We start from the raw sequence: 57,671 nt of genomic DNA, 5'->3' as shown, positions 1-57,671 counted from the left end.
GAACTACAAAAATGGCAACAGCACTTACAAGCACAAGGTTTTGCCCTAATGCAAAACGAAGCTGCCTAATACATAAATAACCGGTAAACATAACCGTGTTTGCCTGTTGAGTTAAATCTATTTAAGCCACGCCCGCACAGGGTTAATTTAAAAGTGAAGGAATGTTATGACTTCTAAAACTGTACTACATGCTAAGCACCTTGAAGCAGGCGCAAAAATGGTTGATTTTCATGGCTGGGAAATGCCAATCAACTACGGCTCACAAATAGAAGAACACAATGCAGTGCGTACCGATGCAGGTATGTTTGACGTATCACACATGACTATTGTTGATATTGAAGGCGAACAAGCAAAAGCATTTTTACGTAAGTTAGTAGCAAACGACGTAGCAAAATTAACCGTACCAGGTAAAGCGCTTTACACGGGCATGCTTAACGAGCAAGGCGGCGTAATCGATGATTTAATTATTTACTACTTTAGCGAAACGTTTTATCGCTTAGTGGTAAATTCTGCCACCCGCGAAAAAGATTTAGCTCACTTAGCTAAAGTATCTGCCGACTTTACAGTAACCGTAACTGAGCGCCCAGAGTTTGCAATGATTGCAGTACAAGGCCCTAACGCAAAAGCAAAAACAGCCACACTTTTAAATGCCGAGCAACAAGCAGCCGTTGAAGGTATGAAGCCATTTTTTGGCGTTCAAGTGGGTGATTTATTTATTGCCACAACGGGTTATACTGGCGAAGACGGTTACGAAATTGTAGTACCGAACGAACAAGCAGCCGATTTATGGCAACAACTGCTAGATGCAGGTGTAGCGCCAGCCGGTTTAGGTGCACGCGACACGCTACGCTTAGAAGCAGGTATGAACCTTTACGGCCTAGATATGGACGAAAGCGTATCGCCACTTGCAGCTAACATGGCATGGACCATTGCATGGGAACCAGAAGATCGTGACTTTATTGGTCGTGACGTACTTGTTAAGCAACGCGCCGAAAAAAGCACCCATAAACTTGTTGGTTTAGTGCTTGAAGAAAAAGGCGTATTGCGTAGCGGCTCAAAAGTAATTGTTGAAGGTGGTGAAGGGGTAATTACCTCAGGTACTTTCTCACCAACACTTGGTTTTAGTGTAGCCCTTGCACGTGTACCGCGTTCAACAGGGGATACAGCCCAAGTAGAAATGCGCAAAAAATTAGTTAACGTTAAAGTAGTAAAGCCTAGCTTTGTACGTAACGGCAAATCAATCATTTAAAAATTTGGTGTTATCACCCAATAATACCAATCATGTTGATTTATTAACCACTTACAGCGATGGGTAAATACAGTGATAACAAGGCATTAATTTTGAGATGTAGTTGTTCTACCTGAGAAATTAATAACGATGTTAGCGCTTTATTTAGACCGCTAAAGTGGTTAAATATTTAACTTGATTGGTATCATAACCAAAGGAACAAAATAATGAGCAATATCCCTAGCGATTTAAAATACGCCTCTTCTCACGAGTGGGTTCGCAACGAAGGTGACGGTACATTTACTGTGGGTATTTCTGAGCATGCGCAAGAGCTGCTTGGCGACATGGTATTTGTAGAACTACCAGAAGTAGGCGATGCAGTAGATGCAGGCGAAGACTGTGCAGTAGCAGAGTCGGTTAAAGCTGCATCAGACATTTACGCTCCAATTGGCGGCGAAATTGTAGCGATTAACGAAGAGCTAGAAGACGCACCAGAAACGGTTAACAACGACCCATACGGTGACGGCTGGTTATTCCGCATTAAAGCAACTGACGAGTCAGAGCTTGAAAACCTACTTAGCGCAGAAGACTACGCTAACACAATCGACGAAGAGTAATACTCTAAGTAGATGACAAAAGCCCCATTCACTGTTTTTGGGGCTTTTATGATTTAACGGCTTACTTCCCATACACAGTACGTTATTAAATCATCACATATTTTAATCAATACTAATTACCCGTTAGTATTTAGGATCATAGGAATCTAGACGCATGTCAAACGCCAAATCTCTTGAACAGTTAGAGCAAAAGCAAGATTTTATTCGCCGCCACATTGGGCCAAGCCCAGCACAAGTAAGCGATATGCTAAGTGCTTTAGAAGTATCAAGTGTGCAAGAGCTGATCGACCAAACTGTACCTGCAAGCATTCGCTTAGCGCAGCCATTAACAGTTGGCGAAAGCCGTACTGAAGTTGAAACACTAAGCTACTTAAAATCGGTAGCAAGCAAAAATAAAGTTTTCAAATCGTACATTGGCCAAGGCTACCACCCAACGCACGTACCGCACGTAATTTTACGTAACGTACTAGAAAACCCAGGTTGGTATACTGCGTACACGCCGTACCAGCCAGAAATTGCGCAAGGGCGTTTAGAGTCGTTACTAAATTTTCAAACTATGACCCTAGATTTAACAGGCCTAGATTTAGCAAGTGCCTCGTTACTTGACGAATCAACCGCTGCTGCCGAGGCAATGGGCCTTGCAAAACGCGTATCTAAAGCTAAAAAAGCGAATGCCTTTTTTATTGCCGACGACGTACACACACAAACTATTGACGTAGTAAGCACCCGTGCTGAGCAGTTTGGTTTTGAAATAATTGTAGGTAAAGCAGAAGATGCCGTTAACCACGACATTTTTGGCGCACTTTTCCAATACCCAACTACATCAGGTGAAGTAGTTGATATAACCGACCTAATTGCTGGCGTACAAAGCAAAAAGGCCATTGCCTGTGTTGCTGCCGACATTATGAGCTTATTACTATTAAAAGCACCGGGTAAGTTAGGTGCCGACGTAGTACTTGGTTCGGCTCAGCGTTTTGGTGTACCTATGGGTTACGGCGGACCACACGCTGCATTTTTTGCAACGCGTGATGCATACAAACGTTCATTACCAGGGCGTATTATTGGTGTATCTAAAGACCGTTTAGGTAACGACGCACTACGTATGGCAATGCAAACGCGCGAACAACACATTCGCCGCGACAAAGCCAACTCAAACATTTGTACAGCGCAGGTACTACTTGCCAACATGGCAGCGTTTTATGCGGTGTACCACGGTCCACAAGGCTTAAAAACTATCGCGCAGCGTATCCATCGCTTTGCTGATATTTTAGCTGCCGGCCTAAAAGCGAAAGGCGTAGCCCTTAAGCACAGCACTTGGTTTGATACGCTCACAATCGTTGGCGACAGTAAAGACGACGTAATAGCACGTGCGCTTGCCAAAGGCGTTAACTTTGCTACAAACCACGACGGCGAATACTCTATTTCGGTATCAGAAACCACCACACGCGCCGATGTAGCTGAGCTATTTGATATTGTATTAGGTGAAGGCCATGGTCTAAGCGTAGATAGTATTGCAGCCGATATTGAAGCAAACGGTAGCGACTCTATTCCAGCTAGTTTAGTACGTGATGACGAAGTATTAACGCATCCAAACTTTAACAGCTACCACAGCGAAACAGACATGCTTCGCTACATTAAGCGCCTAGAAAACAAAGATTTAGCGCTTAACCACTCAATGATCTCGTTAGGTTCATGTACCATGAAACTAAATGCGACCGCTGAGATGATCCCAATCACATGGCCTGAATTTGCAAACCTTCACCCATTCTGCCCGCTCGATCAGGCCGAAGGTTACCAAATAATGATTAACGAGCTGCACGACTGGCTAGTTAACATTACCGGTTACGATGCAGTTTCACTTCAGCCAAACTCGGGTGCACAAGGTGAATACGCAGGCTTAATTGCTATTCGTAAATACCACGAGTCACGTGGCGATGCGCACCGTAACGTATGTTTAATTCCAAGCTCAGCGCACGGTACTAACCCTGCATCTGCGCAAATGGCCAGCATGAAAATTGTAGTGGTTGATTGCGATAAAAACGGTAACGTAGACATGGCCGACCTAAAAGCGAAAGCCGAAGAAGTGTCTGAAAACTTATCGTGTATTATGATCACATACCCATCTACACACGGCGTTTACGAAGAAACTATTCGCGAAATTTGTGACATTGTGCACGAGCACGGTGGCCAAGTTTACATGGATGGCGCAAACATGAACGCGCAAGTAGGCGTAACAAGCCCAGGCTTTATTGGCTCAGACGTATCGCACTTAAACTTACACAAAACGTTTTGTATTCCGCACGGTGGCGGCGGCCCAGGTGTAGGCCCAATTGGTGTTAAATCGCACCTTGCGCCATTTATGCCAAACCACAGCGTAATTAACGTACCGGGTACAAACATTAACAACGGTGCCGTATCAGCAGCGCCTTACGGCTCAGCCGCTATTTTACCTATTTCATGGGCTTACATTACCATGATGGGCTCAGAGGGCTTAAAACAAGCCACCGAAATGGCCATTGTGAACGCTAACTACTTAACACACGAGTTAAGCCAGCATTTCCCAATTTTATACCGTGGCCGCAACAACCGCGTTGCGCACGAATGTATTGTTGATTTACGCCCATTAAAAGAGCAATCAGGCATTACTGAAATGGACGTAGCTAAGCGCTTGCAAGATTACGGTTTCCATTCACCCACTATGTCATTCCCAGTAGCGGGCACATTGATGATAGAGCCAACTGAGTCTGAGTCAAAAGGCGAGATAGACCGCTTTATCGAAGCAATGGTGTCAATCAAAGGTGAAATCGACAAAGTAATCTCTGGCGAATGGTCAATCGAAAACAACCCACTTGTGTTTGCACCGCATACACAAGCTGATGTATTAGGTAACGAATGGGACCGCGCATACGACCGCTTTTACGCTGCATTCCCGGTGCCAAGTGTTGCTAAAGACAAGTTCTGGCCAACCGTTACACGTATAGACGATGTATACGGCGACCGTAACTTAGTATGTTCATGCCCAGCGGTAGAGACTTACCGCGACTAAGAGCAGAGACTAATTTTTTGAACTTTAATGGATAGTAAGTTCCACTATAGAGTGGGATTTATCAAAATTATAAAAGCCGTTGCAGCAATGCAACGGCTTTTTTGTGTGTTTAGACATTGTAGATGCACAGCTTGCTGGCGTGCGGGCGACAGCCCGAATAAGTATTTAAATAGGTGCTTAAGGTTACTATTACAGATAGCGCTAATACGTTTGGTACTTCTAGAAATTAAAAACCTTGTTCAAGGTTTTTTGCCAGATTGCTGGCGGCAACCAAGGGGCGGCTACCGCCGACCGCCCCTTGGAACCCCACGGCGCCCCGAGCATCACGCTTAATCCTTCAAACTACAATTGATGTGAACGCAAACGGCGAAGATAGGCCATCCATGGCCTAGTTTCGCCTTATCGCGCATCCATGCGCGACATTACTCATCAATTACTTATTTTCAGGGCGTGATGACGGGGGAGGATGTTAAACGTGAGGTTTGTGTTAGGACTTGGCAAGTTACAAGACCTGCCCTCTGGATTTCCTCAAGGTCAAATTCTCTGTATTTTGGTTTATCGCTATGCAACTAGCATATTGATTTAAAAGTTGTTTATGTAGCAAAGGATAGAGCTATGATAATTTTTAATACTCATGTAAAGTATTAGAACATAAAGGAATTAGTCTCCGGTGAGCTTATGGAGATTTACTTAACTAAAAAATAAGTACATTTAAGATTATGATTTATCCAGAGTATTTGAGCGCTGCAAAACGCCACTATCATACTTGTAATACTTTAATAAGTACGATTGATTCTATAGCTGATTCAGGCGTGAGTAGTAATGTAGCCAAACTAGAGAAAAATATTTATTATCTTTTGGGGTACATAATTGAGTGTTCTTTGAAGTACAAAATATGTGAATTGGCAGGGTATGATGACAGCTTGCCTATAAATAAGGATGGTTGTAATAGTGTAGGTTTAAATTTACATCGAGACCTACGTATTCATAATTTGGAAAAGTTACAAAATGTACTAGATTCATATATCTCTGATATTAGTTATGTTTCGGCTTCAGATAAATTAAATAGCATTATAAATAGCTGGTCACCTGAAGCTAGATATTATCTTGAAAACGTAGACTATGAACTCCTAAAAATGTTTCACTCCCATTGTGATAACTTTCTAAAAAAAATGTAGAGTAATAAAATGTTAAAATCTATCGACTTTATAGATCGTTTAGAAAAAGACCTTAATGGCATGCTAAATGCTGGTAGCGTTATCAATTTTTATATTGAATTACGAATTAATCAAGTGGTTGATATATATATTGTCCTTGACAAAGTTTGTAGCCTAGATGAATTAGACTTTATAAGTGTTGACCCTGAAGAGTTTGAAAATAATAAAGTTAGACTCACTATCCTTGATAAAGTGACTTCAGAAGAAAATGAATACAAGTTTTTATTCGAAAATGAAAATGTTTCACTAGGGCTTAGAAGGTCATTATCAGCATTGCTCGGCAGTAGATCATCGCATGAGGAAATCAATGTGAATGCTGATGTTATTACCTTTTTTAGTTATAAAGGGGGGGTGGGGAGAACAACGTCATTGGCATTAACAGCAACTTATCTAGCAAGGAATGGATTAAAGGTTTTTGTTGTTGACTGCGATTTTGAAGCCCCAGGTTTAATTAACTTTTTTGATAGCTCACAATCGTCTAGTCATAAAAGCGGTTTGGTTGAATATCTTAATGATAGGGAGTTTGATAAAAAAACTAAAATTAGTGAGTATGTTTATAATATAGATAAAAGCTATTCAGGCGAAGGTACTATAAACTTAATGTCTGCTGGTAATATACTTGGAAGTTCCGGTGATTTAAATAGTTATGTTGAAGGACTGGCGAAAATTGATTTGCAAGGTTTTAACTTAACTAATACTCTTAGAAAGTTGGTAAGTGAAATAAATTCCACATATAACCCTGATGTTATATTAATTGATTCTAGAACCGGATTTAATAATGTTTTTGGGGCGTTAGCAAGGTTGTCAAAGCATGTGGTTGTTCTCGCTGGTGATGATATTCAAAATCAACCCGGTCTGGATTACATTAGTAGTTTTCTCTTGAAGGAAAATATACCTTGTACTTTTGTTTTATCTATCTTATCTAGAAACTTCAGCAGACGGTTTAGCAATTTCAACAATGTCGTCCAAAGTGCAATTAGTAGTGATGCTTTTAATGTTGAGACTTTTTATTTTGAACGACTAGATACATTAGAGTTTATAGGTACTCCATATGAAGATAAATACGATTTAGATGACTTCATTGAAGGAAAAAATGGTTCAAGTCAATATCATTTATTCTTCGATTATTTACAGTCTATATTAACACCAGCCGCTAATAACGTAGATGAAAAGGCTTTATTGGATAGTGATGATGTTTTTAGTCATGAGAACGTTAAAAAAACCCCTCCTGTTTCAACAAACCCTGTGGATGTTGAGCCTATAAGCGAAGTTATTAAAGAAGATATAAATAGCTTTAAATTGCAAGATATGATTTTAGATGAGCTAGAATCAAAGTTGCCAGATTTATATGCTGAGAATATTGTATACGATGAAAAATATTTAAAAACTGACTTTTATATTCGGCCTTGTATGGAAGATTTTTTTATAGAAGAAAAAGTTTTGCTATTAGGTGATAAAGGTACGGGTAAAACTGCGTTTTACTCAGCTTTACAGCATGATGACTTTTTTAATATGTTAATTAAAAAGTCACAAAAAGAGCACTTGAATTACAAGGTTTTCAATGTAACAAATTTTGAATATGATAATTTTGAAGTTTTAGGCTTTAAAGATTTTATAAAAGATGAGTTGTTTTTTAAAAAGTTCTGGTTGTTTTTTATATGGAACTCAATTTTTCACAGAAGCTTTGATAGTCTCCAAAGCGAAAACTCTGAACTTTTAATTGATCTTACAAAGTCTAATGCTGAGTCTAAAATTATAAGCTTAATTAATGACCAAAATAACTTTGACTTAATTGAAGCCGAATTATTAAAGGTGAGTGATAGCTATAAGTCTAAAGATGAAAGATTAATAGTAACTTTTGATAGACTAGATAATATAGTTAAACCTTATTTATGGGATAATGTTGTTTCTCCACTAGTCAAACTGGCTATGCGCTTTCCGTATTCTAATATTTTTCCAAAGTTATTCTTGAGACGAGATTTATTTGATCGGCTTGGTAATTTAACCAATAAAAACTCGTTCAAACCAAGAACCATAGGGCTTGAATGGTCACAAAATGAAATTTTTTCTTACTTCTTAAAGATTGTTTTTAACTACAGCTATGACCAATTTTTTAATTATTTAAGACAGTTTACTTTTGATGAACTACGCTTGAATGTTGATGGTGTTCACAAAAAATTGAAGTCAAAAGGTAGGCAGCATAATCAATTACCTCTTGATACATATTTAATAATGCCAATTATTAATGTCTTTTTTGGGGAGCCAAAGCCAAAGAAAAATGGTAAAAAAAGTACAGCATACCAAGACCTGTATAGAAATATACAAAGTGCGGACAAAACGGTTAATTTAAGGCCCTTTATTGACCTTATAAGTTATGCTATCAAAGCTCAAAAAGAGCAAGAAAGTGAAAAAGGGTTTAGGAAAGGAGCTATCTTAGGTTTAGCTTATTGTACCAGCAAAGAAGTACGTAAGAATGCTGTAATACAGTATTTAGAAGATTTATGGAATGAACAAGGTAATGAGTTTGTAAAATACTTCTGTCAAGACTTTGCGAATAATAGAATTTCATTAGAGTTTAAAAAAAGCTGGCTAGATGAAGTATCATTTGAAAAATTATTATCAGAAGTTAAACAAAAACATATGGATAATGAAGTTATAGCTAATGGAACAATTGAAGAATACAAGCAAATTCTGGTTGCGAATAAAATTATATTCCCATACATGGTCGGTAGCAAAAGTAGGTATGCTGTAGCGTTCTTATATACTAATTATTTAGGTCTGTAAAAAAACAATGGGTCAGAAAAATAGTTAGGGTCAGGTGTTTCTTTTTGCCTTTTGTGATTAAGGAAAAGCGCAAAACCTGCCCCAGTAACTCCATTTAAAAAAAGGGCATTGTTATTGCCCTTTTTTACGCGCTTAAACTTATTTTTATAACCCATAGCTCGACTATGTTTTGCTCTAGCCCTTATTTATAGCCCTGCTTTAATCGTCAGGCCCTTTTAAAGTAAACACTAAATGTTTTCGCATATCTTTTAAAATTACGCCTTTTTTAAGCATTGCGGCGCTTAAGCGCTTTTGCCATTTTAATATATCAGGCTCTGCGGCTGCTAATGCTTGTTCGTTTTCAAACTGAAAACACAGCAGTAGTGAACTCGGAAATAAGTGATATTCCACATCAAACCAGCATTGCAACATACCAGGGATTTCTTCGCGCCCTTGTGCTTCTAGTTTATCGGCAACGTTAAGCACAAGTGCTTGTTGTTTTACTTGCACTGCAGAGAGTTTTTTCATTATTAAAATCCAAATTAGCGGCTAATACATACAGCCAGAATGCGGGCATTATACGCAAGCTTGTAGCTATGCAACAACCGTAGGTTGGTTTGAGCGAAGCGAAACCCAACACCCAGCCAATGTAATAGCCACAACTAAAGATAAATACAATGCTATTACTTGTAGACGCTTAGCTTGCTAGCGTTGGCCGAAAGCGCGAACTATTTGGTTTTACATGTAGAGGTAGTTTGTTTTCGTTTTTTAAGCAGTAAAACGTATCTATATTACTATTACTCCCTCCAAAATAACGATTTCCACACCGAAAATAAAAATGACACTATTCTGCTAAAAGCTAAAAGCTAAAAGCTAAAAGCTAAAAGCTAAAAGCTAAAAGTGCTCATATAGTAAACACTTTCACCCTATGCTTTAATATTAAAAACAAGGGAGGGCGTTATGCGTAAAAATCGATTTTTATTTAATAAACACGTTGTGGCAATGGCTGCGCTAGGGGCTTTAGCTGCGCCGTTACCTGTATTGAGTAACGAGCCTGGGGTATTAGTTGAGCAGCTTTGTGCCAGTTGCCATAGTTTAAATAACCTTGAGCGTAGTGCGGGTTATAGCCAAGCGGATTGGCAAACACTCATAGGCTATATGGTTGATACAGGGGAAGGCACGGCCCTTAGTAAAGATATAAGCACGTATTTGGCAAAGCATTACCCTGTTAACACTAAGCGCGAGTCAACGGTGGTTAAAGGCGATTTAAAACTTAGCTTTAAATACTGGCAAGTGCCTTCGCTTGGGCAGCGCGCTCGCGACCCTGTGCAAGGTGAAAACGGGCTTATTTGGTGGGTTGGCCAGTGGGGCAATATTTTAGGTAGGTTAAACCCCAAAACCGGTGAAATGAAAGAGTACACACTGCCAAGTGGTACGTATGCGCACAGTGTATCGCTTGATAAAAACCAAACCCCTTGGTTTTTAGGTAATAAAAATGGCACGGTTGGGTATTTAGATTTAAAAACCGAAAAATTTAAAGTGTATAAAATGCCTGATAAAAACGCCCGTGACCCACATACAGGCGTGTTTGATGATGCGGGTATATTTTGGTTTACCCTGCAGCACAGCAACATGATTGGCAGGCTAAACCCTAAAAGCGGTGATATTAAGCTGGCTACTTTACCCACTAAAGGCTCGCGGCCTTATGGTATAAAGCTTGATTCAAACGGGACGCCGTGGGTGTCGTGTAATGGCAGTAACTGTTTGGTTAAAGTTGATAAAAACACCATGGAGCTTAGCGAAATAAAACTCCCAGGTGCTAAAACACATACTAGGCGCCTTGCTATTACGCCTGATGATATGGTGTTTTATGTAAACTCTGGCATGGGTAAACTTGGCCGCTATAACCCCAAAAACGGTAAAATAACGCAGTGGGATAACCCCAGCGGCGAAAACAGCCACCCGTATGCCATTGAATATGCCGATAATGCTATTTGGTTTAATGAGTCGACTAAGCGCCCCGAAACGCTGGTTAGGTTTGATTTAAAAACTCAAACCATGCAAAGCTGGCAAATTTCGAGTAAAGAAGGGGTTTACTCTGGCTTAATTAGGCACATGCGTATGGGCAATAACGGCTTGATTATTCATCAAACGGCTACTAATCAATTAGCCGAAATTACTTGGTCTAAGTAATTGAGTTTATTAACGCGTTATATAAAAGCGCTAAGCGTTAGTGCATTTATTTATGTGGTAGGAGTTTTTTACAACAGTTAGCAATATTTACTGTGTAAATGAAAGCAGTAGTTTGAGCTTGTTATTTAATTCATTGATTAATAGGAATAATTTAAGTGGTTTAGGTTTTGCTTAGTAATAGCTGTATTTTTTAAATAAATAAAGGAGTTATTATGAGCACGGTTATTACTGGGTTATTTGAAAGCGCATCACAAGCAACACTGGCTATTTATAGATTAGAAGCATTAGGTATTAATGAAGCTGATATAAGTATTGTAGCCAATGACTCATACGCAAAGGAAGACTTTGCCTTAGACGAGGGAACCAAAGCGGCTGAAGGCGGCATTGTTGGTGCAGCGTCTGGTGGTATTATTGCTGCAATTGTTGGCGGTTTTACTGCCGTAGGTACCGTGGCAACCGGTGGTACAGGTTTATTAGTAGCAGGCCCATTAGTGGCTGCATTTGCAGCGGGCGGTGCAGGTGCTGCCGTTGGCGGAAGTTTAGGCGCTGCTATTGGTGCGTTTATTCCTGAGCACGAAGTTAAATTTTACGAAGACGCCATTGAAAAAGGCTCTATATTAATTGGTGTTAAGTACAACAGCGATAACAAAAGCGCGATTGAAGAAATACTTAAAAATGCAGGCGCGAGTAGTGTGTCTACCGCGTAAAGCTAATTAGTTTAAAGCAATAAAAAAGGTGAAACTTAGTTTCACCTTTTTTATGCTTTTTTACGTTGTACTTGAGTAGCTATTGGCTTACTTAGATTTACGTTTGTCGAGCACATAATGTACGGCCATTCTTGCTACGCCTGCACCAATGCCAGATACCACCGCCCATGTAACGGCTTCTTTAAGATCTGTATGCTCGCTTGGCTTGTCTTTTGGGGCGGGCTCGTTGGTTACCTTTTCCCACGACTTTTGTAAACTTTTTCTGGTTAGCATGCCAGCTGATGCGGCTGCTAGGCCTATACCTAGTGTTTTAATTAGTTGCTTGTTACTCATAATTCCCTCGATTGTTTAATAGCGATAGGGTCATCTATAACCCGTTTAATAACACTAGTATGTTCAGCAATTAGTATACCGATAGCGCAGCAGGCGTTGTGAGCATGTTTTATTTTAGCGTGTGCATGGGCGCGTATTTTGATTAAACGCGCTGTGCTATTGGCTTAGCGCGGTATTAGTTAATGCACTATTGAGTGTTCAAGCTGTTTTTTTACCCGTTTTGAGCGGTACTTAGTATTAGGCGGGTGGGCGTGTTAAGCCTGTAAAGTTGTCATTTCTTTTGTAAATTTGCACTAGTTTTTGTATAGCGTTTAAGCAAAAACACGCAGTAAATTTTAAGTATGTGTAGTGGTTAATTACCTAGCTTTGTTTATTTTATTTTTAATCAATGCGTTACGTTTAGCGCAGGTGAAATTTTTTGCCTACAGTGAGCTTGGTATAGAGATTGTACCTAATAACTGAGCAGTCGCGTTATTTACAAACCTGATACTACATGAGGAGATCACGATGAATTGTTTACAGTTTGATTCAACCGCTAAAAAAAGCGTAGCACGTATTTTTAAACCAGCTTGCGCCATATTAATTACCGCTGCAATGCTACAAAATAGCGCATTGGCGAATGTAGATGTTGATATGCATGCAGTAAGTAAGTCGGGGCAAGGTGAGTTACTTGGCACCGTTACACTGACAGAAAATGAGCACGGGGTGGTATTTACCCCAGCGCTTAAAGGCTTAACGCCTGGGCAGCATGGCTTTCATGTTCATCAATATGCTAGCTGCGAGCCAAAGCAAAAAAACGGTAAAGTTGTACCGGCCGGTGCTGCTGGTGGGCACTTTGATCCTAACAGTGCTAAACACCACGATGAACCCTGGAGTAATGGCCACTTAGGCGATTTACCTGCGTTATTTGTAAATGAGCGTGGCGAAGCTAAATCGCCTGTTTTAGCGCCAAGGCTCAAGCTTGAGCAGCTTAAACAACACGCAGTGATGATCCACAAAGGGGGCGACAATTATGCCGACGAACCCAAGAAATTAGGTGGCGGCGGTAAACGTGTTGCGTGCGGCGTAATTAAGTAATACGGAGGTTATTTATGCCTTATCAAAACACAAACGAGTTACCTGACTCGGTAAAAAGTAACTTACCTAAACATGCCCAAGAGATATATCAAGAGGCGTTTAATAGCGCGTGGGATACCTACGAGGACCCAAGCGATAGAAAAAACGACGACGACCGCGAAACCACAGCGCATAAAGTGGCTTGGTCTGCGGTTAAAAATAGCTATAGTAAAAATGATAATGGAAATTGGGTTAAGTCGAGTAATTAGTTACTGGTACAAGTAAAAAACCAATGCATAAAAAAGCCGCTACAAAAGTTGTAGCGGCTTTTTTATAGCGCAATTAGGCTACTCGCTTTTGTGTTTGCGGCGTTTATAAAAGGCAAAACCACCCACTACACAGGCTAATATAACCGCCATAATAATAGTAAATGCCCACGGCCCAAAATTAGCAATGGCAGGAAGTGCAAGGGCAGTAACAATACCGCCGCCAACCACGGGCTCATAAAGTGGTTGTTTGTAACTAAAGGGGCGAATATGCTCGCTTGGGTTTGAGGTAGCCTGTTTTAGCATTAACAGCCCAACCGCCGTAGTGCCCATAGATTGCCCAAGCTCGCCAATTCCTCTTACTTTCCAATCTTTTGGGAAAAACCACCCACCAAAGAAAAAGTAAATAGCTGCGCTATAGGCAACCCCCACCGCGCCTAAAATTAAAATACTTTGCCAATATTTAGCAAGTACCGATAAGTTAAGTGCACCCAGTGCGGCAATTATTAGTAAATCGAGGGAGAGGTTAGAAAGCAGATTTATTTGATAGTGACTAATTAAGTTACCCATGCCTGATTTATTAAGCACTATTTGCACCATTAAACCCACCATCATCGCAACGGGGAATAAAGGCATGTACTCAAGTATTTTTACCGATGAATCGGCAAAAAGGCTTTTTTCGGCTACTTGTAAGCCACTAAGAATAAGCCAAGCAACAATAACAACCGTGCCTAAAATAGCAAAGTGCAGGCCAAACGGGCGGTCTTTTACCTCTACTTTTTCGTCGTGGCTAATTTCAAGTTCTTGGTCGCCCCCATCGGTGCGATTAGACATAATAGTCCCTAACACGATGGCGCTTATAAGGCCTATTGTTGCTATACCTAATCCCAGATCCATGCCTTTTGCAAAATCGATACTTTCAAAAGTGGATTGCAGGCCAGCTACGGTGCCATGCCCGCCCTGAAATCCCACCGCAATGAGTGCGCCGGCAATTTCGTTGGTATCAAATAAAGGGGCAAGTACAAATAATGCCGTGATCATACCCACCACATATTGGCCTATGGCAATGCTGTAGCCAAAGCTTAAATTGGGTAGGCTTTGATTTAGCGATTGTTTAATTGTAGGTATTTTTTTACCTAAAAATAAACCTGCAAACACCACTACAATTAAATACCCAGGTAGCTCCTTCCATATGCTTGTGACCTTTTCATCTATCCATAAATTAGTGCCTTGGAGCGACAAATTAATATGCTCACCAAGTAATTGTGGCCCTAATAAAAGAGCCAATACGCCAGCAATTAACGATGAGGGCACAATTAAGCCCCTTAAAAATGTGTACTTAATTAAATTACCTAGCGTTAAAAAAAAGGCCAGTAATAGTAACGACTTAAAAAATATAGCTATATCCATAACTGATTTAACCTATGTTTTATGCTCCTTTAAACTGCTCGCTAATAAAAAGAGCTATACATGTTTGAGTGCTAAATACGCTAAGTAGCAATATATATTCCAGCGATTTTTAAATTTTAAGTGATTGATAATTCTATTTTAAATATTTAATGCTGAATTGAGTGCAACGGCTTTACAGAGTATTTGTATGATTTTCAAACTAAAGTGTTAGGTAAATACACAGGGAGTGCGCTAAACACTCGTGTGAGTTTCGCTTAAATGTGCGTTACTATTTGGAAAAATTAAGTTTGTTTAAACCCATTGGGATTACGTTGAATTATTTAGCTCACCTTTACTTAGCAAAGCCTACAGCCGATTCACACTTTGGCAATTTATTAGGTGATTTTGGTGGACGCAGGCATGCAGAATACCTGCCCAATAGCGTTAAAAGCGCGCTAGAAAACCATTACTTAGTTGATAAATTTACCGACTCACACGCTTTAGTAAAAACCACTAAGCAGTACTTTTCGCCCAAGCGAAAGCGCTTTGCAGGCGTAGCGATTGACGTGCTGTTTGATCACTTTTTAATTAGGCATTGGCAGCAATTTAACAAACATCCTTTAAATGATTTTAAACGCAGTAGCTACGCACTTTTAAATGAGCGCATAGCGGTTATGCCACCGCGCATGCAGCATGTTGTAACCAGCATGACCACAAACGATTGGTTTAAAGAATACGAAACTATAGAAGGGGTAGGGCTTGCGCTTGATAACATAGCCAAACGCATTCGTTTTACTAATAACTTTGCCGGTGCTGCTGAGGATATAGCGCAAAACTACCATGAGTTAGAAGCGGTGTTTTTAGCATTTTTCCCTGAGTTAATTGAACATGTAAAAGAGAGCGCTCTTGAAAGGGGTTAATAAAATAATACTTAAATGCGTTTAGTATTGACCGTGCATTATTACGTGTACTGCTAGTTTATTTTTGTTAAATTTAGCGGCTCTATTATTGCCATTTGTATAGCTTAAAGGATTAACTAAATATGGATTTTTCTACGATTTTGGCCACGTTATTAGGCCAGCTTTGGTACTTTATACCGCTGTTTATTTGTATTGGTGTTTTTAAAACACCTTGGTTTAAAGGAGCGATAGGAGAGTGGCAAGTTAATGTGCTAATTAAACTGTTTTTAAATAAGGCAGATTACACGTTAATTAAAAATGTGACGCTGCCTACTTTTGAAAACGGCATTGAAAATGGCACTACACAAATTGATCATATTATTGTGTCTGAGTTTGGTGTGTTTGTGGTGGAAACTAAAAACATGAAAGGTTGGATTTTTGGTTCAGCGAATCAAAAAATGTGGACACAAAAAATTTTTAAACACTCATCAAAATTTCAAAACCCCCTGCATCAAAACTACAAGCATTTAAAAACACTTGAGTCGTGTTTAAACATAAACAGTAACGCATTATTTTCGGTTATTATTTTTATTGGCGACAGCACATTTAAAACTAAACTACCTGAAAATGTTAGGTTTGCACGCGGCGGTATTGAGTACATTAAAAGTAAAACCGAGCGAGTACTTAGTGCTAATACTAAAAACGATATAGTAAATACAATTGAAAGCGGAAAATTAAAACCAAGTTTTAAAACAAATCGCCAACATGTAAGCCATGTAAAAACAATTATTGAACATAAGCAGGCGCCAAAAAAAGAACGCTCAGAAACTCAGATATGCTCACGTTGCGGTGAGAAAATGGTACTACGTAAAGCAAAGAAAGGTACTAATATAGGAAATACGTTCTTTGGCTGTAGTGCATTCCCTAAATGTAGAAATAGTGTTGAGATTTAAAAGGAAGTAGATTTTATGCCCGATATAACGGCACTGTTTTATATAGCTATTATGGCTTTTTATTTATTACACAAAAACGAAGAAGCCAAAATATTAGTCCCCGTAATTGGCTTTGCAGCAATCCCCCTTTTTAGTAACGATTACTGGCAATGGTTTCAGCTCAGTGCGGCACTGAGTGTTGTGGTTATAGTGATAGAAAAAGAGAAAGCAGGGTATACAGGCGGTGGTGCTGTTTCGGCATTTGCTGCATTTTTTATCGGCGCTTTATTAGTTAGTATTTTTATACACGCGACTTCGTCTGCTGTTACTAGTTTAAAATCTACAAATTTTAATTTTAAACATCCACTAAGTTACGAGTGGTCTAGGGAAGTTGTAATTTTATACGCATCTGCGTTTATAACTGCATTGCTCGGGATATTATTCAATGTTCGTATGCCTGCAGCTCATAATGGCCTAGTAATTATTGCAGGCTTACTTGCTGTTTTACCTCATTTTTGTGGCTCTTTTTTATATGGTTTAGCATTGAGTGTAATTATTATTGTAGTCACTTTTTTGGTAGCACTTGTTAAAAAGGCGCAAGAAGAAGCGCGCGTTACATTCATTTATATTGGCGCTGGGTTAATACAGGTGAGTTGTTTGGTTAAGTACTTTAGCTAAGTATGTCTTTATATTGAACGATCGCTCAAGTTGTGCTTTAATCATTACTCAATTATTGAGGAGCGCTTCATGATCAAATTTTATTTTCACCATACACCTAACCCAATGAAGGTTGCTTTGTTTTTAGAAGAAACAGGCCTACCGTTTGAACTTGTACCACTTGATACCTTAAAAGGTGAGCAACATACACCTGAGTTTAAAGCCATTAATCCTAATGCAAAAGCACCTGCCATTGTTGATGGTGAAACCCGTGTGTTTGATTCGAACGCTATATTAATGTACCTAAGTGAAAAACACGGCAAGTTAACAGGTAAGCCAGAGAATCGTGCCGAAATGCTCTCATGGTTAATGTTTATTGCATCGGGCCTTGGGCCGTATTCGGGGCAAAGTGTACATTTTAGACACATGGCGCCACAAGGACTTGATTACGCAGTAAACCGCTACTTGCGTGAGGCACAGCGCCATTACGAAGTGCTTGATACACACCTTGAAGGTCGCGACTTTATAGTGGGTGATGAATACACTATTGCTGATGTATCTGCTTGGGGTTGGATTGATAAAGCGCCAGTAGTACTTGGTGAAGAAGGCCTAGCGCCATACCCTAATTTAAAACGTTGGTTTGAAAGCATTGATAGCCGCCCAGCGGTTGCTCGTGCACGCAAAATTGGCACCGATGTCGCCTTTAAAAAAGAGTTTGATGAAGAAGCCAAACGTGCGTTTTTCCCATCTAACTACCCTAAAAGCTAACGCTTAAAAAGTAAAAAAGGGCAATTAATTTTGCCCTTTTTTTTATGTATATTAATTGCTTAGCTTTATTATAATGCCACTAAGCTTTGCGTGAGCATTGCTTTAATTTGTTTAACTATGTTGGCTTCTGTTTCGGGTTCAAATTGTTGAATACGCGGGGTATGGATATGCCCAGTAGGAATGCTCGAATTTAGCGCATCACGCAGACGAATACTACGGTACGATATTTCGTTAGACAAATAACCACCTCCGCCGCCATTTACTGCAACACTGTTTTTAAGTGCGCCGTACGAGCCTGCTTTAAACGTTTTATCAAGTGTAGTTACTTCGCGATTGTCGATTACTTTATATGGGCCTTTGGCGTTTTGCATGGCGCTTACTGGTAGGCTAAATTTTACAAATTCATTACCAGGCAGTGGGCGGCCATTTAACTTGGGTATAACAGGGCTTGTTTGCGTACCGCCGTAGACAATATTGGCGTTATCTGGCGCGGTTACGCTGCGGCGTTTACCAGGAAAGTGCTCTAAATCAAACTCGGTTCTGCCCATGCTAACCGTTACAACCATGTCGACGTTATTAAGTGCGTAGTAGGGGGCAAGGAGTGATTCTATTATACCTTGGTCAAAGTCTTCGTAGCGTACTGGTACCATAACCGTGTTAATTTCGGCGCTAACGCCATTGTAATTAATAACTTGGCCATCGAGTAACAATGCGGCGACCCCTGATGGGTTGCTTTGGTTGATATTTTTGTCGAGTAAAAAAGGGTCAAATCCGGTAAGAATAATTTTTTTATCACTGCCTGATGAAAAAGCTAAATCGGTGCGGCCTCGGCTGCCCTCTTCAAGCATGCTTAGCAGCGTATTTATTTGCGCGTCAGATAGCTCAACGTTAGCTGCGGTTGTACGTATTATTTTGCTTGAAAGCAAGCGCGCCCAGTAAAGTGCTCGGTCGTCGTAATTGTTAGTTTTAATAATGCGTTGCTTAGCGCTTTCCCACAGCTCAAAACTATAGGTTTGAATGAGCTGCTTTGCCTCTTTAAAGTTATTGAGCGCTTTAAACTGTTGCTCAAAGGTGGTTACTTCTTTATTAAAGGCGTTTAACACAGTGGGCATAGCTGTTTGTGCTTTGCTGATGCGTTGTTCTTCAACGGTGAGTGGATTACTTAAAGCTGCGAATGAAGAGGCCATTAAGCTGGTTGCTAGTAATACTTTGATCATGATACTCCTAATTAAGCCGTTGTTATTTGAGTAACTTACTATCCTACTATTAAACAGTGAGGGCAATTATTTAAAGTTGAATTAACTGATATCTGGTACGGATGGAATGTTACATTATTACATTTTGATGAATTTAGCAAAGCGCCGCACTTCTAGCGGGCTATTTCCTTTACTATAGATTTAATAAAAAACACGGGAATAAAATAATGGTTTCTAGAAGAGAGTTTTTATTAAGTGCAGGCTCGCTTGCGTTTATTGGCTTATCGCGCAGCGCAATGGGTAACGTTGCTTTACCTGAAGTAACAACAAAGTTACCTGCTTATGGCCCATTAATAGCCGACCATCAGGCCTTATTAGATTTACCTAAAGGCTTTAGTTATCGGGTTATATCGGCACTTGGCGATAAAATGGATGATGGTTTAGACGTACCCGACCGTGCCGATGGCATGGGTTGTATTGCATTAGATAACGAACGCGTAGCCCTTATACGTAACCATGAGCTACAACCTAAACACATTAATAAAGCATCTGATTTAATTAGTAACCACAAAACCCCCTTAGCCTATGATTCATTTAAAAATGGTGTAGCTTTGCCCGGGGGCACTAGCCATATAATTTATAACTTAAAAGAGCAAAAACGCGAGCAAGAGTATTTATCGCTATGTGGCACAATAAGAAACTGCTCAGGCGGTGTAACGCCGTGGGGTAGTTGGCTAACCTGCGAAGAAACCGTTATGGATAAAAGCGATGGCTTGTCTCAATCTCACGGTTACATTTTTGAGGTACCAGCCAGCGCCAAAGGCCTAATTAAGCCAGAGCCATTATATGATATGGGCCGGTTTAATCATGAAGCCGCCGCAATAGACCCACAAACCGGTATTGTTTATTTAACTGAAGATAGAGGCGATAGTTTGTTTTATCGGTTTATTCCTCATCATCGCGATAAGTTAAATAAAGGCGGCATATTGCAAGCTATGGTAATTAAAAACCAGCCTCAGTTTGATAGCCGAAATTGGGATTCACCGGCCATGCCATTACACAGCGACCTTTTAGTTGAATGGATAACGCTCACAGACCCTAAAAGCCCAAATGATGACCTACGTAAGCAAGGTTATAAAAAAGGTGCAGCCTTATTTGCAAGAGGAGAGGGAATACATTGGGGTAAAAATGAGCTTTATTTTTGCTGTACTAATGGGGGCAAAAAGCAGTTAGGTCAGGTAATGAAGTACACACCTTCAAAAAACGAAGGCACTGAGTTAGAGCAAAATGAGCCTGGTAAAATACAACTATTTGTAGAAAGTACAAACGAGTCGTTATACAACTTTGGTGATAATTTAACGGTAGCACCTAACGGGCATTTAATTGTATGTGAGGATCAATACACAGACACGGTGAATAACCATTTACGCGGGGTAACACCCAAAGGAGAGGTGTATAACTTTGCTAAATTGCATGCGCAAACAGAGCTTGCTGGGGCGTGTTTTTCACCAGACGGACAAACCTTGTTTGTAAACGTATACATGCCAACTAAAACGTTGGCTATTACTGGTCCTTGGGATAGTTTTAAGCTTTAAAGTGGTAAAAATACAAACGCTTAGCATGCCTATACTAGGCGTTTGTATTTTAACAATCCTTGTAGGTTTACCAAATCCGTTAGCAAGCTTTAATCATCCTTGGTGCATTTACTACATCCTTTATGTAATAAGCAACGGGTCCTTGTAGTTTGCACTTCATCCTGTACCTACTTATGTAACGTATCCTTGTATCTTTATTAGTCCTTTAACTCTTATTAACATTCCTTGTATGGCAAAGTGGGTAATAAATTAATGATTTAGTTTACCTGCAGACGATTCAATGTGTGCTCGTACAAACCATTGAAACTGCTCTAAGTCACCTAGCTGGCTGGTGATCATATCCTCTGATACTGGGTCTAAGTCAGACAGCGTGCCAATGGCTTTGCGGTGGTCGGCGTTTACGCCACTGTATACTTTGTCTAATGCACCTAAATGCTCTACTACAAAGGCTTTACCTAATGAGTATTCTTCCCATGTGCGGCGATCTACAATTGACTTAGGTGTACCTTGTGGCGTACCGCCTAATGTAGCAATACGCTCTGCGATGGTGTCGGTCATTTCGCGAATAGCATCAACTTGTGGATCTAACATTTCATGCACACCAATAAAGCTTGGGCCTACTACATTCCAGTGAATATGCTTTAAAGTAAGTTGTAAGTCTAAAAGCGCTACGAGTCGGTTATCGAGTGTTTCAATTGTTTTTTTTGCTGATTCGTTATCCATACCTGGGGCTGTAAATTCAATTGGGTGTTGTGAGTTACTCATAATGTCTCCCGTTGTGTAATTTGTTGTATGTAGCCATTGCTACCATTTAACTTGCAATACATGAAGCAAAGCCTATGCCTACCAAGTTTATTTATTTAAGTTTTTGATATTTAATGTTTTATTTTTAATTGGGTACGTAGGGTTAAAAAAGGAGAGACGTAGAATATGAATTTTATGCACTTATTTTTGTAAATTGTGCACAGTAGTAAAAAACTGTGGCTGTTTATTGAAAGAGTTGAAATTTGTTTATGCTCAATAAGGCATAGTTAGTGTAATACAGCTACCTAATGTGCTTAACCTTGCAATTCACGCCGTTATTAAATTGCCTTTAAAAGCCCATCTTAATATTGCACGCGCTACAACCTCTAAATAAAACCCAGTAAATAAGCTATGCAAGGGTATACAAAATATAAAGGTGCTTATTTATTACCTGCTTAATGATTAATTCAGGTGTTTTATAAAGGGCTAACGCTGCTCTTTTAAAGCCGCGCTACTGGGCTTTACTACTTAGATTTTAAAAATCAGCCTTTGTACTTATTTAATCTCTTTAGTTGGTGAATGCTCACTGATATACTCCCGCCGCATTTTAATTGGGGGTTATGTAAATAAATCATGAATTTTTTAAAAACACTGTTTACAACATCTATACTGCTTTTGTCTCACTCAGCACTAGCAGAAAATTGGAGCGTCACACAGCTTCACACAAATTTTGGCGATGCCTTAAATCCCTTCACCGGGGAGTCGTCATTTACACGCACCTACACCATAGAGCATGCCTCAGAGCATGACTTAGGTGATAACTACTTTTTTATCGACTTTTTAAACGACAGCCTTAGTGATGGTTTTCAAGATACGGGTATTTATGGCGAGTGGTACACAACACTTAGCTTATCAAAAGCCTTTGATACCTCTGTGCGTTACGGTGCAATAAAAGACACAGGTTTAGTGTTTGGTATAAACGCCGGTGAAGAGGGGTTAATGAAATACACCCCAGGCATCAAGCTCAGCTGGGATGCCCCAGGCTTTGATTTTTTAACAACCACTTTTGCAGGTTACATTGATGCCAACGGCGGCGTGCATAAAGATCAGCTAGCCAAGCAAGACAACAGCATTTTTATAGACCTTGCATGGGGTGCACCTTTTGCACTAGCTAGCCAAGCATTTTATTTTACCGGCCACGTAGAATATATTTCTGGACGTGATGACGAACTAGGCAATAAAGTTAATGAGTGGTTGCTTGCTCAACCCGCTGTGCATTGGGATGTAGGGCAAAACTTTAATTTAAACCCGCAGCAGTTAATGGTAGGGGTAGAGTGGCGCTATTGGTACAACAAGTTAGGGACTAATAAAATAGAAAACCAGCCCTTTTTACATGCTATTTGGGTATTTTAAGCACAGCTTGCTTTGCTAGGTTAATAAAAAAATAGCGCCTTTTGGCGCTATTTTTAGTCAGTGTGGTTGGAATTTTAAGTGGTTGGTTGTTACTCGTAACCACGAGGTTTTTTGGTTTTAATAACTGCAATATAAGCATGCCAACTGGCGTAACTAAGCAAAGGCATAATTACAATAAAGCCCGTGGCACCGGTAGCAAAACCAACAGCTACCAATAAAAATATACAAATTGACCATACCACCATAGCGGCAAAGTTAGTTTTTACAGCGTTCATAGAGCTTATTACAGCGGTCATAATATCTACTCGGCGCTCCATCATTATTTGTGGAGCAAAAGCAGAAAGCGAAAATACAGTCACCAGCAATACCCCTCCTATTATGCTGCCTAACGTTAAAAACGCCGATAACTCTTCAAAGGTGGGATTGGCGTGGCTCGGATACAAAGCATGCACAAGCGCGGCTAAACGCATCCAAGCAATCATGATAACCATTAGCATTATTGCAAAGCCCCATTCGCCTACTGGGTTTCTAAACATCGACTTTATAGAGTGGCTAAGTGTGGGTTTATGACCTTTTTCAAGCTCCCATGCTACATCGTAAAGGCCTGCCGCGAAGGCTGGGCCTATTAATGCAAACGCCACGGTTGCAGGCAGTATTACTAAATATGTACCTGTAAACATTGCCGAGTAAACAATAGCAACAGGAATAAGGGTAAATATTACCCCGTAAATAAGGCTCAATATGGGCGCACGGGTCATGTCTTTAAATGCCAGTGCTAGCCAGTGAAAAGCCGCAAATGTGTTTACCTTATTGCATTCAATGCAGCGGGCAAATTCAGAGTGTTTATTAATCGTATTTGTTGTTGGCATAACAACGCTCCTTAACAAGGTGTCTCTTAAAGGTTTAGAACACATTGGCTTTATTTACAAATTGAACAATATATACGCAATAAAAAATATTTTCGGTCAATTTATGTACTGATTTGTTTTTGTAACTGTTATTGGTGATAAAAATGAAAGGCAAATACAGCGAATAAGTAAAAATTCGTAATTTAGTTAATAAAAAGTTAACATTAAGTGTTTAATGTGATTTTATGTTTACAACCAGTCTAACAGGAACAATAAAATGGACGAGATAATAAATAATATTGATGTAAATCAGTATTTGCCGGCAGCAGTAATGTGGGCAACAAATATTCTAATGGCAATTGTTATATTACTAATAGGCTTATGGCTTGCGGGTAAAGTGCGTAATATGATTATTAGTTTATGCCATAAATACACTCACTTTGATGACACGCTGTTTCGCTTTTTAGGCAGTATGGCGCGCTATGTTATTTTAGCGTTTGTATTTATTGCCGTGTTAAACCGCTTTGGTGTGCAAACAGCTTCAATAATTGCGCTATTAGGTGCGGCAGGTTTAGCTATTGGGTTAGCGCTGCAAGGTGCTATGTCTAACTTAGCTGCAGGTGTAATGTTACTTATATTTAGACCTTACAAAGTAAACGACTTTATTGAAGCCGCAGGGCGCTTTGGTAAAGTTACCGAGGTTGATATGTTTACAACTATTTTGCAAACGTTCGATAATCAGCAAGTTATTATCCCAAATAGCCAAATTTGGGGAGCGCAAATTATTAATCACTCGCATCATCCTATTCGCGGCGTAGATATGCACTTTGGTGTGGCATACGATGAAAACACCGACGCTGTTCGCAAAGTTATTGATAGCGTGCTTGAGGCTCACCCACACATACTAAAAGACCCAGCTCCTTTTGTTGAAGTAGAAACACTAAACAACAGCTCGGTAGACTTTTTAGTAAGACCTTTTTGTAAAGGCGAGCACTACTTCGAAATTTTATATACGGTGCCAGAGCTGATTAAAAAAGCCCTTGATGAAAACAATATTGAAATTCCATTCCCACATCGTAAAGTTATTTTAGTTAACGAGAATAAAGATTAAGGCTTAAACCTAAGAGCACTTTTCAAGTGCTCTTTTTTTGTCTGAAAAAGTTACACGCCTGTGTAATTTTTTCTTTTATAAATTACCTCAAATACTACTTTTTTGTCTGTACAGCCCTTTTTTACTAGGTTGGATGGCTGGTCTTTATTTTGCATTTGCATAGTCGCTTTTAGTTTTAAAGCTCATAAAAACTATCGACCCATTAAATCAAATTGTATGAAGGACTAAACATGGCTGAATCATTTAAATACTCAGGCAATAAAGGGCATGGTGGCGAATTACATCAAAAGGCTTCTGATGAATACCCAACGATGACCACCGCGCAAGGGTGCCCTGTTAGCGACGATCAAAACTCATTACGTGCAGGCAAGCGCGGCCCAGGTTTATTAGAAGATCATGTAATGCGCGAAAAGCTGTTTCACTTTGATCACGAACGCATTCCAGAGCGTGTGGTACATGCCAGAGGCTACGGTGCTCATGGTTATTTTGAAACCTACGACACGCTTGAAGATTTAACCTGTGCTGATATTTTTCAGCGCAAAGGTGAAAAAACACCGGTATTTGCACGGTTCTCAACTGTGGCAGGGAATAAAGGGTCTCCCGATTTAGCACGTGATGTTCGCGGGTTTGCTGTTAAATTTTACACCCAAGAAGGAAACTGGGATTTAGTGGGTAACAACATACCTGTATTTTTTATTCAAGATGCAATGAAGTTTCCTGATTTAATTCACTCAGCTAAGGCTGAACCAGACCGTGGTTTTCCACAAGCGCAAACCGCGCACGATAACTTTTGGGACTTTGTAAGTTTATCGCCTGAGTCAATTCATATGATTATGTGGGCCATGTCAGATAGAGCCATACCGCGCTCTTTACGCTTTATGGAAGGCTTTGGTGTTCATACCTTTAAATTTATTAATGCAAATGGCGATGAAAAATTTGTTAAGTTTCATTGGAAACCAAAAGCCGGTATGCAGTCAGTAGTGTGGAACGAAGCACTAAAACTTAATGGTGCTGACCCTGATTTTCATCGCAGAGACATGTGGGAATCTATTGGTAAAGGCGACTTCCCAGAGTGGGAGCTGGGTGTACAAGTGTTTGATCAGCAATTTGCTGATGAATTTGAATTTGATGTTTTTGATGCCACAAAGCTTATACCTGAAGAGCAAGTACCCGTAAAAATTGTGGGCCGCATGGTGCTTGACCGTGTAGTTGATAACTTTTTTGCCGAAACAGAGCAAGTGGCTTTTTGTACTCAAAACATTGTACCTGGGCTTGATTTTACACCTGACCCATTACTGCAAGGGCGAAACTTTTCGTATTTAGATACTCAAACCAAACGCCTAGGCGGTCCTAACTTTACGCATATTCCGGTTAATGCGCCTAAATGCCCAATGCGTCATTTTCAACAAGATGGCCACATGGCAATGCATAACCCTAAAGGGCGTGCTAACTACGAGCCAAACTCGTGGAGCGGCGATGAGCATAACCCCCGTGAATGCCCAGTGCATGGCTTTAAAAGCTCAAGCGAGCCAGAAGTAAGCGGTGGAGATAAGCTGCGTTATCGCTCAGAAACATTTAGCGATCACTACAGCCAAGCGCGCCAATTTTACTTAAGCCAAACAGGAGTAGAGCAAGCGCACATTCAATATGCGTTTGTATTTGAGCTTTCAAAAGTAGAGCATGTGCCGATTCGCGAGCGTGTGGTTTCGCACTTATTAAATGTAGATAACACATTAGCGCAAGAAGTTGCAAAAGGCCTGCGCCTGCAAGATATGCCAGAGCCGGCTGAAGCTGCTATGCCAACGCGTAACGATTTACCTGTATCGGATGCGCTAAGTATTTTAAAAAATGCGCCAGATACCTTTAAAGGTCGTAAGTTAGGTATTTTAGTGAGCGATGGCTTTGATGCTGATATTTTTAATTCGGTTACAAATGCCTTAGACGCTGAAGGTGCTAACTACGAAATTGTTGCCGCACAAGTAGGTGGTGCATGTTGTAGTAAAGGTAAGCATGTAGCAGCGGATCAAGTAATTAATGGCGGCCCTTCGGTGCTTTACGATGCGGTGATGGTACTTGCAACGCAAGAGGGCGCTAAGAAGCTTGCTGGTATTCCTGAGGCAAAAGACTTTGTGAGCGATGCGTTCGCGCACATGAAATACATAGGCTACACAAAAGATGCCATGGCATTATTTGAAGCCGCAGGGCTTGATGGTAAAGCCGACGATGGTTGGATAGATTTAAACATGCACTCTGCAGATAAATTTATTGAAACATTGCGCAATTTAAGATTTTGGCAGCGTTAGAACAAAACGCTTTAGCAAATAATAACCACACCCTGTAAAGGGTGTGGTTTTTTTATGGCTAACTGGTTATGGTATTAACTCTAAACAGTAACTAATTGGATTTATTATGAAGCTTAAAGGCGCTTGCCACTGTGGCAAAGTAACGTTTAGTGTGAGCTCTAAACACCCTTATCCTTATAACTTATGTTACTGCTCTATTTGTCGTAAAACGGCCGGCAGTGGCGGGTTTGTTATAAACTTGAACGCACAATACAGCACGCTTGAGGTTACAGGGCGTGAGCATATTACTATTTATCATGCCAAAGTGGGTGATAAAACCAGCCCTGCTGAGCGCCATTTTTGTAAACACTGCAGCAGTAACTTGTGGTTATATGATTCGCGATGGCCTGAGCAAGTTCATCCCTTTGCTGGCGCAATAGACAGCGAATTACCCGTACCGCCAGAGCACACCCACTTAATGCTTGCCAGTAAGGCCAATTGGGTCACCCCGCATATTCAAAAGAATGATAAACAGTTTGATGAATACCCCGATGAAAGCATTGCAGCGTGGCACCAACGTTTAAACTTAGAGCAATAATACGCTGGCTAAAGTGCGCTGCATCGTACTTAAAAGGGCATACCCCCCAGTTAATGGGGTAAAATTTTAATGATTAACAGTGCACTGTGAGGCGTTACTTTGTGTACAGTAATGAAAGTCGGTGTAATAGTGAGATTGCGCAGGCTTTTTATTATATAAAATGTAGTCGTGCATTAGCTTGGTGCTCAAGCGGCCCATTTCAAAAGGGTTTTGCCCTATGTTAGCCGAAGAGAGGCCCCTGCTTAACACATTGAGCTGTATTTCTTCTGTATCGGCAGAAACAATAATAATGTCTTTATCGGCAATACGTTGCTTAAAAGGCGCTAAGGCATTTACGTAATGAGGGTTAAACTGTGCAAACCCCGCCACAGCTAAAAAAATGGGTGGGTTCTCCATTTTTAATAAATGCATTAACTGCTTTAGTGACTCTTCGCGCTTACCTAAACTAAATAAGGGGCAGCGACTATGTTCGCGCCAGCCGTTTTTACCTGATAGGTGCGCTGTCGCTTGATCAGACAGCGCATACCTAACCCCAGCAATACGCTTGTTTAAATTAGGGGTTGTATGGTGCCCCGACTGCATGCAAAGCGTATTATTTGCTTTGCTGGTCAGTTTTTTTACTTGCTCGCCTAAGGCAACGCCAAAGTCGAAGTTGTTACTGCCAACGTAGGCTAGGCGGTACTGTTGGTGTTTTTCTAGCAGGTCAGAATCAAACGTTATAACAGGAATGTTTTTGCTTTTAAGCGCCATTAATGAACGAGTGACCAAATGCTGAGAGTCGGTTGTTGCTACAATTAACCCATCTATTTTTTGGTCAACTAACCTATTAATGACCATAGATTGGCTACGAATATCTTGAAAGTCTTTTGGTCCATCGTACTTGCATTCTATTTCTGGGTGCTCACTACTAAAGTGCAAACAGCCTTTAAAGGCTTGCTGATAAAAAGAGTCGTTTTTTGTTTTACCTACAATGGCAATCACAACTTTAGCCACGCTTTGGTGGGCAAATAAAGCACACCAGCTTAAAACTAAATACTTCAGAACTTTATACTTTTTAGCGGCTAGGCTAATTTTAGCTAACATTATAAAAGTCCTAAGCAAGTAAAAGTAAGATATATATTACAGCTAGTATAGTTATTGACCACAAATTGGCTAATTTATTTATAGTAACTTAAATGAGTTAACACGTTGAAAGAAGTGTTTTTAACCTATAGGCTAAATGCATACACCCATAAAAAATAATGGAGAGCGTTATGACTGTTTCAGCAATTCCCAAAGGGTTTAGTTCGGTAACACCGTACTTAATTATAGAAGGTGCTCAGCAAGCTATTTGTTTTTATCGTGATGCATTTAATGCGCAGTTAGTAATGCAAATGCCGCTGCCAGAGGGCGGTATAGCCCATGCTGAAATTATAATTGGCGACTCCCACATTATGATTTCGGACTCATGCCCGGACGAGTCATTTAAAAGCCCCAATGCACTTGGTGGCACACCGGTAAGTTTAATGCTTTACGTAGAAGATGTAGACAGCGTATTTAAAAAGGCAATTGAACTTGGCGCTACAGAAGTACGCCCAGTGCACGACCAGTTTTACGGTGATAGAGCCGGCACCCTACAAGACCCATTCGGGCATATTTGGACCATAGGCACCCATAAAGAAGATTTAAGTGAGCAAGAAATTAACCAAAGAATGGCCGACTTAATGTCAAAAGAGCAAGATGCATAAAGCAGCTTGCCCTGCGTTTGAGCTAAATTGTTTACCCTAAATTTATCGCTAAATATTTTATTTCGTCACCGTTTATTTGTGGTAAAAAATAAATATCTTGGTACTTAAAATATTGTTGATCGTTAATCGTGACAGCCTCTGCCGAAATAGGGAGGGTGTCGTAGGTTTGCCCTAAATCATAATTTTTAGCACTGCCTACCTTAATAGCCTGATTAACCACTATTTTAGGCTCATCAACTACTCTATAACCATTATTATCTGCCACGTAATATACATTTTGGTAGGTATAGTAAGTGGTATTATGGCGTTTAAAGTGTGAATAATGCCTTGGTAGTGAGCGTATTCTTAAGCCTCTTGGTGGCTTAACTACGTGGTAGCCTCTTTTTGCTTTTCTATAGTAAATACCATCACTAAATGTAAACGTAATGCCATTAAATCTGATTGAAGCACTATTGCGCGGTAAATGATTAAAATAATGCCCAGGCCGGTAGGTCACTACGTTGTGGCGATTATGTTTAAAATAATTACGAGTGCGTTGCTGCTGTTTGTAATGGGCAACTTTGCGCTTTTGCTCTTTGCGGTGCTCGCGTTTGGCTTGTTTGCGCTCTTTACGGTCGTTTTTTTTATATTCTATACGCTGTTTTTTGTCATCGCGGCGCTCATCTCGTTTGTATTCGATGCGTTTTGCGCGCTCATTATTAAAACTTTTTGCGTGTTCTCGCTCATTGGGTGCTGCATATGCAGCGCCAGATACTGCACTTATGGCAAGTAGAGCAGGGAGTAATTGAGTCAGTTTCATACTAGTGCCTCGTGTATGTTGTTACATAACTGGGTTCAATACTAGCGCTTTAAACTGAATGGTAACTGACATGTAACCGATAACAGGGGCGTGTTTACAGCTTTTTACTAACGTTTACTGTTCTTGACACAAGCCAACGTTTTCTCACATTATTGACGATTTTAGGAACTTTTATAGGCTATAAGTTGCGTAACTAATTGTTACGGCAAGTGCTTTTAACACTTGACGTAATTTATAATTAGCCTGAATTTGGATAATAAATCTATCTCGGGCAGCTATTTTCAGTGCAAACCGCGTTTAACTTACTTGCAATAGGCCAGCGATTGACGCGTAAATTTGCCTTATTTTCACTGAAAGTTTCTGGTTAGAGAAAATAAACTTAAATATCACCATGGTTCAATATGTTAGTAAATCTCTAACCAGAGTTCAGGTTAATTAGCGTTTAGGTTTTTCTGGTAAGGCGGCTTTTAGCTGCTCCGGTGTTACGTTAAGTGCCTTTGCTACAACCGTTAAATCGGCATTAGGGCCGCCGGCTTTTTGCATTGCTTGCATAAGCACTTTTTCGCTAACGCCTAGTTTGTTAGCTGCCTCAGCAAACCCCGGTGGCGACATGCCGCCGTTAGGGCCACCCGCTTTTGGGCCACCGCCACCAGGTGGTTCATGGCGAGTTATTTTAGTGCCTTCAGGTGGCTTAGCGCCTACACCCGCTTGTGCTGTGGTCGTAAAATTATTTTGTGCAACCACGCCTTTTAAGCACTTAGGTAAGTTAGGGAATGTATTACTTGCATGGTAGTGGTAAGTAACTATGCCGCTTTCGCCTGCGGGGCCTGTGTGGCCATTACAGCTATCAAGCTCGGTTGGGGATGTACCATCAATTTCTTGGCTTCCGTAAATTGGGTAGCCATCAAAGCCATAACCAAACAGGGCGCTTGGCTTTTGCGCTAAATTATTACAGTTGGCGTTTACATGTTCGTGTTTATATACGCTGTCTATATCACTGGAGGTGCCGTGGTAGTGGTACCAACCGCCCGGATCAATATGGCCTGCGCAGGTATCAAGCGCGGGTAAATGCCCTGTATGTTGCACACTTGGCGCATCCGAAAAAATAGGCACACCCGCAAGCGCTATACCCACTTTAGATACAGTGCCCAACGCTGTTGATTGCTCAGACATAACAGGGTGCAGTGGTAAAAGGGCGGTAATTTCTACGCTTTTATCTACCGATACATTAATACATGCATGATCAACGGTTGGGCGAATGGTCGCGTTATCAACAATATGCACTTTGCCGTCTTCATCGTAAAAGGTAAAACCTTGCTCGTTAAGCATGGTTAAAAATGCTTTATCTAACCTATATAGCCCCGCATCGGTGCCATCCCAATCCCAAATTCCGCCTACGTCGTCGAGTGTTTCTGGGCAAAAAGGGCCGACTTCAATGTTGTCGGGCTGATATTTTAAAACCACTTGAGCACACTGAGTTTGTAGGCCGTTTTCAAGCGTACACTCTACAGTTTGTGGCAGCTTTACCATGGCTTTAATATTAAATTCATCGGTATTAATAAGCGTGTTTTTAGCGCTTTTAGCTTCTGGGGAGGCAGGTGTACTTTCGCTTTTTATCTGCTCGCCACATGCAGTTAAAAGTACCGTGGCACTAAGCAGGAAAAATGCGAGCTTAGTCTTTGTAGTGTTAACGCTAGGCGCTTTTAAACGACTTCGTTTAATTGTTCTCATACTTACCCCAAAACGATTTATATACGTAGGTTTTAGTATGGCAATAAATTGTGCAAATAAAATGAAAGTTTTAAAAGAGTTATTGATATGTTTGAGATGCATGGCTAGCTTTTAATTAACATTATTGGGAGTTGTTATTAAGTTATTTAATAAACTTACACGATTAAATACGAAGTATAAAAGTACAAGTTAGCAGCTGCTGTTTTTACTTGCCCAAGGTTTACCAATAAAGCTCCATATATTTAAAGCGCAAAAAGCACAAACCTAGGTTTGTGCTTTTATATTTTACAGTTAAATAATTATATTTTTTCCCAGTAGGGTTCGTCACCAAAGTAGCCGCTAAAGTAGTCTATAAAGGCCCTTACTTTTGGCGCTAATAAACGCGAACTTGGGTAAACACTCCAAATAGCGGTGTCGGATGCAAGTGGGTAGTCTTGTAAAATTTGTATCAGCTCACCACTTTGTAGTTTTTTATAGGCACACCAGCTCGACATTAACGTAATACCTAGGCCTTGCACGCACGCATCGCGCACCGCTTCACCGTTGTCAGCTTGTAATACGTTATTGGTTTTAATGTTTTGTGTGCCCTCGGGTGTAATAAACGACCACGTAGTTAACCCATGTAAATTAACACAAGTATGATTTTTTAAATCTTGCGGTGTTGTTGGGGCGCCGTGTTTTGCAAGGTAATTAGGCGATGCGCAAATTAAGCGTTTATCGCGGGCAACTTTTCGAGCAATTAGGGTTGAGTCGTTTAGGGCGGCGTCGCGTATTGCTATATCAAAACCACCGCCGACCATATCAATAATGCTATCGCTTAAGCGTAAATCAATTGTCAGGTCGGGGTATTGCTCAATAAATCCAGCCAATGCAGGAATAATATGCATACGCCCGAACGAAGCAGGGGCGGTAATGCGCAATTTTCCTTGTGGAGTTACACTGCCTATACCTACCGAGGCGCGTGCCATTTCAACATTGGCAAGCACTTCCTCGGCGTGGGGTAAAAAAGCTTGGCCCTCTTCGGTTAGCGATACTTTTCGGGTTGTACGATGAATAAGTTTAACGCCGAGCGTTTCTTCAAGCTTATTCATTTGGGCACTAGAAACCGCAGCCGACAAACCTAACTCCTTGCCAGCTAAGCTAATATTGTGTGTTGTTGCGATTCTGACAAACAGATTTAAATGGGCAATGTTCATTATCAAATTTTTCAATAAACTGATTATTTAAATAACTATATTATCAATACTTAGTTGTGTAAATATACTAGCAGCTTAATCATTGTGACTTTTCCTGTGGCGCTTACTATAAGCGCCTTTTTTTTCGGTATTTTTCTCGTTTAAATTTTTAAGTTTAGAGTGAGCCTGCCTTATGAGCCGTAATACATCATTACTTTTAAAGTATTTATTTAAGCAAACCTGGCCTATGTTGGTTGGCTTGTTTTCTATTATGGGAAGCCAGCTGGTTGATAGTATTTTTATTGCTAAGCTAGGCGCTGAGCCGCTCGCTGTAGTTGCCTTTAGTATTGCTATTTTTCAGGTAATTGTGGGAGTACAAGTAGGCTTAGGTATTGCGGCAACTGCGACCATTTCTACTGCACTTGGGGAAAATAAAGTTCACTACGCACGCTACTTAGGTAGTTTAATCGTACTTATTGGCACCGTAATAGTAACGCTATTGTGCTTGGCGTTGTGGCTTTTTCAGCAGCCTATAATTTTAGCGCTGGGTGCAACGCCTTCGTTATTTAATTTAACTGAGCTTTACTGGTTGCCTTGGCTAATAAGCTGCTGGCTTGGAGCGCTGCTTTATTTTGGTTACAGCATTTGCCGTGCTCATAACGAAACCTTATTGCCTGGGCGAATTATGGTGCTAACCAGCGTGTTAAATATAGCGCTCGATCCATTGTTTATGTTTACCTTTGATATGGAGTTAGCGGGTGCTGCATGGGCAAGCTGTGTTGCTTTTTCAATAGGCTTAGTAGTGGTGTTTTACACGCTTATTAAACGAGAACTTGTAACCTTTGACGTTTTAAAAAACCGCACCGAGCAGGCAATAAAAGCCATTGCCAAAATGATGGCGCCGGCTTTACTTTCACAGTTTATTCCGCCTATTTCAGCCATGATAGTAACGGCATTGATTGCCGCGTATGGTGGGTTTGCTGTAGCAGCTTGGGGGCTTGCAAACCGTATTGAATATATTGCGATTATTTTAATTTTAGCGCTTACCATGGCGCTGCCCCCCATTGTTGGAAATTTAAAAGGGCGGGGCGAGCTTAGGCAAATATTAAGCGTAGTAAAACTTGCGTGCGGTTTTGTAATTGGCATACAAATTTTATTAGCGGTTATTATGCTAGGTGTGGCTAACCCGCTTGCAAATGCGCTTAGCAATAATAGTGAAATAGTAGCTAACCTAACAGATTACTTTGCATTTGTGCCCCTGAGCTACGCGGCTTTGGGTGTATGTATGATCACGGTATCGGTATGTAACGCGCTGGGCTTTGCGACCACGGCCTTATTTATCTCCATATTGCGGCTATTTTTGTGTTACTTACCACTACTTTGGTTAGGCTCGTATTTTTACGGTTTAACAGGGTTATTTATCGGTATGGCATGCGGTAATACCTTGTCGGGTATTGTGGGTTGGCAGCTTTTTAAGCAGCAATATAAGCGATTAACAACACACGTTAGCGTGCGCTCAAGCACTGTTTAATTATCAATATATTGAAGAAAGTTATTCCACTTAAATTGCAATTATCAAAATAGTTAAATGCAATTAGTATGCACCTCATTGAATCATTGCTTAATCTATAGCAGCTAAATTTGCTGTGTTTAGGTCAAGCAATTGCAATAAAAATAGAGCTGCTTGAGGTGAATAACATGAAACTTTATAAATTGTTTTTAATAGCTATAACGCTATACGCAGGCGCTGCAACGGCTGCACAAGATTACTTTTCGATGAGCTATATTCAAGGTGAAGGAGACGTGCGAGGGATTAAGGTGGCTTATCAATATGCCTTAGATTATCAAATAGAAGGCTTTGAAGAGCTAGAGATTTACCTAGAAGCCAATGCTAACTTTTTTGAATACGATGACCCAAAACGCTATGACGCTAATTTAGGCTTATCGCTTTCGCCTGTTATTTTTTATCCTATTGGCAGTATTGCTGGGAACCGCGTTTTTGCCGAGTTTGGTATTGGTTTAAGCTTATTAGACGACACCAAATTTGCGGGAAAAAACATAAGCACACATTACCAGTTTGAAGACCGCCTAGGCATTGCGATGAAATTTGGTGAGGCTGAGCAACATAGCGTGTCACTTAAGTATTTTCATTATTCAAACGCTGGTATTAAAAAGCCCAACCCAGGCCTCGATTTTATATCGCTAAGCTACTCACGCGCATTTTAACTAAAAGCAAAAGCCCTAAATTTAGGGCTTTTATGTTTTATTTGGTGGCTATATATTTTCGCCAACTACCGTATTCGCTAATATCTTTACCCGATTGTGCATGGCTTTGCGCAATAAAACCGGTAACTAGGCTTTTATCGGCAAGTGTTACTTGGCCTATACCGAGCGGGTCGCTAATACCTTGTACAAAACTTGCAAAGTGTTGAGTGGGCATTCGCCATACTTCTAGCTCAAAGTCGTTAGCATCTTGCTGTGTTTTAACCAGTGCTGGGCGCTCTATGTTGCCCTCAACAGCAAACATTTTATAGCACTTAGCGCTACGTGTTTTGGTAATTAGCTGAGCATTACGCTCAATTAGCTGGCTGTTTAGTGGCATACCTGATAAATGCGCGCCACATACTGCAATATCAATAAAGCCCGTATTTTTAGAAGTATCCAGCTCGGTGCTAATGAAAGGGTGTTTAGTAGCCCCTAATGGCAATGCATTGTGCTGCATTATTTTATCGGCATAGCTAAGTAGTTTTTGATCTTTCATTGCAAAGCTAAATAACGTAATACCAAAAGGCATACTCTCGGCTGTAAAACTAGTAGGTACGGCTACTGCAGCATAATCTAACAAGTTCATAAAGTTGGTGTAATAACCAAGCTGAGAATTAAGCTCAATAGGGTTTTCGCGAATTTCATCTCGTGTAAAGTGCCTACCCGCGGTTGGCGTAACAACAAAGTCAGCTTGCTCAACTAATAAATCAGCTTGCTGCTTAAAAGCTTGTAGTTTGTATAACGCGCTAAAACAATCAATAGCCAGAGGTTTAATACCGCCACTTATAATAGTGCGGGTAACATCTAACAGTGCTTGTGGGTTATTTTCCATTAAATCTTGAGTGGCTAAATAGCGCTCACTTACCCAAGGACCTTCGTAAAGCAGTGTTGCAGCTTCAAATAATGGACTAAAGTCGAGCTCCTTTTTAACCCCGCCCATTTTTTGTAATTCGTTAACTGCTTTTGCAAATTCACTTTTGTAACCTTCGTCATCAAAAAATTTCAGCTGCTCAGGAAGTGGTACAGCAAAGCTAAATGCGCTATTTACCAATACTGGTTGCTGGTTTGCTGGCGGGTTTTTACGTGAGTAGCAATCATTGGGGTCGTATTTAGCAGCTACCTGAAGCACTTTATTAGCATCGATTGCATTTAACGCAAATATACTCATACAATCAATACTCTTACATGCCGGTACCATGCCGCTATTCGATAGCAACCCTTTACTCGGTTTTACACCCACTAGATTATTAAAACATGCGGGTACTCGACCAGAGCCTGCGGTGTCTGTGCCTAATGCAAAGCTTACAATACCAGAGGCTGTGGCAACGGCTGAGCCACTGCTTGACCCACCCGAAATATAATCAGGATTAAACGCGTTTGGTGTTTCACCAAAAGGAGAGCGCGTACCCACTAAGCCTGTGGCAAATTGATCAAGGTTAGTTTTACCAATAGGGATAGCGCCTGCTGCAATGAGTTGCTCTACTACAAAGGCTGAATTTTCAGGTGTATAGGTAAATTCAGGGCAGGCTGCGGTAGTGGGAATACCGGCTAAATCTATATTATCTTTTATAGCAAAAGGAACCCCATAAAGAGGATGCGTTTTTAACGATTTAGACTCTAAGGCTTTTAAATAGGGCGCGAGCTCTTGCGCCGAAAGTACATGTAGCCATACGGCTTCTTGTTGTTTTGCTTGCTCAGTTAAATGGCTAATCAGAGTGGCTGGCGATAACTCACCACTACTGTACGCGTTATGTAATTGGCTAATTGATAAGTTAATTTGTGACATTCCATTACCCCTGTAAAATCATTAAAGCTTGGCCTGCATGAACTTGTTGGCCTTCTTTTACTAAAACCTGTACTACCTTTGCACTTTCGCTGGTGGTTAAATCAATTTCCATTTTCATAGACTCTAAAATCACCACAGACTCGTTAGCGTCAACTGCTTGGTTTTGCTCGGCATTTATTTTCCACACACTGCCTGCGGCCGTGGCCTCCATTAAGTACTGCCCAGGCGCGAGTTTAATTTGTTCACCTTGCTCGGTTTCGCTTTCTTCAAATTTATAATTTAATTGGCCTGTACGTTTCCACTGTTCCATTTCTTCGGCAAAAGCTTGCTCACGCTGCTGGGTAAATGTATTTATATTTTTTTGGTTTTGTTGCCACTGCTTTTGTAGTTCAGGCATAGAGACAACAGCTTGTTCTATTTTTGGTTGCCATTTACCTAACACAAAGTCTTCTCTAGTTTGCATTAGCTCTTCATGGCTTACAGGGTAGTATTTTATTTGATCAAAAAAGCGTAGTAACCAAGGTTTGTTAAACACATCAGTTTTACGATAGCGGTTCCACATTTGTACTGTGCGTCCCACAAACTGATAGCCACCTGGGCCTTCCATGCCATAAATACACATGTAAGCTCCACCAATCCCCACGGAGTTTTCGGCGGTCCACGTGCGAGCAGGGTTATATTTTGTTGTAACCAAGCGATGGCAATGATCAAGCGGCGTAGCTACAGGTGCACCTAAGTAAACATCGCCTAAGCCCAGCACTAAGTAGTTTGCGTTAAAAACAATGTTTTTTACTTCCTCAATGCTATTTAAGCCATTAATACGCTTTATAAATTCAAGGTTAGAAGGGCACCAAGGCGCATCTTTTCTAACTGATTGATGGTACTTATCAATTGCTTCTTGGCAGGCTTTGTCGTTCCAACTTAGTGGTAAATGTACAACACGCGATTCAAAGCTCAGCTGACGAGTGTCACCCAAGTTTAGGTCGAGCTGTTTAATGGTGTTTACCAAGCTCTGTACTGCAATAGATTGATTATCGTAATGTATTTGCAAAGAGCGGATACCAGGTGTGAGCTCTAGCACCCCATTTAACCGCTCGTTTTGTAATGCCTCAAGAAGTGCTTGTACGCGGGCGCGTAGGTTTAAATCTAAAATAAGCTCGCCGTATTCAGCAAGTAAAAACTTATCGCCTGCTTGGCGAAACACTAAATCGGGCTCGCCATCATCAGTTACTAAGGTATCTATTATTGGGGAGCTTGGCTCACAGGTTTGATAATTACACTCAACACGCTCTAGGCTGGCTAATTGCGAGTTTTGTGCTGTTTCGATAAGTTGTGCATTAATGTTATCAACCACTTCAAAACGCAGTGAATCACCCGCTTTTAGTTGGCCGAGCTTCCATAAATCGGCACTAATTACGGTAAACGGGCAAACAAACCCGCCTAAGCTCGGGCCATCGGGGCCTAAAATTACCGGCATGTCGCCTGTAAAGTCGACTGTGCCAAACGCATAGGCATTATCGTGAATATTAGAAGGATGCAGGCCTGCTTCGCCGCCGGTTTCGCGTGCCCAATCTGGCTTAGGACCTATTAAACGAATACCTGTACGGCTTGAGTTGTAGTGAATTTTCCACTGATGCGCGTGTATGGTTTTAATGTCATCTTTAGTAAAAAAGTCTGGCGCACCATGGGGGCCGTACATTACTCGCAACGTCCAATCGTTTGTAACAGGAGTAACAACGTGCTCGTTTAAGCTGGCTAACGGTTGTGCTTGTATAAATGTTGGTAACGATAAAAAGTCGCCCATGCGCAGGGCTCTGCCGCAGTGTCCACCAAATTGCCCTAACGTAAACGTACTTTTGCTACCTAAATAATCAGGGCATTGAATACCGCCGCTAAATGCTAAATAAGCACGGGCGCCAGCTTGCGTTACGTTGCCAGTTTTTAGTACTTGCCCCGCTTTAATATTAATTATTTGGTTACATTGCTGGGCTTTCTCGTCAAGCCACAGCTCAATAGGCGCACCGGTAATAGCTACTTGGCAGTCTTGGTAAAATTTAAGGCTTGGCCCTTGTAATGTAATTTCTAAACCGGCTGCGTCAGCAGGGTTATTTAATAAGCGGTTAGCAAGTTTAAATGAGTAAAAATCAAAAGGGCCTGAGGGCGGCACACCAATATCCCAATAACCAATACGGGCAGGGTAGTCCTGAATGGTGGTCATAGTGCCTGCTTTTAGCACTTCGAATCCTGCAAAATGAGCTTTAAAATCATTTAAAGTACGAGTAAAAATACAGCCTTGTACAAACTCCTGATGCGCTAAAATTTGTTGCACGTAACTTATATTGGTTGTTACACCATATACTTTTGAATTATTAAGAGCAGAGTTTAGTTGCTCAATGGCTTGCTCGCGGGTATCTGCATGAACAATCACTTTAGCCAGCATAGGATCAAAAAAAGGTGAAACGGTTAATCCGGCTTCTATCCAGCTATCTACACGTACATTATCCGTGGGCCACTGTACTTGGGTGAGTAACCCCGCTGAAGGTTGAAAGTTTTTAGCTGGGTTTTCGGCGTAAATACGCGCCTGAATAGCATGCCCTGTAGGTTTAATACTATCTAAAGCGGATAAATCTAACGCTGTATTTTTTATTGATTCGCTATAGGCTATTTTTAGCATCCAGCTTACTAAGTCTACGTTATAACACGCCTCTGTAACGCCATGCTCAACCTGTAAGCGGGTGTTTACTTCTAAAAAGTAAAAACGGTCGTGGTCGTTATCGTAAATAAATTCAACGGTTCCTGCGTTCAAATAGTCAATTGACGCCATTAAGTTTTTAGCTGTGTCTAGCATTGCTTGACGTGTGCTTGCTGGCAGGTTTGGTGCCGGTGTTTCTTCAACTACTTTTTGATTACGACGCTGGCTTGAGCAATCTCGCTCGCCAAGTGTCACTACTTCACCAAAGCCGTTACCTAATACTTGCACTTCGATGTGGCGGGCTTTTTCTACAAATTTTTCGACAAATACACCGTCGTTTGAAAAGTTTTGTGCGCCTAAATGTTTTACGTTTACAAAAGCTTTTTCTAACTCGCTTTGAGAGTCGCAGCGCTGCATGCCAATACCGCCTCCACCCGCGGTGCTTTTAAGCATAACTGGATAACCAATTTTTGCTGAAAAAGCAGTTAACTCGTCTAAATCGCTAATTAAACCACTACCAGGGACTAGCGGTACATTTGCTTGCTCAGCTATATCACGCGCTTGGTGTTTAAGCCCAAACTCAATCATTTGCTTAGCGCGAGGGCCAATAAAGCTAATGCCATGTTGTTTTAGTTTTTCTGAAAAATCGGCATTTTCGCTTAAAAAGCCATAACCAGGGTGTATTGCTTGTGCACCGGCTTGCGTGGCTATATCAATAATTTTTTGCTGGTTGAGGTAGGTCTCGCTTGCGCCGCCTTCACCTAAGCTGTAAGCCTCATCGGCTTCGCGTACGTGTAATGACTCTTTGTCGGCTTGCGAATATAAGGCAATACTTTTAATGCCAAGCTTTTTAAGGGTACGAATAATTCTGCAGGCTATAGCGCCTCGGTTAGCTATTAGAACGGTATTAAACATAATTTTTACTCGTTTTCGCGGGTCGTCCCGCAGCAAATTTGTAAAAGTGATTGGGTCGTCCCAAACACATGCCTTGCGGCTAATTAATTAAATAGTTGATATAAGTTATTGCCAAATAAGCACTTCAACGGGGGTTGGGTTATAAGCGTTACAGGGATTATTAAGCTGTGGGCAATTGGATATAAGCACAATGCAATCCATCAGCGCTTCAAGCTCTACGTATTTTCCTGCGCCACTTATGCCATCGGCAAAGGTTAGTTTTCCGTCGTTGGTTACAGGTACATTCATAAAAAAATTAATATTGTGGGTTATGTCTTTTTTACTTAAACCAAGCTCTGGTTGTTCGTTGATTGCTAATAACCAGCTATCGCGACATGCATGCATGGTTTTTTTATCAAGAGAGTATCGCACTGTATTACTTTCACACGAACACGCCCCACCAACGGTATCGTGTCGACCACATGTATCGGCAACAATTTTAAGCATAGGATTACATTCATCTGATAGTAGTACGGTACCTGTTGTTAAATACACATTACCTTGTTCACGAATTGTATCGGTAGCGCTGTAACGCTCACTTGGTTTGTTCGCATTATAAAAAAGCGTATCGGCGGCTTGGTTACCTTCTAAGTCTAAAATGCGTATGGTTTCGCCTTTTTTTACCACATATAAGTAATAGTCGCCGGCATCAACAACTTGGCGATTAATAGCATCTTGTTCTAGTAGTTGGCTTGTGGTGATCATTATTAAACTCCTTCTAACCCTAAGTGATAAATTCGGTTGTTTTCATAGCCGCGCTGGTTTTCGCTACAGCTGTTTTTACATTCATCGTCATCGCTTACAGGTTCTGATGGCAGTATTTGATACTCAATTTCAAATTGCGGATATTCGCTGGCGCTATCAAGTGGATGAGGGCAGGTGTGAAACAGCACTAACGTGTCCATTTCAAAGCGTAGTTCTATATAATCGCCGGCTTTTGAATGCCCACTTTGATAGTTTAAGTCGCCGCTATCACTGGCAATTACTTTGCTAAATAGATTCAGGTTAGCGGCTAGGTCTTGTTTAGTTAGTCCGTATTTAGCCGCTTCAACTAAAAATGCATCTAAGCCATTTTGCTTGAAGTTATTACGTTCGTTTTGGTAGTCGCGTTTGCCCCATTTTTTTTCAACTGATTGAGCGTTACTGTTGCCGCTTAAGGTATCGTGCCAACCGAGCGTGTCGTCGGTAATCGCGCAAAAAACACGTGCCATATCTGAATATAAACAATGGCCTTGGGTTAATTTAAAGGTGTGTTGGCACTTTAGAGTGTCGGGGGCGTTGTAGCGCTCGAGTAAATTTTCGGGGTTGTAAAACAACATCCCTACATTTGCGCCACCAGTTTTATCAATTAACCGTAAGCTAGTACCGCGACGCATACGCATAGACCAGTGTTTACCTGAGGTTAAAGTATCTTGATACAAAATCATGCAGTGACTTCCTTTTTTGTAAATTGCTGAGCAAGTGAGTGGTTTTGAGCTTTGGTTTCGCTATTAAGCGGTAAATCGTAAGTAATTTGTGCTCCATACGCGTTAGGTGCTTGTGGGTCATGGCGTACTTTGTCAAATACCCATAAACGAGAACCCAGCTCAAAGCCTTCTTGAATGTCATGAGTAACCATAAATATGGTGAGGTTGTTTTCTTTCCATACTTTACGAATAAGCTGGTGCATGTCTTTTCGAATACCGGGGTCTAGTGCACCAAAGGGCTCATCGAGCAAGAGTATTTTTGGGGATTTCATTAATGCTTGGGCAATAGCCAAGCGCTGCTGCATGCCGCCCGATAATTCGTGTGGGTATTTATTAATAGCATGAGATAAACCTACGGCTTCCATAAATTTAAGCGCTTTTTGTTTTATCTCGCGTTTTTGTTTGCCAAAGCAGCGCCCTAAAAAACGACTGGCAGAAAACTCATCGGCAATCATTACGTTTTGCAAAGCAGTTAAATGCGAGAATACAGAGTACTTTTGAAATACAATGCCTCGCTCTTCACTTGGCTCGCTAGAAATAGGCTTGCCGTCTAAAAGTATTTCGCCTCGTGTTGCTTGCTCACTGCCCAATATCATTTTAAGCAGGGTGGTTTTACCGCACCCAGAAGCGCCCACCATAGAAACAAATTCACCTTGCTCTACGTTAAGCTGTAAACGCTCTAATATTTGTACATCAGCAAACGATTTCCATACTTTGTTTATTTGTAATAGGCTCATTTTCCAGCCTCCTGATGGTGATACCAAGGGAAGCAAAGTGATGAAAATTTACGTAAGCTAAAGTCCATCAAAAAGGCAAGCGTAGTGATCCAAATTACATAAGGTAAAATGACATCCATCGACATATAGCGCCTTACTAAAAAGATGCGATAGCCCAGACCTTCTTGAGCGGCGATGGCTTCAGCGGCAATTAAAAATAGCCATGCAGTGCCAAGCGATAAACGCACTGCAGCAATTAAGCGCGGCATTATTTGTGGTAAAACAACACGTATAGCAACCAGCCATGTGGAGGCGCCCAAGGTTTGGGCTTTTATTAAAATTTCGCTGGGCAATTGGCGAACATGGCCCTGAATATCGCGAATAATGACAGGGGCAGTGCCAATAATTATGAGCATTACTTTTGCAAGCTCTCCTAGGCCAAAACTAATAAATAAAATGGGTAAAATGGCCATTGGCGGTATAAGCGAAACAATAGTAATGAGCGGCGAAAAACCGGCTCTAAACAGCGGCAGCAGGCCCGATAACATGCCGATTAATAAACCCAGCCCCGCGCTAATTGTGATACCTAAACAAATACGATACACACTCGCAGCGGTGTCTTTCCAAAACAGGTAGTCGCCACTGCGTTTATCAGGGGTAAATGCAAAGCGCTCGACGGCATCGGCAATTTGCGTAAAGCTTGGCAGCAGTTTATCGTAAGGGTTAGCCTCAAGACGTTCGTTAGAAGCGCTAAAGTAAAGTAGCAACAAAATTACAAACGGCAAAAAAGCCAAAAATCCTTTCAGTGACCGCGAGGGTGCTAAGTTCATTAATTTTTTCATAGTGGGTTCGCTTTATAAGCTGTTGTTAACGGCCATTTCCATAAAGCTAGGGTCAAAACGCAGCTTTATATTTTGCGGGTTACCTACTACGCCGCTTGGAGTTTCAATGCCTATAAAGCCAGCGTCAGGTGCGCCATCTCCTAATAGGCCATGCTTAAATGAAAACTCAGCAACGTATTTCATGGTTTTGCCAAGGTGAGGGCTTTGCGTAAATTCCACCGCTTCTTTGGCTTTATAAAACATTTTGGTGCTGGCAAGTTGAGCTTGATAGCCGGCTAAATCAGTACCTGATGCTTGGGCCATGTGTGAAAGCGCATTTTGATCAGCACTCATTTTTTCCATGATCTCGTACCATGCGCCTACTAAGGCTTTACCTAGTTTTGGGTTTTCTTTTAAGGTTTGAGTGTTTACTACTAAAAGGTCGATGATTTCGCCAGGGATGTTTGATGAGTCGAATACTTTGCTAGCACTAGGCTGTTTTTCTATTTCAGAAAGTAGTGGGTTCCATGTAACAACAGAAGTTACATCTTCAGTTGTATAAGCGGCGACTAAGTCGGCATCTGAGGTATTAACTACATTTACGTCACGCTCTGTTAAGCCAATCGAGTCTAAACCGCGTGCTAATAAATAATGAGATACGCTTAGCTCAACGAGGTTAATTGTTTGGCCTTTAATTTGTTTTAAATCGGTTTTATCTTTCAAAACGATACCGTCGTTACCATTTGAAAAGTCGCCAACTATAAGCGCGGTACTATCTACAAAGCTAGCTGCCGGAATTGTTAACGCATCCATGTTGGTCATGGTGCATGCATCAAACTGGCCTGAGGTATATTGGTTAATCGATTCGATGTAATCGTTAATTTGTACTACATCAATTTCAATATCGTATTTATCGGCCCATTTTTTTACTATGCCTGAGCTGTCGCCATATTCCCATGGCATCCAGCCTACATAGATTGACCAACAAACAGAAAATTTATCTTTAGCGAGCGCATTTGAACTGCAGATTAAAGCGAGGACTAACGTAAGTGTTTTTATCGTTTTCATTTCGTATTCTCCAAGTTTTACACGGTTTTTGGGCGCAGGAGTTCCAAGCTAATTGAACCTCCCGGGCTTTTGTCCCGCCGTGTAACCCTTGCATACGCAAATATAAAAACTAAACACCCTTGGTGATTACTTGTTATATAGCTAGGTTGGCAACTCTCGGACCAGTCGTTCATTTTACTTCGTTAAGTACACATGAACCGGAACCCTAGTCGCCTGTTTAGCATTAAATTGTGCTGGTTCAAAAATCCTTGAACCCCTACGCTTTTTAATAAGCATGAAGCTAGCCAATATTTAAGTGTTGGTTTAAGTTAATGAAATTAAAGCGCTAAATTTATTTTTGTGTGTTTTTAAATTATAAAAGCGATGTGGAATGTTTTAATTTGGTGCGATATTTAAGTGCATTGAAATATATTGGTGCAATGGCACTGCTGAATAAATTTACTCAGCAGTGCTTGTTATAATATGCGTAAAAATGCCACTAGGTCGGCTTGTTCTTGCTTGGTTAAATTAAGCTTTATAAGCAGGTTGGTGGTTTTAGGGAAATGCGGGTCGTTTAGTTGATTTTTTCGTGGTTTGGGCCTTACTCCACCATGGTTATATAAGGCGACAATGCCGGCCAAATCGTCAAATAAGCCGTTATGCATCCACGGGAATGTTTGCATTAACCCTAATAGCGATGGGGTTCTAAATTGGCCAATATGCTCAGGGTTGTGGGTGGCATCGTAGCGGCCTTTATCTTCAAAACGGCGGCCGTAATAATGCAGCCCTGTGCCATGGAATTGGTTGTCGCTAAGTAGTGCGCCGTTATGGCAAGTCATGCATTTAGCTTTAGTTCTAAATAGGTGCAGGCCATTTAACTCACTATCACTTAGGCTACTAACTGCTTGCTGTGGATTTTTATTAAGCTGCGTTAAAAAAGTTTTATAGCGGCTATTTGGCGCTGCTAATGTGCGCTCAAACGCAACTAAGGCTTTTGCCATTTGCTCAGTGGTTAACGTGCTGCTATTAAAAGCGCTTTTATTAAATGCTCGGTAACTCTTATCTTTATTTACTCGGGCTAAAGCTATTTTTGGATCTAAGTCCATTTCAATTGGGTTTTCTATTGGCATAAGCGCTTGCTGCTCAGCGGTGCTTGCGCGTCCATCCCAAAAAAAATGTTGCCATTGATCAATACCAAAAATAGCGGGGGTGTTACGCGTGCCTACTTGCTCGTCAATGCCTATGGCTGTTGTACGGCCATCATGAAAGCCTTTGTCGCGTTCATGGCAGGTTGCGCAGCTAACGGTATTATTACGTGAAAGCTGCACATCGTGAAAAAGCTTATCGCCTAGTGCAACGTGCTCAGGTTTAGGCGATGCTACAGGCAAAAGCGACATGGGCTCAACGCTTCTTCCGTCACTGGTTTGAATAGCAGGCCAATGAGCTTGGCCTTTACTATAAAGTGAGCGTAAATCGTTACTACTTGTTGATTTGGCGTTTAAGCTAAATGAGCACAGTAAAAAAATGCTTAATAACCTAATCATAGTTATAGCTAACTCCTACCCAAAACATACGCCCGGGCTCAATACCTGATGCCCCTTCGTTTACTGTGTAAGTGCGGGCATTTAATAAATTAGAAATATCCGCTCTTATGTCAATAGTTTGGGTTTTTGTGAGGTTATGGCTATAGCGTAAACTTAGCCCTAGCATGGTTCTGGCGCGTATTTCTTGCTCTTCGTATACATCAACTAAGCTTGATTCTACAGGGCAACTTGTACAGCTTTGCTCAAGCCCAATACTTTCGCTAGCCCCGGTACTTACCGCGCTGGTGTAGCTGTCACTGTAGGTAACATTTAAGCCTGTACTAAATGAGCTGTTCCAATCAACATTCCAGCCAAGCGCACCTGACACTGGGGTGCCAAAGTTGGTGCGTATTTGCTCTAGCTGCCCAAGCGTTACAAGCTCGCCTTCGCCTTGTGCATTGAGATAATAAACGAGTTCATCAAGGGGGGTATTTTCTGCACTAGCGCTGTATTCGTCGTTTGAAACTTTGTTTTCAGCGTAGGAGGCATTGGCCCATAAAGAGTGTTTACCAAACTGTGCACTCCACGAGATAGAGTAGCGCTCTGAGCTGCCATCACCCTCGTTAGTCATATAAATGTATTTATAGCCATCACTAGCTGCTTCTTCATCGGTAACCTGAGAAAATTGCTGATGCTTTTTACGTTTTACATATTTGAGCGATATATTGCCTGCTTTTTCAAATGAATGCGCAATGCCTAATGCGAGTTCGTCATCGTAGGGGGTATTTACATCATCAAAGCGGTATTTAAACGCGCCGGTGTAGTTAGACGGCAGCCACCCTTGAAGGTAGCCGTTTTCAATTGGACGGTACTCTCGGTATGAAAAACGCTGCTGCTCTTTTACTTTATAACCAATAATGGCTGAGTCGTAATAGCGGTTAACCCCCGCGCTAATAATAGTGCGGTTGTTGTTAAATACATCGTAACCAAGGGATAGACGTGGCGCAATATTGTGATTAGCTAAAAAGTCATCGTATTCGTAGCGCATACCTAAATTTAAGCTTAATTGCCCTAAGGTGATGCTATCTGTTGCATAAAACGAGGCGCGATTTAACGCTACATTTATATACTCTGCTGGGGTTACTAAGCGGCCATTAAAATACTGCGCGGTGGCTGTTACATTGTTGCTGTACGCTGTTATGTGATCTTGGTTGTTAAAATCAATTTCGCCCCCTAACTGCGCTGCAAGTTCGTCAATAGATATAGTGGTTTCAAGCGCTTGGCAGTCCAGCGTGTAACCACTGCAATTAAGTGGTGTACTAGCGCTAGACCATATAATAGGGGAGTCGTAGTTGTAGCTATTTTGTATGCGTTCGCGCTCTACTTCTTGGCGAATAAGCTCTATACCGGCCTTAATATTATGCTCAGTTCCTGCAAATTCAAATGAATTGAAATTTAGCGTGTTTTTCCAGCTGGAGGTGTATTGGGTGTTATCTAAAGCACCATAGCCTCCTTGGCGAGAGTAGCGTGTTTGCGCATCGCCTTGGTCGGCATATTGTCCCCAATCTTTGCCTTTAGCTTGCAGCCAGTTATAAAAGTGCGCTGGGCCTTCTCGGCTGCTATCACTCATACTAAAATTAAGGTTGCTGCGCCAGGTTGCAAAATCAAAGTGCTGGGTAAGTGATGCGACCGCGCCTACGGCGCCGCCTTCTAAATGGAAGTCGCTGTCTTTGGCGTCGGTTATAAAGTCATCTACTTCGTAAGGTGAATACATTAGAGTTAAATCTAATGCGTCTACCCAGCCATTGCGATAACCATATTTAACAATGGCATTTATGTTTTTACGGCTTTGCGTTTTAACTTCCCCTAACGACAAATCGCTGATGTCGCTGGTTAAGTAACTAACACTCATCATTACGCCATGGCGCTTATTAATTTGTTTATTAGCACGCAGGTTATAGCTGATTTTTTCATACTTAGGCGTTTCAAGTGTGCTTTGATCAACATTTTGCTGAGAGCTGTCTTGATCGGCTTCTATAAAGTGATAACTCCCCCAGCTACTTTGATTACCTCGCACACCAAAGCTAAAACTGTCATTGGTAAATACGCTTTTGGTTTTACTATCAACAATACCACCCGAAAAACCACCAAACTCAGCCGGAATGTTATGGTCGTACACTGTGATTGATTCAACTACATCGGAGTTTACATTCATGCTTTGCACGCCGCCCGATACATCGTTTGATGAAGAGCTTAAGCGGCTGCTGCTACCCGGGTCTATGCGGTTATTGTAGTTTAGTCCATCTAATGAAAAGCCAGTTTGCCATGGCTGCGCGCCTGAGATTGATATTTCTGGTGCGCTGATTTCTGCCAAACTACCAATAGAGTAAGCCTCGTTGCTTAGCTGTACACCAGGGAGCAATGCAATAAGCTCGTTTATATCGCCGTTGCCTTTAGGTGTGGCATTTATAAAGTCACGATTTAAGTAAGAACGCCCAATAACTTCGGGTACTTCTATGCCTATGTACTGGCCTTTTACTTCAATGTGCTCAAGTGCTTCACAACGCTCTTTTTGCTCATTTTTAAGGTCGTTACATGGCTGTGTTTTTGGTTCGGTCTGCTGTTGCTGCTCTGCGGCGTATACACCCTGAGAAAGCAAAAGCAGACACGCGAGGGTAGTCGGTGTCTGCATTTGTTACGGCTCTTAGTTAAATACCTAGTGGGGTAGTGTCTTCGCTATCAATTACGCCATCGTTATCGGCGTCTTGGTCGGCAATTAATCCAGCTAAGGCTATATCTTCATCGCTGGTGTTAGGTAAAAAGAAGTTAGGTAAGCCGTCGTGGTCTGTATCTACGCTGGCAATAGCTATGCCTCTAAAGTCATCACGAGAGGCGACTAAGTTGGTCATGCCTATGTAAAGCTCAAGCTGATCGGCTTCGCCATTAACGCCATTATTTATTAAGCTTTGTGCTTTAGTGGTATCGTTAATTAGCGTAAAACTGTTTACTAAATCTTCCATGTTGTCGGCAATAATTGTATCGGCAAAGTTTAAAATAAGAGGCTCAAGCGTATTTAAAAGCGTGCTAGCTTGTGTTTTTGCATTGCTATAGTTTGCTGAAAAATCGCTAATATTCGCCGCGTTAGTGCCCATACTTGAAAGCATAGAATAACGTTCAAATTCACCTGTTTGAGCTTCTTCTAAGCCAATTACTTCGGCTTTAACAGCGGCTAAAATAGTTTCTAGCTGATCGCTTGTTAATGCATTTAGCTCAGGGGTTATTTCAGTAATAGCATCATTTAAAGTGGTACTTGCCAGTGATGTTTGGTTTGCATTAACTAAGTAACCTAAGGTTTCTAAGCGGGCTTCAAACCTGTCTTCGGTATCTTCATCTAGGGCAATGTAGCTAAGTAGTTGATTGTGTACACCAGCTACTTGCTCCGATAAGCCGCCTTTAATAAGCGATACTATTACTTGATTATGAGCTGCAATTGATGAGGTATTACTTAGCGTACGTATATCGCCTGCATTGAGCGTATTAAGCATGGTTAAGCATTTATTAACGGCATTTGCTGTATCACCACCGACTTGCGCAGTTAAATCAACTAACAATTTACAGCCCTTGGAACCGGTTAAAAGCGTGGTTGATGATTCTTTGCTTATGTAGTCATCCGAGGCTATAAAGTCGCCAGCATAGGTAAATACTTGCTGTGCTAGATCGTTTCTGCCAGCTTCACTTAAAATTAGGCCTGTGCCAGGGACGTTATCAAGCGATGTTAACGCTCTAAAAAATTCGTTGTAATCACCATTTTCTGTAAAAAAGCTGCGAGCTTGAGCTGCGGCACTCGTTATATCTTCCCCACCAAGCAGGCGATTAGCTATATTAAAACCATACACTTGCTCTTGCGCGTTGTTTATATCGTTTTCGCTGTCTGATAGCGTTATTGCTGGGTTTTCGTCGCTTTGGTAAAGGCCTTCAATTAAGCCTGCTAAAAATTGAATAGGGTAAGTGTAGTTATCTAAAGTAGCGGCGCTATAAGGCGATGCTGAGTAAGCGTAGTTACTATCAAAACCCGTTGAACCATACATGGCAAGTACTTGGTTGGTATAGTCTTTAGCCGCTTCAAATTCACCAGCTCTATAAAGGTATTGCGCAGCCCATGCACCATGTAGCGTTTTGTATTGCTCGTATGGTTGGCCTTCGTATTCGCCGCTACGTACTAGCCTGTAACCTGTTTTTACTGCAAGTTGCGCGTAGTTATTAGCAAGCAATTTGGCTTGCGTTAAATCGCTTTCATCTAGGCTTTGCGCATAGCTTTGTAGGGCGTCATCTATTGATAAGCGTACGCCATTTAAAAAGTAGCCATAGCTTGAGGTGTATTCGTCTTCGCGTACTTGCTCTGCGTATAATGAAATTGTATTTAACAAATTACTTGCTTGCGAAACTTGATCAGCAGCTAAATAGCTTTTTACTAAAGAATAAAGCGCTGATGCGTCTGATGAGGCAATGTTATCAAAGCCTTTATCAGCTAAGTATTGGTTGTAGGCCGCCACCGCTTGGTCACGGTAATCGTTTGCTTGTTCTGTTTGGCCTATTTCGTCTAGTGCTTGTGCCACATCTTTTAGTGCTGAAGAACGCGCTGTTTGCTCGTTTATAAGCGCTAAATAGTCGTTAGCAGTATCTAAAAATCCTGCACGTGCATAGGCCGCAGCTTGGGTTGCGTATACCTCATATCGAGAAAGTTCATCGGCAATATTTGCGCTTAACTCGTCGGCTTGTTTTAAGTGCGACAGACTAGAGCTGTAATAATAATTAAGTTTATCTTCGTTAGTTACATAAGACGGGCTTAGTGAAATAATTGCAGTTAACGGCTCGCTAATTAGGCCATCTGTGTAGCTAATTTCAAATTGCTCATCAATACTGCTTAGAGATTGAGCCTCATAGGTAAACTCACCCGTGGTGCTATTTATGCTCATTACGCCATTACTCGGTGGTGTTATTAAGCTAATAGTTACGGTGTCGCCATCTAAGTCTTGTGTAGTAATAACCCCTTGAGTGGTGGTTGAAGAGGTAACAAATACATTAGTAGTGAGTAGCTGCGGGGCATCATTAACATTTTCTACGCTAAAACGTATCACTACATTTGCCGTTAAGCTGCCATCGCTTGCGCTAATGGTTGCTGTGTCTTCTCCAAAATAATTACTAAATGGTGTGTAGGTAAATTCACCGTTTGCTTCAACTGCTATGATGCCATTGCTTGGTGCATTAGCAAGCGTATAGCTTAAGGCGTCATCGTCGGTGGCTGTTACTTGGCCTGAAAAAGTGGTGTCTTCGTTTACAGTAAAACTTAAATTAGGTTGAGAAAACTGTGGAGCAGTATTACCAGAGCCCCCGCCACAACCTGCCAACGCAAGCGCGCATAATATTGGGGTAAATTTAATTAGCTTGTTCATTATTGTTAATATTAAAAGTTAATGATGTTGCGAATGATAACGAATATCAATTAGATTTTAAAGTGTGTAAGGTATTTTCATATTAATAGTGAGTATCCACAAAGTACTTCTAAGGCAGCTAAAACACAAAAACCTGCTATTAACAGGGCTTTATTGTGAGTAAAAATGAGATTAGTAAAGTGGGGGGATGGTTATTAGTTTAAGTCGCTAATAATAAGCAGCGGAAAGTTTTTAACTGAACGAGGTTGCCAATTATTATAGCTAATATTGCTAATTCCAAAATAGTTAAGCACCTTAGGTGAGTACGTCCAGCCTCGCGCACGTTGCTTTATGGCGGCACTGCGTAAACTGGGTTTTAGCCCTACTGTGAGTAGGTCGTGATTTACATTTAGCTTTGTGTAAAAGGCTTTTTCGCGCAAGCTTGCTTTAGCAATTACCTCATCGTAATGGGCGCGTAATGTCTGCCACTTTTGGCTTTTTTGTGGCTCTTTTAAGTGCTTTACCATGGCATCAATATCACTATCTAACCACTTAGCTGAGGCTGCATCCCCATGCCAGCCAATAATTGTATTGGGCTCAATTGTAGTAGGGTGGCCAGCAAGCAACACATAATTTGCACACGATGAAAAGCAAAACTGCTTTATGTTTACCGTTAGCTTATGCGCCAAAATTAATTCGGCTAAATCCATCCCTAAATCAATGTTTCCGCCGCCGCTGGTAATCGTAAATGTATTAATTGTAGGGTTAGTTTTTAAAAGCTCAGCTGCCGTATTGTTATTTTGTTTGTTGATTTGGCCACTGTATATAATGGTTTTATCACTTAAGGTTACTTGAGCCTGCAATAACGTAGGGAGTATTAAAAAAAGGGTAAAAATTAATTTATGCATATGAGTTTTAAGTGAGAATTTTTGCCAAAGGCTACGTAATTTGGCTAAACGAGGCAAATACTAATTTGTCTAAAGTAAGTTAACCCCTTTTAACCCATCCTTAACCCTTGCCCTAATACACTGTGTGTAATGATGTAAATTAGGCACAGTTAAATGGTTTATTTTAAAAAGCGCTCAACGGTTTTATTGCTTGCACTTAGCTGCACGCTTGCTGCGTGTAGTAGCCAGCCAAGCTATACAGGTAATAGCACCGAGCAATCGCTAAAGCAGCATGCAAATTGGCAATACACACAAGATGATGCAACTGAGGTAAGTTATATCACTGATTTAGTGAATATAGCGGGGCTTGATTCGCTTATTAACCAAGCCGTTGCAAATAACCCTTCATTTAACCAAGTGCATGTGGCGCTAAAACTTGCTTATGCGCAGCGCGATGTTACCGCAGCAAGCCAGTGGTTTAGTGTAGATGCCGATTTTGACGCTCAGCGCAACGAAACAACTGGCACACAGTACAGCTCATCACTAGGGGTTAGCTGGGAGGCCGACGTATGGCAAAAAATTGCTGATAAAGTAGCCGCGCAAGACATGACCATAGCCAGTAATCAGGCCACTTACCAAGGCGCTAAAGACACCTTAGTAGCCAGCGTGATGCGCACGTATTTAAACATTATTTTGCAGCAAGATTTACTTAACATAGAGCAGCAGCGCTTAACGGTTTTAGAAAATAACGAGCAAAGTATTGTTGAGCGTTACCAATACGGCTTAGGTGATTTAGAAGCCCTTGATACCGCGCGTACAAATACCGCTTCAACCCGAGCCACTATTGCCGATTACCAAGAACAAATAGCACAAGCTAAACGCGCTTTAGTATTATTAGTGGGCGTTGATAAACTTGAAAACTTACCTACTACCTCTGTTTTCCCTGAGGTTATTGAGCCGCTAAGCGCGCTACCAGAGCAAGATTTAGCGCGTCGCCCCGATTTACAAAGTGCCTATTACAATATTCAATCTAAACGTTATTTAGTGGATGTAGCTTACAAAGATTTACTGCCAAGCATTACGCTTTCGGCATCGCTTAGCGATTTAGCAACTACACCAAGCCAAGCATTATTAACCAGCCCAGTATGGAACTTATTAGGCAGTTTAAGTGCGCCGTTGTTTCAAGGCGGGGCACTTCGTGCACAAGTTGATATTGCAAAATTAAATGCCGAACAGGCGTTTTGGGAATACCAAGACACGCTACTTAGCGCCGTAAACGAAGTAGAAAACGCACTAGGCCAAGAGCAATCATTAACACAGCAGCAGCTACAAATTAGTAAAGCACTTGCCAGTGCTAAGCGCAGTTATAGCAACTACCAAAGCAAATACCAGCAAGGTTTGGTTGATATTTTAGACCTACTAACCGTGCAGCAGCAGGTGTACGACCTACAAGCTCAGCTAAGCCAAATAAATTACACCCTTTTAACTAACCGTATAGATTTAGGCCTTGCCTTGGGCCTTGGAGTATCGTCATGAAAATTTCGCCAGTACCTGTTGTTGTAACTCTTGTTGCCATTGTTTGTATAGGGCTTGCTATTTCATATAACGGCCAAAAAATGGCGCAGCAAGCAAATGGCCCAAAGCCTGAGCCGGCTAAATCTGTGGCACCCAATGTATCGGTTATTAACGCTGTGCCAAGTACGTATCAAGCCTATGTTAGCGGCCACGGTGAGGCTAAAGCACACTGGGCGCTTAGCTTAAAAGCACAAGTTAAGGGCGAAATAACCAATATGAGCGAGCAATTTGCTACCGGTAATGTAGTTAAAAAGGGCCAAGTGCTTGCACAAATAGATAACACCGAATACTTACAAGCAGTCGCGAGCGCTAAAGCCACATTGGCAGATGCCAAACTTGCCCTACAAGAAGAGCAAGACTTAGGAAACCAAGCAAAGCGTGAATGGCAGCGCTCGGGTGTAACACAAGCGCCAAGCTCACCTTTAGTATTTAGAACGCTACAGCTAGAAGCCGCCCAAGCAACGGCCGATAACGCCCAATACGCACTACAAACTGCGCAGCGTGATGAAAAAAACACCCATATAAGTGCGCCGTTTGATGCTGTTATTTTATCGCGCGATGTAGATTTAGGCACTTACGTAAGCATTGGCGATACACTGGCTACATTAAACAGCACCGACAAAGTAGAAATTAGCGTACCGCTTTCATTAAGCCAATGGCAAAACCTGGCAAGCGATAAGTCGGGCGAGGTTATTTTAAGTGATGTAACAACACAGAATCAGTGGCAAGGTTACATTGCTCGTTTTGAACAGCATCTTGACGATAGCTCTCGCCAGCGCAGTGTAGTGGTTGCGCTAGACAAACCTTTTGAGCAAGCAACACCATTGTTACCAGGTACATTTTTAGCGGTACAAATTGCCGGTAAAGCGCTTAACAACGTAATTAAATTACCCGCCTCAGCAGTATCGCAAGAGGGCTTAATTTGGTACGTAAACGAGCAAAACACGTTAATGAGCATTCAAGCGCAAAAACTATTTGAGCGCGGTGATTACGTTTATATCTCTCCTATTGAAGGACACACTAATTTACGTGTGGTGGCTCGCCCACTCGTAAGCTACTTAAACGATATGTTAGTAAACCCAATTGTTGAGGAGATGCCATAATGAGCCCGCATCAAGCACCGCAATTACCTAATAATACTAACCCTTTGCACGGCATTATTAGCTGGTTCGCTAACAACTCAGTGGCCGCCAATTTATTACTCATTAGCGTAATAGTTATGGGCATAATGTCGCTTTCTACTTTGCGTAAAGAGGCGTTTCCAAGCCTTGAGCCAGATACTATTTCGGTATCGGTGGTTTACGACAGTGGCGATGCCTTACAAGCAGAAGAAGGCATCGCCCTAAAAGTAGAAGAAGCCCTTGAAACCGTACCGGGTATTAAGCGCATTACCTCTACATCTGATGCCAGCGGCAGCCATGTAAGCATTGAGAAAAAAACCGATTACTCGCTTGATGAGTTACTCACCGATGTTAAAAACCAAGTTGATGCCATAAATAACTTTCCGGCAGATGCCGAAGAGCCGGTGATCGACAAAGCGCGCAGGCAAGATCACGCATTAACTTTACAATTATTTGGTGGTGCCGACCGTCATACGTTGCAAAATCTAGGTGAAAAACTAAAAGCCGATTTATTAGCTAAATCGGGCATTAGCGATGTAGAACAATCGGGCGTGCTAGACCCTATGATGTCGGTAGAAATCGACGAAGGCAAACTACAAGCCTACGGTTTAACAATTAGCGATGTAAGCGAGGTGATTAACAACGAATCATCGAGCCCGCTTTCTACTAGCTTGCGCGATAGCAATAAAATTATGCGCCTAAAAGCGGCAGACCAAGCTTATTGGCAGCGCGACTTTGCCAATATAGTGTTACTTACAACGCAATCAGGCACACAAATTAAATTAGGTGATGTAGCAACCGTTACCGACACATTCGCAGAAGATACCAACTCACTAAGTCGTTATAACCAACAAAATGCCGTAGGCATTGAAATTTTAATGGATGAAAATAGCGATATAACCACCATAGTTGAGCAAGCACAAAGCGTAATTGATACATGGCACGAGCGCGGCTTATTACCGCAAAATGTAGAGCTTGAAAGCTGGCACGACAAAAGCACCATGATCACCGAGCGCCTATCGCTGCTTACTAAAAATGCCGTAACCGGTATTATTATGGTGTTTGTTATTTTAGCGATATTTTTAAATGTACGCGTTGCGCTATGGGTTGCAGGTGGCTTGCCATTTGTATTTTTTGGCACACTGTACTTTATGACCGACAACTACACCGCGCTGACCATAAATGAAATGACCACCTTTGGTTTTATTATGGCGTTGGGGATCGTGGTCGACGATGCCGTGGTTGTGGGGGAGAGTATTTACACCACTCGCAAAAAACACGGCGACACCCTTAATAACACGATTTTAGGCACCATGAAGGTGGCTGTCCCCACCATATTTGGCGTATTAACCACGGTAGCTGCGTTTGTTGCGCTTTCGAATGTATCTGGCAATTTAGGTAAAATTTACTCTCAGTTTGCGACCGTAGTGACGATTTGTTTACTGCTTTCGGTTGTTGAGTCAAAACTTATTTTACCGTCGCATTTAGCCCACGTAAGCACTAAACGCCAGTTAAAGTCGGGCCTTAGTGGCTTGTGGTCAAAGGTGCAGCACGGCGCCGACAGCGGTCTAACTTGGTTTAGCGATAAAGTGTACCGCCGCGTTATTGAATACTCGTTACGATTTAGATACGCCATTGTTGCTGCATTTGTGGCCTTTTTTATTCTGGTTGTTGGTATGCCTATGACCGGTGCAGTAAAAGTAGGTTTTTTCCCAAGTATTGCCGGCGATACCGTAACCGCTGAACTTGTTATGCAAAACGATGCAGCGTATGGGCAAACTAATAAAAACTTGTTAGCGCTTGAGCAAAGTGCACTACAAGCCCAGCAAAATTTAATGGATAAGTTTGACTCGCAAGAGAGCGAAATAACGAGCTTACAATTAGTGAGCAGTAGCGATACTAGCGGTACGGTAAGTGTTGAGCTATTAAACGAGGGCGACTTTACTGCAAGCGAATTTGCACAAGAATGGCAGCGCCTTGCCGGTATGCCAGAGGGCAGCAAAAAACTACAAGTATTGGCTACACGTAAAATGGTCGATAACTTTAAAGTAGAGTTAAAAGCGTGGGATGACGAAACCGTAATGGCCGCAGGCGCA

46 protein-coding genes and 1 riboswitch (2 of these 47 only partly in view) are annotated in these 57,671 nt (G+C 41.3%); of the genes, 25 read left to right on the top strand and 21 right to left on the bottom strand.

Going from position 1 to position 57,671, the window contains the following annotated elements; all coding sequences use genetic code 11:
• The 6 genes from AN395_RS09485 to AN395_RS09460 all read left to right on the top strand — a co-directional run.
• Positions 1 to 69: the 3' end of a hypothetical protein gene (locus tag AN395_RS09485; protein WP_004587594.1), read on the top strand. Its footprint begins 531 nt before the window's first position; only the last 69 of its 600 coding nucleotides appear in the window; its start codon lies off the left edge, out of view; its stop codon occupies positions 67 to 69.
• Between the two features lie 97 nt (positions 70 to 166).
• On the top strand, positions 167 to 1,249 hold the full coding sequence (gcvT, locus tag AN395_RS09480; RefSeq protein ID WP_004587593.1) for a glycine cleavage system aminomethyltransferase GcvT: 1,083 nt from the start codon (positions 167 to 169) through the stop codon (positions 1,247 to 1,249).
• A gap of 206 nt (positions 1,250 to 1,455) precedes the next feature.
• Positions 1,456 to 1,845, top strand: coding sequence for a glycine cleavage system protein GcvH (gene gcvH, locus AN395_RS09475; RefSeq protein ID WP_054982827.1), 390 nt, complete (start codon positions 1,456 to 1,458; stop codon positions 1,843 to 1,845).
• A gap of 154 nt (positions 1,846 to 1,999) precedes the next feature.
• Entirely contained in the window at positions 2,000 to 4,891 is a 2,892-nt protein-coding gene (gene gcvP / locus AN395_RS09470) for an aminomethyl-transferring glycine dehydrogenase (RefSeq protein WP_054982826.1), read from the top strand.
• Between the two features lie 719 nt (positions 4,892 to 5,610).
• Complete coding sequence (locus tag AN395_RS09465) at positions 5,611 to 6,069, top strand: hypothetical protein (protein ID WP_054982825.1); 459 nt, start codon at positions 5,611 to 5,613, stop codon at positions 6,067 to 6,069.
• Positions 6,070 to 6,078: 9 nt separating this feature from the next.
• A complete protein-coding gene (locus AN395_RS09460; protein ID WP_054982824.1) occupies positions 6,079 to 8,892 on the top strand; it encodes a tyrosine-protein kinase family protein in 2,814 nt (937 codons plus the stop codon).
• A gap of 198 nt (positions 8,893 to 9,090) precedes the next feature.
• On the opposite strand, the gene AN395_RS09455 is transcribed toward AN395_RS09460, so the two are convergent.
• Positions 9,091 to 9,399, bottom strand: coding sequence for a hypothetical protein (locus AN395_RS09455; protein WP_054982823.1), 309 nt, complete (start codon positions 9,397 to 9,399; stop codon positions 9,091 to 9,093).
• Positions 9,400 to 9,831: 432 nt separating this feature from the next.
• Here AN395_RS09455 and AN395_RS09450 point away from each other — a divergent pair, with 432 nt between their 5' ends.
• Positions 9,832 to 11,064 carry a cytochrome C gene (locus AN395_RS09450; RefSeq protein WP_095206638.1) on the top strand — a complete coding sequence of 411 codons (1,233 nt, stop codon included), beginning with the start codon at positions 9,832 to 9,834 and terminating at the stop codon, positions 11,062 to 11,064.
• 212 nt (positions 11,065 to 11,276) lie between these two features.
• Positions 11,277 to 11,771 (top strand): hypothetical protein, encoded by a 495-nt coding sequence (locus AN395_RS09445; RefSeq protein WP_054982822.1) that lies wholly within the window; start codon positions 11,277 to 11,279, stop codon positions 11,769 to 11,771.
• An 87-nt stretch (positions 11,772 to 11,858) separates the two neighbouring features.
• Here AN395_RS09445 and AN395_RS09440 read toward each other — a convergent pair whose 3' ends face one another.
• Entirely contained in the window at positions 11,859 to 12,104 is a 246-nt protein-coding gene (locus tag AN395_RS09440; RefSeq protein WP_004587585.1) for a DUF4235 domain-containing protein, read from the bottom strand.
• A 507-nt stretch (positions 12,105 to 12,611) separates the two neighbouring features.
• On the opposite strand from AN395_RS09440, the gene sodC reads away from it, so the two are divergent.
• Together sodC and AN395_RS09430 are read left to right on the top strand one after the other, a co-directional pair.
• A complete protein-coding gene (gene sodC / locus AN395_RS09435; RefSeq protein WP_095206637.1) occupies positions 12,612 to 13,181 on the top strand; it encodes a superoxide dismutase family protein in 570 nt (189 codons plus the stop codon).
• Positions 13,182 to 13,195: 14 nt separating this feature from the next.
• Entirely contained in the window at positions 13,196 to 13,429 is a 234-nt protein-coding gene (locus AN395_RS09430; protein ID WP_054982821.1) for a ChaB family protein, read from the top strand.
• 78 nt (positions 13,430 to 13,507) lie between these two features.
• Here the strand turns inward: AN395_RS09430 and AN395_RS09425 are convergent, their stop codons facing one another.
• Complete coding sequence (locus AN395_RS09425) at positions 13,508 to 14,836, bottom strand: sodium/glutamate symporter (protein ID WP_054982820.1); 1,329 nt, start codon at positions 14,834 to 14,836, stop codon at positions 13,508 to 13,510.
• 311 nt (positions 14,837 to 15,147) lie between these two features.
• On the opposite strand from AN395_RS09425, the gene AN395_RS09420 reads away from it, so the two are divergent.
• The 4 genes from AN395_RS09420 to AN395_RS09405 all read left to right on the top strand — a co-directional run bounded on the left by AN395_RS09420 (position 15,148) and on the right by AN395_RS09405 (position 18,071).
• Positions 15,148 to 15,735: an ACP phosphodiesterase gene (locus AN395_RS09420; RefSeq protein ID WP_054982843.1), complete on the top strand. Its 588-nt coding sequence runs from the start codon at positions 15,148 to 15,150 to the stop codon at positions 15,733 to 15,735.
• Between the two features lie 122 nt (positions 15,736 to 15,857).
• Positions 15,858 to 16,667, top strand: a complete 810-nt coding sequence (locus AN395_RS09415) for an NERD domain-containing protein (protein WP_054982819.1) — start codon at positions 15,858 to 15,860, stop codon at positions 16,665 to 16,667.
• A 15-nt stretch (positions 16,668 to 16,682) separates the two neighbouring features.
• On the top strand, positions 16,683 to 17,324 hold the full coding sequence (locus tag AN395_RS09410) for a hypothetical protein (protein ID WP_054982818.1): 642 nt from the start codon (positions 16,683 to 16,685) through the stop codon (positions 17,322 to 17,324).
• Between the two features lie 69 nt (positions 17,325 to 17,393).
• Positions 17,394 to 18,071, top strand: coding sequence for a glutathione S-transferase family protein (locus AN395_RS09405; RefSeq protein WP_054982817.1), 678 nt, complete (start codon positions 17,394 to 17,396; stop codon positions 18,069 to 18,071).
• Positions 18,072 to 18,139: 68 nt separating this feature from the next.
• Here AN395_RS09405 and AN395_RS09400 read toward each other — a convergent pair whose 3' ends face one another.
• Complete coding sequence (locus AN395_RS09400; protein WP_054982816.1) at positions 18,140 to 19,288, bottom strand: hypothetical protein; 1,149 nt, start codon at positions 19,286 to 19,288, stop codon at positions 18,140 to 18,142.
• Positions 19,289 to 19,494: 206 nt separating this feature from the next.
• Between AN395_RS09400 and AN395_RS09395 the strand changes: the two genes are divergently transcribed.
• Positions 19,495 to 20,862 (top strand): alkaline phosphatase PhoX, encoded by a 1,368-nt coding sequence (locus AN395_RS09395; RefSeq protein WP_054982815.1) that lies wholly within the window; start codon positions 19,495 to 19,497, stop codon positions 20,860 to 20,862.
• A gap of 249 nt (positions 20,863 to 21,111) precedes the next feature.
• Here the strand turns inward: AN395_RS09395 and dps are convergent, their stop codons facing one another.
• Complete coding sequence (gene dps / locus AN395_RS09390; RefSeq protein ID WP_029772918.1) at positions 21,112 to 21,627, bottom strand: DNA starvation/stationary phase protection protein Dps; 516 nt, start codon at positions 21,625 to 21,627, stop codon at positions 21,112 to 21,114.
• Between the two features lie 612 nt (positions 21,628 to 22,239).
• Here dps and AN395_RS09385 point away from each other — a divergent pair.
• Positions 22,240 to 23,019, top strand: a complete 780-nt coding sequence (locus AN395_RS09385) for a nucleoside-binding protein (RefSeq protein ID WP_054982814.1) — start codon at positions 22,240 to 22,242, stop codon at positions 23,017 to 23,019.
• Positions 23,020 to 23,108: 89 nt separating this feature from the next.
• Here AN395_RS09385 and AN395_RS09380 read toward each other — a convergent pair whose 3' ends face one another.
• Entirely contained in the window at positions 23,109 to 23,888 is a 780-nt protein-coding gene (locus AN395_RS09380) for a DUF2189 domain-containing protein (protein WP_054982813.1), read from the bottom strand.
• 256 nt (positions 23,889 to 24,144) lie between these two features.
• On the opposite strand from AN395_RS09380, the gene AN395_RS09375 reads away from it, so the two are divergent.
• From AN395_RS09375 to AN395_RS09365, 3 genes are all read left to right on the top strand, one after another.
• Positions 24,145 to 24,978, top strand: a complete 834-nt coding sequence (locus tag AN395_RS09375) for a mechanosensitive ion channel family protein (RefSeq protein ID WP_004589490.1) — start codon at positions 24,145 to 24,147, stop codon at positions 24,976 to 24,978.
• A gap of 230 nt (positions 24,979 to 25,208) precedes the next feature.
• Positions 25,209 to 27,281: a catalase gene (locus tag AN395_RS09370; RefSeq protein ID WP_054982812.1), complete on the top strand. Its 2,073-nt coding sequence runs from the start codon at positions 25,209 to 25,211 to the stop codon at positions 27,279 to 27,281.
• A 106-nt stretch (positions 27,282 to 27,387) separates the two neighbouring features.
• On the top strand, positions 27,388 to 27,858 hold the full coding sequence (locus AN395_RS09365; RefSeq protein WP_054982811.1) for a GFA family protein: 471 nt from the start codon (positions 27,388 to 27,390) through the stop codon (positions 27,856 to 27,858).
• Positions 27,859 to 27,924: 66 nt separating this feature from the next.
• On the opposite strand, the gene AN395_RS09360 is transcribed toward AN395_RS09365, so the two are convergent.
• Complete coding sequence (locus AN395_RS09360) at positions 27,925 to 28,941, bottom strand: substrate-binding domain-containing protein (RefSeq protein ID WP_054982810.1); 1,017 nt, start codon at positions 28,939 to 28,941, stop codon at positions 27,925 to 27,927.
• Positions 28,942 to 29,111: 170 nt separating this feature from the next.
• Between AN395_RS09360 and AN395_RS09355 the strand changes: the two genes are divergently transcribed.
• The gene (locus AN395_RS09355; RefSeq protein ID WP_004588872.1) at positions 29,112 to 29,585 is read left to right on the top strand and encodes a VOC family protein; all 474 of its coding nucleotides are present in this window, start codon (positions 29,112 to 29,114) and stop codon (positions 29,583 to 29,585) included.
• Between the two features lie 31 nt (positions 29,586 to 29,616).
• On the opposite strand, the gene AN395_RS09350 is transcribed toward AN395_RS09355, so the two are convergent.
• From AN395_RS09350 to AN395_RS09340, 3 genes are all read right to left on the bottom strand, one after another.
• Positions 29,617 to 30,384, bottom strand: a complete 768-nt coding sequence (locus tag AN395_RS09350; protein WP_004588873.1) for a DUF6515 family protein — start codon at positions 30,382 to 30,384, stop codon at positions 29,617 to 29,619.
• A 435-nt stretch (positions 30,385 to 30,819) separates the two neighbouring features.
• On the bottom strand, positions 30,820 to 32,115 hold the full coding sequence (locus AN395_RS09345) for a YHYH protein (protein WP_054982842.1): 1,296 nt from the start codon (positions 32,113 to 32,115) through the stop codon (positions 30,820 to 30,822).
• 299 nt (positions 32,116 to 32,414) lie between these two features.
• On the bottom strand, positions 32,415 to 33,311 hold the full coding sequence (locus tag AN395_RS09340) for a LysR family transcriptional regulator (RefSeq protein ID WP_054982809.1): 897 nt from the start codon (positions 33,309 to 33,311) through the stop codon (positions 32,415 to 32,417).
• Between the two features lie 172 nt (positions 33,312 to 33,483).
• Here AN395_RS09340 and AN395_RS09335 point away from each other — a divergent pair, with 172 nt between their 5' ends.
• Entirely contained in the window at positions 33,484 to 34,821 is a 1,338-nt protein-coding gene (locus AN395_RS09335; RefSeq protein WP_054982808.1) for an MATE family efflux transporter, read from the top strand.
• A 167-nt stretch (positions 34,822 to 34,988) separates the two neighbouring features.
• On the top strand, positions 34,989 to 35,516 hold the full coding sequence (locus tag AN395_RS09330) for an acyloxyacyl hydrolase (protein ID WP_054982841.1): 528 nt from the start codon (positions 34,989 to 34,991) through the stop codon (positions 35,514 to 35,516).
• A 37-nt stretch (positions 35,517 to 35,553) separates the two neighbouring features.
• On the opposite strand, the gene atzF is transcribed toward AN395_RS09330, so the two are convergent.
• From atzF to AN395_RS09275, 11 genes are all read right to left on the bottom strand, one after another.
• Positions 35,554 to 37,341 carry an allophanate hydrolase gene (gene atzF, locus AN395_RS09325; protein ID WP_054982807.1) on the bottom strand — a complete coding sequence of 596 codons (1,788 nt, stop codon included), beginning with the start codon at positions 37,339 to 37,341 and terminating at the stop codon, positions 35,554 to 35,556.
• 4 nt (positions 37,342 to 37,345) lie between these two features.
• Entirely contained in the window at positions 37,346 to 40,948 is a 3,603-nt protein-coding gene (uca, locus tag AN395_RS09320; RefSeq protein ID WP_054982806.1) for an urea carboxylase, read from the bottom strand.
• Between the two features lie 105 nt (positions 40,949 to 41,053).
• On the bottom strand, positions 41,054 to 41,692 hold the full coding sequence (locus AN395_RS09315) for an urea amidolyase associated protein UAAP2 (RefSeq protein ID WP_054982805.1): 639 nt from the start codon (positions 41,690 to 41,692) through the stop codon (positions 41,054 to 41,056).
• 2 nt (positions 41,693 to 41,694) lie between these two features.
• On the bottom strand, positions 41,695 to 42,414 hold the full coding sequence (locus AN395_RS09310; RefSeq protein ID WP_031289807.1) for an urea amidolyase associated protein UAAP1: 720 nt from the start codon (positions 42,412 to 42,414) through the stop codon (positions 41,695 to 41,697).
• Positions 42,411 to 43,190: an ABC transporter ATP-binding protein gene (locus AN395_RS09305; RefSeq protein WP_024033241.1), complete on the bottom strand. Its 780-nt coding sequence runs from the start codon at positions 43,188 to 43,190 to the stop codon at positions 42,411 to 42,413. The genes AN395_RS09310 and AN395_RS09305 overlap by 4 nt, the downstream gene beginning before the upstream one ends.
• Positions 43,187 to 43,954, bottom strand: coding sequence for an ABC transporter permease (locus AN395_RS09300; RefSeq protein WP_235576563.1), 768 nt, complete (start codon positions 43,952 to 43,954; stop codon positions 43,187 to 43,189). The genes AN395_RS09305 and AN395_RS09300 overlap by 4 nt, the downstream gene beginning before the upstream one ends.
• A gap of 69 nt (positions 43,955 to 44,023) precedes the next feature.
• Positions 44,024 to 45,058 (bottom strand): putative urea ABC transporter substrate-binding protein, encoded by a 1,035-nt coding sequence (locus AN395_RS09295; protein WP_054982803.1) that lies wholly within the window; start codon positions 45,056 to 45,058, stop codon positions 44,024 to 44,026.
• A 56-nt stretch (positions 45,059 to 45,114) separates the two neighbouring features.
• Positions 45,115 to 45,278: riboswitch (guanidine-I (ykkC/yxkD leader) on the bottom strand.
• A gap of 235 nt (positions 45,279 to 45,513) precedes the next feature.
• Complete coding sequence (locus tag AN395_RS09290) at positions 45,514 to 46,581, bottom strand: cytochrome-c peroxidase (RefSeq protein WP_054982802.1); 1,068 nt, start codon at positions 46,579 to 46,581, stop codon at positions 45,514 to 45,516.
• Complete coding sequence (locus AN395_RS09285; RefSeq protein WP_054982801.1) at positions 46,574 to 49,252, bottom strand: TonB-dependent receptor; 2,679 nt, start codon at positions 49,250 to 49,252, stop codon at positions 46,574 to 46,576. The genes AN395_RS09290 and AN395_RS09285 overlap by 8 nt, the downstream gene beginning before the upstream one ends.
• A gap of 16 nt (positions 49,253 to 49,268) precedes the next feature.
• A complete protein-coding gene (locus AN395_RS09280; protein WP_054982800.1) occupies positions 49,269 to 52,013 on the bottom strand; it encodes an Ig-like domain-containing protein in 2,745 nt (914 codons plus the stop codon).
• A 194-nt stretch (positions 52,014 to 52,207) separates the two neighbouring features.
• Entirely contained in the window at positions 52,208 to 52,900 is a 693-nt protein-coding gene (locus AN395_RS09275; protein WP_232510938.1) for a hypothetical protein, read from the bottom strand.
• Positions 52,901 to 53,053: 153 nt separating this feature from the next.
• Here AN395_RS09275 and AN395_RS09270 point away from each other — a divergent pair, with 153 nt between their 5' ends.
• The 3 genes in view from AN395_RS09270 to AN395_RS09260 are tightly spaced (each overlapping or abutting the next) and all read left to right on the top strand, a layout consistent with a single transcriptional unit that may run on beyond the window.
• A complete protein-coding gene (locus tag AN395_RS09270) occupies positions 53,054 to 54,415 on the top strand; it encodes a TolC family protein (protein ID WP_054982798.1) in 1,362 nt (453 codons plus the stop codon).
• Positions 54,412 to 55,557: an efflux RND transporter periplasmic adaptor subunit gene (locus tag AN395_RS09265; protein WP_004588879.1), complete on the top strand. Its 1,146-nt coding sequence runs from the start codon at positions 54,412 to 54,414 to the stop codon at positions 55,555 to 55,557. Before AN395_RS09270 ends, AN395_RS09265 begins: the two co-directional genes overlap by 4 nt.
• A protein-coding gene (locus tag AN395_RS09260; protein ID WP_054982797.1) for an efflux RND transporter permease subunit crosses the window boundary here: on the top strand, positions 55,557 to 57,671 show its 5' portion. The gene runs 1,071 nt beyond the window's last position; 2,115 of the gene's 3,186 nt are visible here — the first part of the coding sequence; it begins with the start codon at positions 55,557 to 55,559; the stop codon falls past the right edge of the window. The genes AN395_RS09265 and AN395_RS09260 overlap by 1 nt, the downstream gene beginning before the upstream one ends.

The organism is Pseudoalteromonas sp. P1-30 (assembly GCF_001400005.1).
Lineage (GTDB): Bacteria > Pseudomonadota > Gammaproteobacteria > Enterobacterales > Alteromonadaceae > Pseudoalteromonas > Pseudoalteromonas atlantica.
This window is presented reverse-complemented; position numbering and strand designations above follow the sequence as displayed.

Bases quoted from the DNA above. Each gene is read 5' to 3' on its own strand.
- gcvT (WP_004587593.1), top strand. From the start codon at position 167: ATGACTTCTAAAACTGTACTACATGCTAAGCACCTTGAAGCAGGCGCA.
- gcvH (WP_054982827.1), top strand. From the start codon at position 1,456: ATGAGCAATATCCCTAGCGATTTAAAATACGCCTCTTCTCACGAGTGG.
- gcvP (WP_054982826.1), top strand. From the start codon at position 2,000: ATGTCAAACGCCAAATCTCTTGAACAGTTAGAGCAAAAGCAAGATTTT.
- AN395_RS09465 (WP_054982825.1), top strand. From the start codon at position 5,611: ATGATTTATCCAGAGTATTTGAGCGCTGCAAAACGCCACTATCATACT.
- AN395_RS09460 (WP_054982824.1), top strand. From the start codon at position 6,079: ATGTTAAAATCTATCGACTTTATAGATCGTTTAGAAAAAGACCTTAAT.
- AN395_RS09455 (WP_054982823.1), bottom strand. From the start codon at position 9,399: ATGAAAAAACTCTCTGCAGTGCAAGTAAAACAACAAGCACTTGTGCTT.
- AN395_RS09450 (WP_095206638.1), top strand. From the start codon at position 9,832: ATGCGTAAAAATCGATTTTTATTTAATAAACACGTTGTGGCAATGGCT.
- AN395_RS09445 (WP_054982822.1), top strand. From the start codon at position 11,277: ATGAGCACGGTTATTACTGGGTTATTTGAAAGCGCATCACAAGCAACA.
- AN395_RS09440 (WP_004587585.1), bottom strand. From the start codon at position 12,104: ATGAGTAACAAGCAACTAATTAAAACACTAGGTATAGGCCTAGCAGCC.
- sodC (WP_095206637.1), top strand. From the start codon at position 12,612: ATGAATTGTTTACAGTTTGATTCAACCGCTAAAAAAAGCGTAGCACGT.
- AN395_RS09430 (WP_054982821.1), top strand. From the start codon at position 13,196: ATGCCTTATCAAAACACAAACGAGTTACCTGACTCGGTAAAAAGTAAC.
- AN395_RS09425 (WP_054982820.1), bottom strand. From the start codon at position 14,836: ATGGATATAGCTATATTTTTTAAGTCGTTACTATTACTGGCCTTTTTT.
- AN395_RS09415 (WP_054982819.1), top strand. From the start codon at position 15,858: ATGGATTTTTCTACGATTTTGGCCACGTTATTAGGCCAGCTTTGGTAC.
- AN395_RS09410 (WP_054982818.1), top strand. From the start codon at position 16,683: ATGCCCGATATAACGGCACTGTTTTATATAGCTATTATGGCTTTTTAT.
- AN395_RS09405 (WP_054982817.1), top strand. From the start codon at position 17,394: ATGATCAAATTTTATTTTCACCATACACCTAACCCAATGAAGGTTGCT.
- AN395_RS09400 (WP_054982816.1), bottom strand. From the start codon at position 19,288: ATGATCAAAGTATTACTAGCAACCAGCTTAATGGCCTCTTCATTCGCA.
- AN395_RS09395 (WP_054982815.1), top strand. From the start codon at position 19,495: ATGGTTTCTAGAAGAGAGTTTTTATTAAGTGCAGGCTCGCTTGCGTTT.
- dps (WP_029772918.1), bottom strand. From the start codon at position 21,627: ATGAGTAACTCACAACACCCAATTGAATTTACAGCCCCAGGTATGGAT.
- AN395_RS09385 (WP_054982814.1), top strand. From the start codon at position 22,240: ATGAATTTTTTAAAAACACTGTTTACAACATCTATACTGCTTTTGTCT.
- AN395_RS09380 (WP_054982813.1), bottom strand. From the start codon at position 23,888: ATGCCAACAACAAATACGATTAATAAACACTCTGAATTTGCCCGCTGC.
- AN395_RS09375 (WP_004589490.1), top strand. From the start codon at position 24,145: ATGGACGAGATAATAAATAATATTGATGTAAATCAGTATTTGCCGGCA.
- AN395_RS09370 (WP_054982812.1), top strand. From the start codon at position 25,209: ATGGCTGAATCATTTAAATACTCAGGCAATAAAGGGCATGGTGGCGAA.
- AN395_RS09365 (WP_054982811.1), top strand. From the start codon at position 27,388: ATGAAGCTTAAAGGCGCTTGCCACTGTGGCAAAGTAACGTTTAGTGTG.
- AN395_RS09360 (WP_054982810.1), bottom strand. From the start codon at position 28,941: ATGTTAGCTAAAATTAGCCTAGCCGCTAAAAAGTATAAAGTTCTGAAG.
- AN395_RS09355 (WP_004588872.1), top strand. From the start codon at position 29,112: ATGACTGTTTCAGCAATTCCCAAAGGGTTTAGTTCGGTAACACCGTAC.
- AN395_RS09350 (WP_004588873.1), bottom strand. From the start codon at position 30,384: ATGAAACTGACTCAATTACTCCCTGCTCTACTTGCCATAAGTGCAGTA.
- AN395_RS09345 (WP_054982842.1), bottom strand. From the start codon at position 32,115: ATGAGAACAATTAAACGAAGTCGTTTAAAAGCGCCTAGCGTTAACACT.
- AN395_RS09340 (WP_054982809.1), bottom strand. From the start codon at position 33,311: ATGAACATTGCCCATTTAAATCTGTTTGTCAGAATCGCAACAACACAC.
- AN395_RS09335 (WP_054982808.1), top strand. From the start codon at position 33,484: ATGAGCCGTAATACATCATTACTTTTAAAGTATTTATTTAAGCAAACC.
- AN395_RS09330 (WP_054982841.1), top strand. From the start codon at position 34,989: ATGAAACTTTATAAATTGTTTTTAATAGCTATAACGCTATACGCAGGC.
- atzF (WP_054982807.1), bottom strand. From the start codon at position 37,341: ATGTCACAAATTAACTTATCAATTAGCCAATTACATAACGCGTACAGT.
- uca (WP_054982806.1), bottom strand. From the start codon at position 40,948: ATGTTTAATACCGTTCTAATAGCTAACCGAGGCGCTATAGCCTGCAGA.
- AN395_RS09315 (WP_054982805.1), bottom strand. From the start codon at position 41,692: ATGATCACCACAAGCCAACTACTAGAACAAGATGCTATTAATCGCCAA.
- AN395_RS09310 (WP_031289807.1), bottom strand. From the start codon at position 42,414: ATGATTTTGTATCAAGATACTTTAACCTCAGGTAAACACTGGTCTATG.
- AN395_RS09305 (WP_024033241.1), bottom strand. From the start codon at position 43,190: ATGAGCCTATTACAAATAAACAAAGTATGGAAATCGTTTGCTGATGTA.
- AN395_RS09295 (WP_054982803.1), bottom strand. From the start codon at position 45,058: ATGAAAACGATAAAAACACTTACGTTAGTCCTCGCTTTAATCTGCAGT.
- AN395_RS09290 (WP_054982802.1), bottom strand. From the start codon at position 46,581: ATGATTAGGTTATTAAGCATTTTTTTACTGTGCTCATTTAGCTTAAAC.
- AN395_RS09285 (WP_054982801.1), bottom strand. From the start codon at position 49,252: ATGCAGACACCGACTACCCTCGCGTGTCTGCTTTTGCTTTCTCAGGGT.
- AN395_RS09280 (WP_054982800.1), bottom strand. From the start codon at position 52,013: ATGAACAAGCTAATTAAATTTACCCCAATATTATGCGCGCTTGCGTTG.
- AN395_RS09275 (WP_232510938.1), bottom strand. From the start codon at position 52,900: ATGCATAAATTAATTTTTACCCTTTTTTTAATACTCCCTACGTTATTG.
- AN395_RS09270 (WP_054982798.1), top strand. From the start codon at position 53,054: ATGGTTTATTTTAAAAAGCGCTCAACGGTTTTATTGCTTGCACTTAGC.
- AN395_RS09265 (WP_004588879.1), top strand. From the start codon at position 54,412: ATGAAAATTTCGCCAGTACCTGTTGTTGTAACTCTTGTTGCCATTGTT.